Source organism: Pirellulales bacterium (assembly GCA_036499395.1).
Lineage (GTDB): Bacteria > Planctomycetota > Planctomycetia > Pirellulales > JACPPG01 > JACPPG01.
In genome coordinates, this window is record DASYDW010000006.1 from 1 (window position 1) to 57671 (window position 57671).

Here is a 57671-nt window from a genome sequence, read left to right on the forward strand (position 1 = left end):
ATTACTAGCGATTCCGGCTTCATGCAGGCGAGTTGCAGCCTGCAATCCGAACTGGGGCACGTTTTTTGGGATTTGCTTGCTCTCGCGAGTTTGCTTCCCTTTGTGCGTGCCATTGTAGGACGTGTGCAGCCCTAGTCATAAGGGCCATGAGGACTTGACGTCATCCCCACCTTCCTCCGGTTTAACACCGGCAGTCTCACTAGAGTCCCCGCCATGACGCGCTGGCAACTAGTGACAAGGGTTTCGCTCGTTAAGGGACTTAACCCGACATCTCACGACACGAGCTGACGACAGCCATGCAGCACCTGTGCACGTTGTACCCGAAGGCCTGGCTCCTGTTTCCAGGAGTTAATCCGTGCATGTCAAGACTAGGATAAGGTTCTTCGCGTAGCCTCGAATTAAGCCACATCCTCCACCGCTTGTGTGAGCCCCCGTCAATTCCTTTGAGTTTCAGCCTTGCGACCATACTCCCCAGGCGGAGCACTTAACACTTTCGCTACGGCTGAAGGGCTATGGAGGACCCTTCAACCCAGTGCTCATCGTTTACGGCTAGGACTACCGGGGTATCTAATCCCGTTCGCTACCCTAGCTTTCGTGCCTCAGCGTCAGTGGAGACCCAGTGAGTCGCTTTCGCCACTGGTGTTCCTTAGGATATCAACGCATTTCACCGCTCCACCCTAAGTTCCACTCACCTCTATCTCCCTCAAGCAACGCAGTTTTGAGCGCAGTTCCTCGGTTGAGCCGAGGGATTTCACACCCAACTTGCGCCGCCGCCTACGCACCCTTTAAGCCCAGTGATTCCGAATAACGTTCGTACGGTTCGTCTTACCGCGGCTGCTGGCACGAACTTAGCCCGTACTTCCTCTGAGGCTATGTCAAACGTAGGAGAGAACCCCTACGCATTTCATCCCCTCTGACAGTGGTTTACAACCCGAAGGCCTTCATCCCACACGCGGCGTCGCTCGGTCAGGCTTGCGCCCATTGCCGAAGATCCTCGACTGCAGCCACCCGTAGGTGTCTGGGCAGTGTCTCAGTCCCAGTGAGCCGGGTCGTGCTCTCACACCCGGTACCCATCATTGCCTTGGTAGGCCATTACCCCACCAACTAGCTAATAGGACGCGGTCTCATCCTCAGGCGGAATCACACCTTTGATCCGGAGATGTCATCCGGTATTACCTGCAGTTTCCCGCAGCTATCCCGGACCTGAGGGCAGATGAACCACGTGTTCCTCTCCCTTACGCCGCTTTCCACCCCTTGCGGGGCTTCTCGCTCGACTTGCATGCCTAATCCACGCCGCCAACGTTCATTCTGAGCCAGGATCAAACCCTTCAATTGTTGTTTGCTTAACCCGACCGAACCTTTACGTCACACAGACCGAAGTCTACTTGCCGCAACGATTCGACCGGAGCTGTTAATCCAAACTGAAACGGTCTGATTAAGTAATCGCTCGCAATACCTCTTCCCGGAGAGTTACCTCTCCAGCAAGACGCATCCCGAGCTTCAGTCACAGTCTTGTGCTGGCTGAAAAAATTAACTTGGGATCACTACCAAATTGTCAAAGATCAAACTCTCCCCGCCACTCGCTCGACTTGCGTCAGGCTCGTGGCTGGGATCGGTCATTGTATTGATACGTCGGGACTCGTCAAGCGGTTCTGTGAAACATTTCTTTCTCCGCCCTGTTAACCCCCTCGGCGCTCGTCTCTAGCTGTCCCGAATCAAACTCTTGGCCCTACCAAACCTCCGGGATTCGCCAACTTGGTAATGCGTGATTCCGGAGGCTTCTTTAAGCCTTGAGGAATCGCCGCGGCGCAAGGATACGTCCAACAATTTGCCGTAATGGCCCAGCCCGTGGGGTCAAGGATTATGCCGCCTAGCCGTTCGATCGACTCACAGGTCGATCGCTCCGAGATTCAGGGCAAGCTCACGACAATCGGCAACTTGAGAAAAAATCGGCTTCGACGAAAACGCCGCGAATTTGTAAGCTCTGTAGTGGATAGCCCAACCAACAACATGCTTCTCTGATGTATTCGATCCCGGGCTGCCGCGGGCATCCGCTCGCCTGACCATCCTGCCGCAAAGGAACTCTCATGTCACGCGTGCTGATCGTCGACGATGAGCCACAGTATGGTGTGTTTCTGCGCGACTGGTTGACGCGTGAAGGACACGAAGTCCGTACAGCTACTACGGCCGAGGCCGCCGTTGATTTCGGTACGAGTTGGTTGCCGAGTGTGCTCATCGCCGACTGGATGTTGCGCAGTCCGATCGACGGACTACAGGTCTCAGAAGCTGTTCGCGCTGCAAACCCCAACTTGCAGACCATCCTGATTACCGGCTTTCCGTCGCAAGAGCTAAAGGCACGGGCTGAACAAGCCAACGTATTCTCGTTCATCGAGAAGCCCTTCTCACTGACCGAGGTGGCCGGCGCGGTTCGCCAGGCGACGAACTACGGACGACCTCAGCTGCCTGGCAGCATGCTCGTCGTTTCTCAATCACGCACCATTGCCAAGCTGGCCGGCGACACTCTGCACGCCGCAGGTTACGCCGCGCACCTTGCCGGGAATGCCTGCGACGCCAAGGTTATCTTGCAAAGCGAGCCCGACATCGGCGTGACGATTCTCGATTGTCTATTCGCGGATCTCGATCAGGGCTTGCTCGCGGACGAACTGCGCGCCGTCCGGCCGGACTTGATCGTCATCGGCAGCAGCGAAGCAGATGACGCCTGGCACTTTGCCAATTTGGGAATCGACCGTTTCCTGCCGCGCTTCTGGGATGCCGAGGATCTGCACCGCCTGTTGGTCGATGCCATCGAAGCGTGTCCGCGTTGCGGAACTAAACTGCCCTTACGTCATCCAATACCGTTGGATGCAGTTCAACGATTCATCTGCTTGTCCTGCAACCAGGAATTTCACGCAGTAATGCGGGCCGACGCACATGAAGCGGTGCGGCAAAATGTGCGAGAAGTCCTCTAGAGAGCGACACGGGTTAAACCCGTCACGCGTGCCGCTACTTGCGGCATCATCCTAGGGTCGAGACCGGTGAAGTCTTCGCCCCCGTCACTTGGTCGCACTTATTGCGCCTCGACCAATCGCAAATGTGCCACGACTTCCTGCCCTTGCCGTTGCACTGTGATCGAGACCTGATCGCCGGGTAGCTTACTCTCTACTGCCGAGAGGAATTGATCGGCGGTCGTGATCGGTAGGTTATCGACGGCCGTAATCAGGTCGGCCGCCGAGCGATCGACCTGTTGCGTCTCCAGTACGAACGGCCCCTGCTTGCGGCGATCGCGGCGTAGCTGCGGCCCGCGCAGGCCTGCCGCTTCGGCCGGGCCGCCGGGCACCAACCCGGCGACTAACAGTCCGTGTTCAGTTTCATAAACGCGCGTGATGCCTGTTTCCGGACGGATGACTCGCCCCTTCTCGATCAGTTGCGGCACAAACAGCGAAATAGTGCTCGCAGGAATAGCGAAACCCACGCCGGTACTTTGCCCGGTGCGACTGGCAATGGCCGTATTCATGCCGATGAGCCGACCGTGACTATCTAAGAGCGGGCCTCCCGAATTGCCAGGGTTAATCGCGGCATCGATTTGAATGATCGAACGCAGCCGCACGTGATTGCGAATGGGCAGAGAACGGTTGAGGCTCGAAATAATGCCCGTGGTTAGCGATCGCTCCTGGCCGAAAGGATTACCGATCGCGTAAATCTGCTGTCCGACTTTTAGTTGCGACGACTCGCCAATCGTAACCGGATACAGCAGTTCGGGCGGAGCTTCGATCGAAATCACGGCCAGATCGCTGCTGGGATCCGCCCCGACGAGCTTTCCGACGAACGACTTGCCGTTAAACAGCGAGACTTCGATCTCCTTCGCCCCTTCGATGACATGATAATTCGTAAGGATATGCCCTGACTTGTCCAGTATTGACCCAGAGCCCATTCCTTCGGTCGGGACCTCGAGAAAGAAAAAGGCCTCGGTCCGCACCTTGGTGTTGATATTCACCACGCTGCGGTTGACGTTTTCATAAACGGCGATGTTGATCCGTTCCTCGGGCGTGAATTCGTCGACAGGCGCAACCGGCGGTAACGGGGACGGCATCCGATGGGCAATCTCGGCGTCCTGAAACTTGCCGTGCCGTGGTTCTTGCGCTTCAACGCTGGTTGTTGCGATTCCTTCCTGCCAATAACTGGCCACGAAGGCGCCGACAATTCCGGAAACGAGGCAACACAGCGCGTAGTTCTTCATAACGCGACAACCTGGTAAAGACGTGGCCACAACTACCGTGGGCCGCACACGATAAGCAATTCGGCGCGACGGTGCGAGAGCATCCGGCAGGCGGATCGGACCGTTCGATTCTCGAGCAAAGCAGGCCTCGTTGCCCTCAACGCCAAAGCCGCGCGGCCTTGATTGTTGGCTTCGCGCGTATCGCGGCATCGCCCGGCAAAGTCGGCATTTCGCGCAGGCTCTCGCGCATTCGCACGATACGCAAAGTCAAAGCGAATAACCGCTTCGCCTGCCACTTGCCTAATGCCCCCAGCCTACGAACACCGATACGTTTACCAACCTTGATTTATCCAACGCGGCGCTCTGACTGCGGCAAGATTGGCTGCGGCGCGCCCCCCCTAAGTTGATCTCTTATCCACTGGAGATTTACGAATGCGTCGCTCCAGAGCGAGTTTGCTCTTATTTTTTGGCACTTTCGCAACGCTGTTGCTGGCCGTGGGATTCGCCGACGGGGGGCATGAATCCACCGGCCGACCGATCGACGTCTACCGAATGGATATCGACGAAGCAGCCGACGGGTGGCAATGTCCGGGCAGTCTTGGTTGCGCAGACGATCTGCTGACGAACGATGTGGAAACATCCCTCGCCGACGTCGAGCCAGCCGAGGCGTCTTCTCCGGTGCCCGGCGCCGAAGGCTGGATTGTCATGCCGATGCAGGGAATGCCGCTGGTGATGGTGATCTATCTGGACGACGAAACAGCCTGCGACCTTGCTTGCGGCAACCTTTCGTCGGCTGTATCCAATGAGTCGGTCTGCAAGTTTGCAGCGGACGAAGCTACTGTCGAAGCGGTCGACGCCGAGTTCATCGGCTGCATCATCGGTCCCTGGCCTTGCGGTCAGGCGTTGGCAGGGCAGTTTTCCGCCCTGCAGGTTTACTCTGGCGACGAGATGGCTTGGCGCGATGAAGCAGCAATTTCAACCGCCGAGGTCAGCAATGCCCCGGTGACCAGCGAGGAAATGGCGATCGGCGCTGCGGCGGCCTTTGGTGGCGTGCCGGACAGCCTGGTCTGGAGCCACGCGATCGAGCACAGCAGCCGGTGCGAGTTCGCCTGGGGGGATTGCTCGGTACCTTCGAATCCCGCGATCGCCGTTTGGGGTGACGATCGATCGAACCTGCCACTGGCGGAATTCTGCCGCGAGGCTGGCCGGACAGCGTGGCACCTGATCCGTTTCTTGAACGCCGGCCGTGATGCCACGATTGCCGCGGCCTCACGAGAACTGGTTTCTTGGTTGCCGAAGATCGTCCAACAAGCAGAGCACGCCGCCAACCGAAATGACCTGAAAGGCGACCGCTCGACAAAAAGCGCGATTCGGGTCAGCGGAACGCTGATCGCTTTGTAGGACTTCTGTGGGCTCTTACCGGCCGGTGGGGGTCGGTATTTTCGGAGCTTGGCAGCAAAACCAGCCCCCGTCGCTAGCAGAATGGCGACTCGCGCGGTTTGGACTACCCTCGCCCCCGCGACACCCCTCGATTTGACTCATCGGGGCGGCGCGATCGTTAGCGTGATAAAGGCCCGTTGTTTGCCCCTCCCCAGGGCAAAAGGCGGGCTTTTTTCGTTGGCATAAGTCTAGCCGCTTGAATACACTTAAGGCTGGTATTGCTACGGCCATTTCCGGCCGCATATCACGCTACTGTGACGGCACCCGTTACGGAACACGGAGGCCCCCGGCGTCCGCGCCGCGTTCTAGGGGAGTTTTCAATCATGACAATGAGCAGTCGATCGTTGTGTGTTGGCTGTGCCTGGGCTGCACTCGCTCTTGCAAGCGCTATGATCGCGCGAGGAGCGGCGCCTGTCAAAAGCCCCGAGGCAGATCTGAACTCACCGAAGCAGGAGGGAGCGCGTCTCGACTCGTTTGCCAAAGACGGGCAAGACTATTTTTCGCTGAGCCTTACACCGACGACTCCTCGTCCGGCGACCAAGCCACGCGACGTGGTCATTCTGTTCGATACGTCGGCCAGCCAGACCGGCGCGTACCGCGACAAGGCACTGGCGGCACTGGACGCAACTCTTGCCGGACTCGCCGCTGGAGATCAGGTGCAACTATTCGCTGTCGATCTCAATGCGATTCCGCTGATGAATCGATTTGCAGGTCCCAACAGCGCCGAGACCCGCGCCGCGTTGACGGCATTGCGCGAACGCGTACCGCTGGGTGCGACCGATATGGCCGGTGCGCTGACGGCCGCTTCGGATTCGTTCGAAAACGCGAAAGGGGCGGCGCGCGGCCGCGCCGCACTGTACATCGGCGACGGTATGAGCACCGCCAATCTGCTGGTCAGCGATTCGATGCATCCTTTGGTTGACCGCTTGGCCGCGCAGCATGTGCCGGTCAATAGTTACGCCGTGGGGCCACGTGTTGATATTCCCTTGTTGGCGTGCCTGGCCAATCAAACGGGCGGCGTCATGGCCGTCGACGGAGAGAATTACACCGGCGCGCAGTTCGGCAACTTGCTCGCGGCCGCCGTACAGACGCCCGTCATTTGGCCCAAAAGCCTGACCCTGCCGAACTCGCTGCATCCAGTGTCGGGCAAACGGCCCCTGCCGCTACGCTACGACCGTGACACGATTGTGGTTGGCAAAGGAAGCCTGACCCAACCGACCACGATCAAAATGACAGCCGATGCCGACGGGAAAAATGCCGATTTGCAGTGGCAGGTTCCCGCGGCAACTTCCAATACCGATTTCGCGTTTCTCGCGCCGCTGGTGGATGCCGCCCAGCGCGACGGCGGAGTTTCCCTGCCAGCGCTAGGCACCCAGGGCCTGAACGAGTTGCGCCGCATGTACTCCGAAGACGCCGAAGGATTGAATCGCTTGGGACGCGTGGCCCTCGCCTCGGGTAATACCGAAGAGGCACGCCGCCTCGCTGAACAAGCCCTGCAGGCAAATGGCGCCGATGCCGAGGCGAGCGCGATCGTGCGCGTCGCCGAGCGGCAAGCGCAATCCGACAAGCCGGCGCCGGCAATGAAGTTCGCGAAGCTCAATGAAGACGGTACCGAGTCTGCTCCCGCGGAAGATGCGGAAGCGGACGGCGGACTATTGGAAGTCGTAGACCGTGACCGTCGCGTATTGCAGCAAGCGATGCAAACCGAAGTGCGCACCACGATCAACGAGGCGCGTACGCACATGGCCAGCGACCCCGAAATTGTAATCGATAACCTGAAGCTCGAATTGGAACATGTTCGCAAGGCACCTGAGCTGGATGCCGGACAGCGGGCGCAGCTGGCTTCGCAACTCGAGATCGCGTTACAGGACGCGTCGCGCCGTGCGTCGGAGAAGGTCGAACGTGATTTGCGCGCCCAGGAAGTTCAGGCCGAGGCCGACGCGCGCAAGCAGATTAATCGCGAGTTGGTCATCAATCAGCAAAAGGCGGATCAGTTGTTGGCCCGCTTCGAGTCGCTACTGGATGAACGCCAGTTCCGCGCAGCCGAAGAGGAAGCGGATCGCGCTCACAACATCCCGCCGGCTTTACGCAACACTCCCGAGCCGGGCGACGCCGTGGCCACGGCCATGTCGCCGACGGTCGCGCGCACGATGGGCTATGTGTACGACATGCGTGAGTTGGTTCGCCGTCGTCACAAGGGGGTCGTAGAAATGCTGTACGCGACGGAAGTGGCGCACATTCCGCAGTCGGACGAACCGCCGATCATTTATCCCTCGGCCGAAGAGTGGATGCTTAAGACCGAGCGTCGCAAGAAGTACGCCGAAGCGGTCAGCCTGTATCAGCCCGGCTCCTCGGAAGAAAAGATCTATCGCGAGTTAGGGAACACGACGGAACTCGAGTTCGCCGACACACCGCTTTCCGACGTTGTGGACTACATCAAGAGCAAGCATGAAATCGAGATTCAACTCGACGCCAAGGGCCTGACCGATGCCGCGGTCGATCCTTCGGCACCGGTGAGCAAAAGCGTCAAGGGCATCAGCCTGCGCAGCGCTCTGCGTCTGATTCTGGAAGAGTTCGATCTAACGTACGTCGTCCAGGACGAGGTGCTGAAGATCACGTCGAAGGAAAAGGCGGACGAAATTCTGACCACGCGCGTCTATCCCGTCGCCGACCTCGTCATTCCGGTCATGACTCGCATGGGCGGCATGGGCGGTGGTATGGGCGGCGGCATGGGCGGCGGCATGGGCGGTGGTATGGGTGGCGGCATGGGCGGTGGTATGGGCGGCGGCATGGGTGGTATGGGTGGCGGTATGGGTGGCGGCGGTATGGGCGGCATGGGTGGCGGCGGCATGTTTGCCGTCAAGGACGATCTAAAGCTCACGCCGACCAAGTCCGCTAACAGCAAAAATTCCGCGACTGACACCGCATCTGCTGAACCGGAAGGGAAGGCGCCGGCGAAGAAGGCAACGAGCGTAACGCTTCCTAATTCCAAATCCGCCAGCGCTTCAAAACCGACGGCCGCCACGAAGCCCGCCGGCAATGAGAAACCGGCTGGTGATGCCAAGTCCGCGAGTGATGAGAAGCCCGCCAGCTCCACGAAGCACGCCACGCGCATCAAGGTTCCAGCCGGCGGCGACCCTGACACGGTCTGGAATGATTATTTCGCCACGCATAATGAGGCGCCGGAAGCCGTACGCGAAACCGTTCGCCAGTTGACGGGCGAAAAGAAGTACAAGGAAGTCGTCGCGCTGATCATGGCGGCCATCAAGAACCAACAGCCGCAGCCTTGGATGTACGAGGCGATGGGGTTGGCGATGCAAGCCGACAGTCGCTCGCTGCCGGATATCGAACGGACGTTCATGTCGGCAGTCGACTTCGTGCAAGGCCCAGATCATTTGCTCTATCTGGCCGAGTACATGGACGAAATCGGACTGGAAAAACGCGCGCTGCAAATTTTCCGACAACTATCGGTCGCGATGCCGGTCGCGCCGCGTCCGTACGTGTTGGGCTTGCGCATTGCCAAGAAGCTGGACGACCTCGACGCATTGCAGTGGGCCACGGTCGGTATTCTCAGCCTGGCCTGGGACGACAAAGAAGCGAGTGTCTGGCAAGAGGCGTACAACGTTGCCGCCGCCACGCTCGACCGGTTACGCACTGAGGGGCGCAAAGCCGAAGCCGATGCCTATCAACAAAAGCTCGATCAGTCCCTGATTCGCGACGTGGTGCTGGTGGTCAGTTGGTCCGGTGAGGCTGATGTCGACCTGGTGGTAGAAGAGCCGGGGGGAACCGTTTGCTCAGCACGCGAACCGCGTACCGTCGGCGGCGGAGTTTTGCTAGATGGTTCGCGCAAGCTGGATAAGAAGTCCGCCGTATCGGCCTCGGAATCATACGTTTGCCCAACCGGCTATGACGGCGTTTATCGGGCACTAATTAAGCGCTCGTGGGGCAAGATTACGACGGGCAAGGTGACGGTCGACATCTACACGCACTATCTCAGCAAATTCGAATCGCGGATTCACAAACAGATCGCACTAAAGGATGACGAGGCCTTGATCGTCTTCGACCTGAAGGGGGGACGCCGCTTGGAACCCGTGGAAAAGCAACAACTCGCTACGGCGGTCGCCAAGCAAGTCCATGTCGGCCAGCAGATCCTGGGACAGCAGCTCGCGGCCGCGGCGAATCCTGGCACGCTCACAGACTTTTTGAATAGTCGAGGCATTGGGCCGGCCACTGGCGGCGCCGCATTCGCTCCGTTCTTCCTACGTGGTGCGGTTGGCTATCAACCGGTCATTACCGTGTTGCCGTCTGGTGCGTCTATGAGCGTCATGCCGGCCGTTGTACTGCACGATCGGCGCTATGTGCGCGTTAGCCCACTGCCAACCTTCTCGGGTATCAGCCAGGTGAACACATTTAACTACGTTACGGGCTCCAGCGGCACGAGCGGCGGCGGGACGTCCGGTTCGGGCTTTGGCGGCGGCAGCGGTTTGGGCGGCTCAAGCGGCTCGGGCTCGGGCGGCTTCTAAGTAGTCGCCGGCGAAGGCCACCTGTTAAACGTGCGCTCGGTAAATCTTCTGCCAATTCCTGCGCGCCTTGTCCTCGCCAGGCGCAGCATCCTTACCGTACTAGCCCCGGCATGATGTCCAGGTCGAGAGTCTCGACCAATCCGGCCTTCAGCCGTTCCATGGCGATGGCCCCCATCACGGCGTTGTCGGTGCAGAGCGCCAGCGGAGCGATGTGCAGCTCGATATCGCGCTCGCCGCACGCCGCGTTCATCCGCTCGCGAAAGCGGGCATTCGCTGCGACTCCGCCACCAACGCACAGTCGATTGAAGTCCGTCTCGCGCACCGCGGCCAGGGATTTCGCCACCAGCACGTCGACCACCGCCTCTTGAAAGCTGGCCGCGACGTCGGCAACGAATTGAGGGCTGAGTTCCTCAACGTTCGGCAGCGGCGTCCCCGCTGGGGCCAGGCAATATCGCACCGCGGTCTTGAGACCGCTAAAACTGAATTGCAACCGCGGCTCGTGAAGGAAGGAGCGGGGAAAACGATAAGCAAGCGGATTGCCGTTCGCGGCAGCCCGTTGAATAGCGGGGCCGCCGGGAAAGCCCAGGCCGAGCAAGCTGGCTACTTTGTCAAAGGCCTCGCCGGCCGCGTCGTCGATCGTTCCCCCCAGCAACTCGAAAGCGAGCGGATCCCGGCAGCGATACAGGCTCGTGTGTCCGCCGCTGACGATCAGGCCAATACAGGGAAAGACGTCGCGCCCAGCGGCGATCCGACAGGCATAAACATGCGCGTGCAAATGATTGATCGCCACCAACGGCCGGTCCAACGCCACGCATAATGCCTTAGCGGCAGCGAGCCCCACCAACAGCGACCCGGCCAGGCCCGGCGTAGTGGCTACGGCGATCGCATCAATGTCGGCGAGCGAGATATCGGCGTGGCGCACCGCCTCGTCGATCACGGGTAGCATCCGTTCCAGGTGCGCCCGCGAGGCGATTTCAGGCACGACGCCGCCGAAACGCTCGTGCAATTTCTCCTGCGAGGCAACGACTGCACTACGAACCTGCAGGTCATCGCCGATAATCGCGGCGGCCGTTTCATCGCACGTGGATTCGATCGTCAATAAATACATTCAAGAACCAAGCAACTATGGAAAGCGGGATGGGCCAAAGGCAATTGCGTCATCGGCATTGTGATTCCGACACGAATAAACGGGAAGTGGGGCGCATCGCCAATGAGCGGCTGGCCATGCCGCAAAGCTGCCGGTGAAGGGGCGAAAGCGCCTTGCAACGTCCCTCGCCCTTCGTCTGTTCAACGAACGACGAACGAGGCAGGGTGTGGCGAAATTGGCTAATTCGCCTTCGCCAATTCGCCATTTAGATAGTCAAGCGCCTTCTGCAACTGACGATCGACATATGCCGACTTCTTGGCGGCAGTCTTCTCAGTTCCCTCAGCCGGAACATCGGGCTTCTCGCTGGCTGGCTTCTCTTCGACGGATTTCTTTCCCTCGTCGGCGACATTTTCCGCCGGTGGCGTGGCCGGCTTGTTCTCGATCGCCCGGGGCTTGTCATCGTCCTTGGCACCATGATGGTTCACGAGCAGAATGTCGCGATCGTGACGATAAGTCATCAAGCCTAATAGCTCTCCTTCATCGAGCTTCAGATCGTAGCCGTGGTCCGGCTTAACGCCCCATTCGTCGGCTTCCGACGCATCGGGAAAGCGATGAATATTCTTGCCGCTGGGACGCTGGTAGCTGGCCGTGGTCAGCTTCAGTGCGCTCTTGCCCCCTTCCAGTTCGATAACGTTCTGCACGCTCCCCTTACCCCAGGTGCGCTCGCCGATGACGAGTGCCCGATGATGATCCTGCAGGCAGGCCGAAACGATTTCGCTGGCACTGGCGCTGTAGCGATTCACCAGGACGACCATCGGAAAACCCTCGTAAGTTCCTTCCTCCTGGGCATCCCAACTGCGCGATTTGGTGTTGCGCCCTTCGGTACTCACGATCTTGCCCTGGGTGACGAACAAATCCGCCACGCCGATTGCCGACGTTAGCAGCCCCCCGGGATTGAAGCGTAAATCAAGAATCAAGCCCCGAACTTTTTCTCGCTTCAGTTCGGCCAAGGCTTGGGCCAAATCGTGTTCCGTATCGCGGCTGAAGCTGGTGATGCGGATGTAGCCGATTTTACGGTCGTGATCGAGCATGAAGTCCCAGCTATCATCCCCTTTGCGCTGGTCTCCCATGACGGTTTCCAGATGCACCAACTCGCGCTCGATCGACAGCGTACGACGATCGCCGGTGCTGGGGCGCAGGGTTGTGATCGTGACCTTGGTGCCCGGCTCGCCCTTGAGCTTGGTTACGGCATCCTGCACGCTGCGGATGTCGTCAGTCGGCTTGCCTTCGATGGCCACGATATGGTCGCCGGCCTGCATACCGGCGCGATAGGCCGGGCTGCCCACCAGCGGGCTGATAACGACCAATCGACCATCGCGCGTTAGATCGATCTGAATGCCGATGCCGCCGAATTGATTTTCGACGCTGGTCTTGAACTGCCCGATCTCTTCAGGGCTGATGTAGTTGGAGTATTGATCGAGCTTTCCGAGCACACCATGAATGGCTGCTTCCATCAGCTCGCGACGACTGATGTTTTTTACGTAGTTGCGCTCGACCTGGTCGAGCGTGTCGGCGAAGAGCTTTTGCAGCTCGTATTCTTCCGCGGCGCTCTTGGCGGCGGATTCCTTATCGGGAGTGTCCTTTTTATCCGCGGTTTGCTCGGACTTGGTGGCCTCGCCTGACGTCGGCTCTTCCGCCCAACCGGCGGTCGGAACCGTAATCGTCACAATCGTAAGAAGAGCCAACAAATTCGCGCGCAAGCGCATGGCAAACCTTCCTTTCGCCTTCCTTGGTCGTCGGTAATAAGCCGGCGATCAACGTGATGTCGTTCACCTGAAGCAATCGTAACGTGCCGGCTTTTCTGGACTTAACTAGTATAGATTCATGCCTGGGAACGGACAAGAACGGCTCGCGTGCCCACGCATCTCAAGACGATTGCCGTAGGCTCAGCACTCGCGATCGCTAAATCTGCACCATCCGCACGTGGTGTACCCAGGCCGGGGGGAGATTTCGCAGCACATAATCGCGGCGAAACTCATGAGGGCCAAGTAACTGGTCCAGATGCTCGCTGATCGTACGTAATCGGGTGTGCTCATCGCCACGGCTGATGAGCAGCTTCACCTTTCGAACGGCAATATATTCGAAGAACGACAACGTCCCTCCCTCGGCCAGCAAGCCCACCAAAGCCGCGAGCAATTGCTCGACCAGCGCTCCGGAGAAATTGTTGAGCGGCAGCCCGGAAACAACCGCATCGTAGCCGCCGTCGACGGGCAGTTCCTGCACCGGCAGGTGCAGAATGCGCACTCGGGACGCGCATCGCTGTAGTTCCGGATCATTTTCAAAGAGCTCGCGCAGATGGGCCACGAATTGGTCATTCATCTCGACCAGGTCAAGAGTGTCATGCGGTCCGAGCGTTCGAACGATCCACCGCGTGACGGCTCCCGTTCCCGGACCCACCTCGAGAATCCGGCGCGGCGCGGCGCCACCGGGAACAAACCGTGCCAGGGCCTGGGCAAGCCACCGACTGCTGGGGGCAATCGAACCCGTGGTCTCGAAATTCTCGCGGAATTGGCGAAGGAACAAACGATGGTCGTGAAGCATTCCGCATGCTCGTTGGGAAATGCGCGGGCGCGCGGGGGGTGCTAAGGCTTGCCGCTCCGGAGAATAGCGAGTGAAAACGACCAAGACAACCCGCGCACCGCAACGGGCGTGCTAACGTCCAAATCCATTTATCCCAAACGGCAACAGATAACGAGCGTCCTTTACCCCTCGCTCTGCGCCGTCGCCTGCGGCATCGCGGGGTTCAATGCCTGGTCATATTCGACCGCAGGCGCGGTCTCGGCCAGGGTCGCACGGCGGGAACTATACCCATATAGCCCCATGAGCAATACGGCTGCGGGAAATAGCGGCAGCGGATTGTGGGCGAAGAGGGCTACGCCAACGAGCACCACGACCGTCGTCCATTGCGTCTCGACCAGGATCTGCTCCGGAGTCTTAAGTGCAAAGGAAAAAAAATTGAAAACGGAGTAGCGTACGTGCTTCTTAGGTTGATTCATCACGATCCCCCCCTGCTTGAGCGCAAAGTTCATCGCCACCGGTTAGTCATTCGCCGGCGGACGGGAATTCTTCGACTCATTCGAACTGCCCGAACCTTACGGTTCATCGCGACCGGGTCCCCCTCCCGGCGCCCAAGGTGGGTGTGATATGTTGTCTCGCAAGGCACAGCAGCCAATAGGCGATTCCTAAACGAGGGTGTGCAATATGTCGGTTACCGCGGCGCAATTGATTCCTTGGTGTCAGGCACTCATCGATCCGGACAAGTACCAGCCGGCCCAACAATTGCAAGACTATCTCAAATCGATCCCGCGGCTATCATCACTTGCAGATGTGCCTGCCGGCACGGCCGTGCTCGTTCGAGGAGACGTCGATGCCAAGCCCGGTGCCAAGATCGGCGAAGGAGACATCCGCCTGCGTTCGATGGTGCCTACGTTGAAATTCGGGCGCAAGCGCGGCTGGAAGCAAATCATCTTCGGCCATATCGGTCGCAAACCCGAGGGAACGCTCAAGGCGGTGGCGCAACGACTCGGCGAATTGCTCGATACCAAAGTCGAACTTATCACCGACTGGTGGGACGAGACCAAGCAGGCGGTTTCCTCCCAGGCCGTGGCGGCGATTCGCGCCGCGGGGCCCGGATCCATCCTGGTACTCGACAATACGCGCCGCTACAAGATCGAGCGCGTCTTATGGGAAGCAACGGCTGACGATGCACCGAAGCTGGCCGAAGATTTGGCACAATTCGCGAATCAGCTTGGTGAAAACGTGGCCCAGGTTTACATCAACGAAGCGCTATCGGCCGGCAGCCTCGATTCATCGAGTACGATTGCTCCGGCCGGGATGCAACGTGTGGCGCTGGGAGAATATGTCGCCCAGGAGTTCGACGGTCCGATGCACCGCTGCCTGGCGACGGAGCTGGTCGTCTTTAGCGGACTGAAGGCTGATAAGCTGGACGATCTCGAAGCCATGATTTCGCGCGGCACGATCCGTTGGGTCTTTACCGCCGGTTCGCTGGCCATGGCGTTGAAGAAGGCAGAAGCCCAAGCCGAGGGTGACGATTTCTCGCTTGGAGTGGCCGAGGATCCCGCGCATGCCGATAAGCCGTACTTCATTCCGGCCGAGCGCGTCGAACAGGCGCGTCGCATGCTATTGGCCGGCAAGGCCAAAGGCATTGAATTCGTTCTACCGATCGACTTCGTGCTGGCCGACGGCAGCGTTTCTACCACGATCGGTCCCGGTCAGCAGCAATTCGACGTCGGGCCTGGCACAAGCGAATTATTCGAATTGAAGATCGGCCAGTTTCTTGCGAACGTCCGCAACCAGCCGGGGCGTACACAGCCGGCGGTGGCCTTTTACAACGGCGTGTTCGGGATGTTCGAGGATCCACGCTTCGAGCAAGGAACGCGACGCTTTATCGAACAGCTCAAGCGCATGAAGGAAGCCGGTATCGAGGTTTACATCGGCGGCGGCGAAGGGGGCACCGCGCTGGAACGCTACGGAAAGCCAGACTGGGTAACGCACGTTTTCACGGCGGGGGGCACTGTGCTAAACGCACTCGGCGCCAAGCCGGTTCCCTACCTGCAGGCGCTCGCCCGTGCTCCGCAAAAGTAGTACCGAGCGTTACTCTGAACGTTGTCGCGCCCAGCGGCTATCGGTCGATTAATGGGCGCTGTCGCCGCGGTCAAAGCCATGGGCACCGCGTGCGCGTCGTAATACGTCAATTAGCGAATTCACCGCCGCAGCGACGTCTTGTTCGCTAGCGTGCTGCACGAGCATTTGCTCGAGTGCGGCCGCCTCGATCGTGATATCTTGGAAGCCGTAGCTTCCCGCGGCGCCGCTCATCTGATGTGCCAGGCGGCGTAGTCCTTCATAGTCCGAAGCTTGCATTCGATCGAGCAGGATTTCGGCCCGATCCGGCAAATCCTCGACGAACAGGTCAACCAGCGGCGCCAGATCGGGATCAAATGCCAGCGAGGAATACAACAGCCCGTCGGTCGGCGTCGCGCGCATTGACATTAGCGGTTCTCCTGCGGGAATTGTCGTCTCAACGAAGCAAGTAATGTCGAACGCACCACACGCGAAACGGCGCGATGTAGGTGCTTTCCCAACAACTTGTATCTCGATCGGGGGCCGAACGGCCGGGGTCTGACTCGCGCAGTGCAGGGACATGGTGCGCACTGCATCCCCAAAGCATAACACTCGAAACAGGGCGCGCAGGAATGATCCCATCATTCACGCGCGAAGGTTGTGCATTACGGTTTTACGAGTCGATCCGCTTACGACGGTTCTGCCGAAGCGGTCGTAGCGATTCTACGAATTCGTCAGGGTAGGGCCGCGAGAAGTGCGTCAGGCCAGCACATACATCCGTCAATTTGCCTTCAAGCCGTACTCCGCATAGCACCGGCAAGACCAGAAAGACGTCTGCACAGTTAACGCCTTCGGCAAAGTGCCGTCGATACGACCGGGCAGGAGAGGAAAGTAGCCTCTATTTCCCCTAACTTGTGTGATTGCGAAGGAACCCTCCCCATGAAGATTCGTTTTGCTCTTCCCCTTTTGGCGTTGGCTGCGTGTTTCGCGCTGGCGCCGGCCCAGGACGCGAAGGCGTTCGAGTTCCTGGATCGTATGTTGGGCATCAACGGCTACGGCCACGGCTGTGGCAGCTGCTGCGCCGCCCCCAGCTGTTGCGAACCCACGTGCTGTGCTCCAGTTGCCTGTGAGCCGAGCTGCTGTGCCGCTCCGGCCTGCGAGCCCTCGTGCTGCGCTCCGGCCCCCAGCTGCTGCGCTCCGCGCTGCCACCGTCACCTCTTCCGCTGCTGCCACAAGGCCCGTCGCTGCCATCGCAGCTGCTGTGCCCCGGTCTGCTGCGAGCCGAGCTGCTGCGCTCCGGCCCCCAGCTGCGGCTGCGGCGGCTAAGCAGGCAGTTGCCTGAAATCGGGTTGTTCGGGCCCGATCGGATTCAGAAGACCGTAGGCATCTTGCCTGCGGTCTTTTTTTGCGCGCAGAGAGCCCCGTCCAAAGCGACGTTTGGATGGCGAGCCTCGAGAATACGCGGGCGCCTTGGCCGGTTGCCAAAGTTAAGCGCGGAAACACCCTTTCAGGAGAAACTTACGAAATCTTAATGTTGGTGAATTTACTTGACGAAATGCCTCGTCCCGCTGACGCTAACACATATAGTCCGCAACACTTCGGATCAGAGGCTGGAGACACCGTCATGCTACGTCGGCCCCTATCGGCTGCGCTTCCATTGCGTCATTGCCGTCGGCCATTCGGCCCGCACCGCGTATTCCTGGGCATGCTTCTCGGTGCGCTGCTGGTACTTGCACCACAGGTCTCTGGGGCCGCGGATGCGCAGCCGGACTTATTGCACGAGCAATTGGCCGCGGGCGAGTTCGGGCCGGCGATTGAATTGGCGAAAGACCAGTCTCCTGTTGATCGCGATAACTCGTTTGCTGAAATTGCCAAAGCGCAGGCCTTATCCGGCGCGCGCCCTGCCGCGTTTGCCACAGCGGCGGAAGTGACGGATGGCCGCGTGCGCAGTCGGCTGCTTGCCGATTTGTCATCGCTTCCGATCGATGTCGAGGGACGCGGCGGCAGCCCTTTCGCGCAGTATGGCCCTTTGATGAACATGATTACCTCCACGATTCAACCCGACTCGTGGGACGATAACGGCGGACCTGGCTCGATTCAACCATTTCAAAACGGCGTGTATGTCGATGCTGAAGGCGTGATGCGGCGCCTCAAGAAAGTAGACGACGCTGATTTCCTGGCCGAAGAGCGGCTGGCCGCGGTTCACGACATGGTCAGCGATGATGTACGACGACCGTCACCATTGCGCAAAATCTCGCTCCCCCGCTTGGAACGAGAAATTCAGCTTCGCCTTGCCGCTGGGCAATCCTTGGATGAGGAGATGCTTGTATTCGCTGGCTTGAAGCGGGTGCAATACATCATGGCTTATCCCGAGACGGGGGACCTGGTCGTGGCCGGTCCGGCGGGCGACTGGAAGCTGGATCGCGACGCGCGGCCCGTCAATGTTGAAGACGGCCAGCCGGTCGTACGGCTTGATCACCTGTTGGTCTTGCTGCGGCGCAAGGGAGGCGAATTTGCCTGCTCGATCGTACCCACGCAGGAAGGTCTAGCGCGGGCCCAGGCGTTTGCCAACGCCTCGAGCGGCACGACGTTGCAGCCGGGCCAACGCGGTAAATGGCTGGAAGAGATCAGCAAGCAGCTCGGGCGCCAGGATGTGGTTTTCGAAGGAATCGATCCGCATAGCAATGTCGCGCAGGTATTGCTGGCCGCCGATCATCACATGAAGCTGATTGGCATCGGTCTCGAACCGGGAACTCTGAAAGTACCCAGCTACTTGAGCATGGTGCGCGTCGAGCGCGGCGAAACACCGCCGATGGACGTGTTGCGATGGTGGTTTACTTTGAAGTACGACGCGCTGGTAGCAAGTGCCAAGCGTGACGCGTTTGAGATTCGTGGTCAGGGCGTGCAAGTGCTCAGCGAGAACGAACTGCTCACGGAAACCGGACAGGAAGTGCATACGGGCAAGGCAGACGCGCTGAATCAACAGTTCGCGCAGAACTTCACCAAGGACTTTGCCGCACTCGCAGCCAAATATCCGCTCTACGCTGATCTGCGGAATATCTTCGATCTGGCGCTGGTGGTCGAACTGCTGAGGACCGAAGGCTTGCCCGAGCATGTGGGTTGGTATCCGACCAGCTTCCTCGACAATGCCGGGCTGCCCACAGCCGTAGAAAACGTTCCGCAGACCGTCGATACCGTGATCAATCACCGTGTCGTGCAGCGTACAAACATAATTGCCGCCGTAAGTGGTGGCGTTCATGTCGATGTTCAGAGCGTCATCAAGCGTGACAAGATGCAGACCGACTCGCGCGGACAGCTCAACAGCGAACGCGAACGCTCGGTGCCGACCGCTGTGGAACACCGCAGCTGGTGGTGGGATTAACGAACTGCCGGACTCGACACGGGCAGGCAGCTCAATCAGCCCCTCTGGGGCTGAAGGATACTCGCCCGTGCGAGTGGTGCTAGTCGGACTTCTGCTCAGGCGACGCTGGCGCCACCGAATCGAGGACCGCGCTGAAGCGCTGGCGTAGTTCGGCCCATTGATGGTCACGGACCGCATTGCTGGCAGCCGGATCAAAATCGACCCTTGTATTCAATAGGCCTGAAAGTCTTTCCGTCGCGATGTAACGGACGCCTTCATCATCGCGTCGCAACAGCGCAAACCAGACCGATGCATCTTCGGTCAACCACGCCACGACACGTTCTGACGTATCTTCGCCGGCGTCAGGCGATAGCTCGCGCAAGAGGCGTCGGATGCGAAACGCCTGTTCCGGATCGAGTGCCGGAGGTTCCTGGCTACGTAGGAATGGCAGGATAATCGGCCCCAAGGCATGCAATTGCCGTTCGGCCCGCTCACGCTCGACGTATCGATTGCTGGCCAGTTCGCCAATCAACTGCTGCCAACTGTAATGACGGATCGCGGGGCGGCCCTCTTTCCCGTGGCAGAGCAGATTTTCGATTTCCTCCGACTGCTCTCCGAGCTTCCATGCGGGCCGCAACACTTCGAGAAGCGGAAGCAGGTGTTCACGGCAAACCTCAGGTTCAATGAGCATCAGGTGCCATACGGTCGCGGCCTGGTACCTCTTGGACTCTGAGTCGGTTGACACAGTAAGTACGAGCGGACCATCGACGGGCTGAAGAAAGTTCACCGCTGCGCGATCGCTCATCGACCGCGGAATCATTTGGGCGGAGACTTTGGTGCCGTCGTCGATGTCGATCACGAATCGCTCGTCCGGCGCGATTCGCTCGTAGGTAACGTCAGGGCGCCCGCCCTTTAGATCGATTGTCAATCGCTCGCGAGACCGATCCTGGTTCGTATTCGACGTAAGGTTCCGGTGTGTGGTTGGGCCACTGGCTGAGATTCGCCCCGACATGACGCGCAGCTGAAAGATGCGCAACTGGCCAGCAAGGCTGGCGTGCATTTCACGCGTTTGGCCGCAGGCCGAGGAGCCGTCGAGAAATATCGCGACGCCCAGGGCCAAGCCCCCAAAGATTCGCGCGGCTTGCAACGTGCAACGCCTCATGGCTACGGCGTCCTGCATTGATTGCGGACCAGTCTGTGAACAGAACCACGGCGAAACACCAGATGGTCGTCCGCCAAGCAACTGGGATCAGCCCGCGTTCTTTCGCTCAGTCGCTGCCTCGCTTGTTCCCAGCCGCAATGAACGCAACTGTCGCTTAACGCGAATTCGGGCAAGTCGGCGTCTGTGTCTGATGTAGAAGAACAGGACCACGCTAGCGACCACCGTGACGACCAGCACGGTAATCGCAACCTCGGCATTTCGAATGCTGTGGAACCAACCTGTGATTCGCTCGGCAAATAGGTAACTCAGCCCGAAGAAGGTGCAGATCACCAGTCCCGCGCAGAATAAGTCGACCAACAGAAAACGCCGAAACGGGACGCGTAGGATGCCTGCCGTTAAGTACACCGGCGAGCGCAAGCCGACCAAAAAACGAGCGGCAAGAAACACCTTCCAGCCATGCTGGTTGATCATCTCCTCGAGATGCGCTTCGCGCTCTGGCTTTAGAAAGCGGGCGCACCAGGGATGATCGCGCAGCACGTTATGGCCGAAATGGTAGCCGATGGCGTACATCACGCAGTCGCCGAGCAAGGCGCCAACGAAGCACGCCGCCAGAGCCAGCCAGGGGTTCATTTGGCCGTAATACGCGGCTACACCAGCCGCAATAATGGGCACCTCCTCCGGCACCGGCAGACCTGCCCCGGTAAGGATCAGGACCACGATAATACCGAGGTAAGTGGCGTGCTCTAGTTGGAGGAGTTCAAGCATGAAATGTCGGGCCCCGCCGCGTGCGTGGCCGCCTGGTACGCGTCCGGACGTGCAATTGTATCCGGTGGGCTTCGCCCCAGTATAGGGAAATTGAACGAACTACAAAGGCGGGGGTTAACGCGTGCCGGCCGAAGCGGCAGTTAGCTATTTGAGGGTCGGCAGGTCCTTTTCATCTAGACCGGCTGTGGTCATTTCCACCGAACTGCCGCCTTGACCCGGGTGGAGCAGCACCATACCGATCCCGGCATGTTCGCGGCAATACTCGCGGGCCGGCCCTACCCCCAGTGTGTAAAACGCGGTCGACAACGCGTCGGCCTCGGCTGCCGACGAAGCAACCGCGGTCGACGAGAATACTCCTTCGGCAGGCCAGCCGGTTCGTGGATCGAGAATATGGCCGTAGCGCTTTCCTCCGGCGCGAAAGAATTGATTGCTGGCCCCGCTAGTCGCGAGTGCCCTATCTCGCAGGCAGATCTCGGCCAAGCGCCGCTCGGGACGCAGAGGGTCCGACAGGCCGACAATCCAACCGTCAGTTCCGGCCTGCGATCCACGCGCGAGCACGCTGCTTTGCCCGCCGTGCAGTAGGAAATCGTCGACGCCAGCCGCCACAAGCTCCTGGGCCGCCCGATCCAGGGCGTACCCCTTGCCGATCGCGCCGAGATTCAGCTCGAGGCCCTCGACCAAAAAGCGGACCGATCTCGTCTGATTATCGAGCGTGAGAAATCGGCTGCCGACACGAGCAAGGGCCGCTTGCAGTTCAACGTCGTTAGGGATGCTACCTGAGCGTTTGTAAAAGCCCCAGGTTTTCACAAGTGGACCGGCCGTGACATCGAAAGCGCCGGCGGTTTGCTCCGAGACATGCACGGCAAGCGATAAGAGATCAAACAAATCCGATTCGACAGGAACCGCATCGGCCGCGGCCGTACGATTGATTCGCATGACCTCGCTTGTGTCGCGGTAGACGGTAAGCTGCGATTCGAGCGCCTCGACACGATCTAGTGCAGCAAGCGCGGCTTCGGATCCCTGCTCGTACTGGCCGGCGTTGAGAAAAACGGCGAACGTACACGCCATCGCGGGGCGCGAAATCTGGATTAGGTAGCGTTCTGCGTCACCTGGTTTCGCGTCATCCGATGGCGGCGATGCAGCCGTGGATCCGAGCGGCACATAGCGGTCAATCGCGGCGCCGATGGCATCGGCCGCGGCACGGCCTCGCAAGAATTCGCGACGATTGCTGGTCGGATCTGAGGGCATATCTTTGCATTATAACCAGCCAAGTCACCGGATAGATTCGAGGTCGTAACTTGTAGGCCTGCGACCGCCAGTCGATAATCGAATTGGCCAGTCACTGTCCACCCACTTCCGATCAAATTCGCGTCTCACCGACGGCGCGGCGATCAGTTCCGTCGACGAAGGATGTTTCCGCAGGCCATGCCCCCATTCGTATTCGAACGTCGCGCATTACGGCTTTGCTGCGCAGTCATGACGTTACTCGTGGCCAGCGCCTATTACGCGGCGGCGCAAACCGCGCCCAGCCGCGCACAAAACGCACGACGTAGCGGCAAACTGGCCCCGCCGCCGAAATGGGATCGGGCTGTTCTGGAAGTCTTCTTTCCCGACGCTCGGCAAAAACTTGGGCCCGGTCCGGGACCTGGCGAAGTCTCCACGGAATCCGGAACGGGCGAAACTTCGGCCACGACGACAGTCGCCACGCCGTCATCGTCGGCGGCGGCCGCGGCGGGAAACGGTCCCTGGTCCGCCGTAATCGCGGCATCGACGCTCGAGGACGAGGTCAAGGCGCAAGTGCAGCCGCTGGCTGCCGCTGTGCAATCACCCACGACCTTCAAGGGAGGCGGTTACAACGCGGCGCGCGAGAATCTGTCGGTCCTGGCCGTACTGTTCGGCGTGATCGATCAATACGACGGATCGGTGCGCTGGAAGAAAGAATCCGGCGGCTTGCGCGAACTATTTGGTCGGGCCGGCTACAACTGTACAGTCGGCACCGACAATTCGTTCAACGAGGCCAAGATACGCAGTCAGGACTTAACCGACCTGATCCGCGGCGGTTCGCTCGAGCCGCGCGAAGCGAAAGGCGATCTAATTTGGCATGACATCGCACGTCGTCCTCCGCTGATGAAGCGAATGGAACGATCGCTACGCGAGCGTTTGGGCCCCTGGACAGCGAGCAAAGGTGATTTCGCTAAGAATCGGAACGCCGTCGTTCACGAGGCCGAGCTTTTATTGGTGTTGTCGCGTGTCATCAAGACCGACGGCTATGAATACGCCGACGATAGTTCCTACCGGCAATACGTTGACACGCTCGAACAGCAATGCCACGAAATCATTGCCGCGGCCAAGGATGGCGATCTGCCGCGCGCCCAAAGTGCCACAAGCCAAATGAACAAAACGTGCGACGCCTGCCACGCAGATTTCCGCAGTTGAGACAGGGCGCTAGCGCAGCCCTCCCTTCGAACAAGCGCAATCGTGCTTTCATTCATTTTGTTTCCGCCAGGACTTTGCCCAGCAGCGTGACTTCTTGCCGGCTCCCCACGACCAGCGTCGTGCGCTGGTGCAAGCTTGAAGGCTGAATCGACAGGATGCGCTGTTTGCCGTCCGTGGCCATTCCGCCGGCGTGCTCGGCCAGAAACGCCATGGGGTTGGCCTCGTACATCAGACGTAGTTTTCCGCTGGGATGCTTTTGTGTGGGCGGATACAGAAAGATGCCCCCCTTGAGCAGCGTGCGATGAAAGTCGGCCACAAGCGAGCCCACGTAACGGGACGAGTACGCCTGGCCGTCCACCCCTTCGCGCAAGCGTGACAAGAATCGCAAGTAGCCGTGGGGAAAACTGGCAAGGTTGGCATCGTTCACCGAGTAATACGGCCCGCTGTTGGGCATCGTCATATTCGGATGTGTTAGCACGTATGCGCCATACGAGGGATCGAGCGTAAAGCCGTGAACGCCGTGGCCCGTGCTGTAGACCAGCATCGTCGAAGCGCCATAGACCACGTAGCCTGCCGCGATTTGTTGAGTGCCAGGCTGCAAGACATCGTCCTGCGGGTTGCGTTTGTTGGTCGGATCGGGCTCGCGGCGGAAAATCGAAAAAATCGTGCCGACACTGACATTGACGTCGATATTGCTCGAGCCGTCCAACGGGTCGAAGATCACGACGTACTTGCCATACTGCGGATCAGGGAGAACCACGACCGGGTCTTCGTTTTCTTCCGAGGCCAATACGCCCACGTTGCCACGGTTTCCGAGGCACGTCAGCAGGGCCTGATTCGCCAGCAGGTCCAGCTTCTGGACAACTTCGCCCTGCACGTTGGCAGCGCCAGTGCTGCCGACGACGTCGACTAGTCCCGCCCGGCGAATCTGAGCCGCCACGATTTTTGTGGCCAGCGTGATGCCGGAGAGCATCCAAGAGAACTCGCCACTGGCATGCGGATAGTGGCGTCGTTGTTCATCCTGAATGTGCTGCTGGACGGTACAGAACGCGTTTCGTTCGAACATAGTGCCCTAACCCAGAGGAAGATTGCGGTTAAAGGGTCTCATTATTCGCGGTTGGCACGGCAGAGGCAACGTGCGAGTTACCGAGCAACCGAGGTGCGTCATGAAATTTGTGATACCGGGCGGCACTGGTCAGGTGGGTACCGTATTGGCCCGTCATTTCCATGCGGCGGGGGACGAAGTCGTGGTGCTCAGCCGCCACCCCCAGGAAGCCCCCTGGCGAACCGTTTTCTGGGATGGTGAAAAGCTCGGCGGATGGGCCGGCGAATTCGAGGGGGCGGACGCCGTCATCAACCTGGCCGGACGCAGTGTCAATTGCCGCTACGACGCAAGGAATCGTCGTGAAATCATGAATTCGCGGGTCCGCTCCGTAAGGGTCGTCGGGGAGGCCATCGGCGACTGCCGGCAGCCCCCACGGGCATGGCTGCAGATGAGCACGGCCACGATCTACGCCCATCGCTACGATGCGGCAAACGATGAGCGAACCGGCATCCTGGGCGGCTGCGAACCTGATGCGCCCGACACTTGGCGATTCAGCATTGATGTCGCGAGGGCCTGGGAGGAAGCATGCGACGCCGCGCCGACGCCTGACACTCGTAAGTTGAAACTGCGATTGGCCATGCTGATGAATTTCGACCGCGGCGGAACGTTCGATCTGTTGTTGCGTCTCGTACGCTACGGCCTCGGCGGTCGCGCAGGCAGTGGCAGGCAATACATGTCATGGATTCACAAGCATGACTTCGTGCGCGCGGTGCAATGGTTGATCGCACACGATGAAATCGCCGGAGCGGTCAACGTCGCTGCCCCCTGCCCACTGCCCAATGGCGAATTCATGCAGGCGTTGCGGTCGGCCTGGGGCACACGCTTGGGACTGCCAGCCGCGGAATGGATGGTCGAGGTTGGAACATGGCTGATGCGCACGGAGTCGGAATTGATTCTAAAGAGCCGACGTGTCGTGCCTGGCCGACTACTCGAAGCAGGTTTTGAATTCGCCTATCCCACATGGCCCACGGCGGCGCGTGAACTGTGCGATCGCTGGCGAGCATGTCAGCAAGGCATCCGACCGCCGATTTCATCACGACGTACCGAGAAACGGCCAGGCATTAGCGCTTCAATAGTGGCACCCACGGAATGAATTGCACATGGGCATATCGGTGCATGCCGGCGACGACAACTACCGGCAGAAGAGGCGAGGCCGCAATCACCACGGCCAGCAGCGAGACGTGTGCCCAGTGCAGATCCGACTCATAATTGCAACTGCGATTACTTGTACGCAGTACATTCTGCCACCCTGTCGCCAGTAGCATCAGCAACCAAAACGCGAAGGTGCAAATCAACAAGGTGGGGCGGCCAATGATAAGCAGAGTCGCGGTCGATGCGGTCGCGACGGCAGCCATTACAAGTTTGCTAGGATTTAACCTGTACATGACACGGAATAGTCCGAACAGGTATGTCTCAATCTACTTCGTGATCCGCGCGCCGATCTTCTTCATGTTGGCTTCGAACTTTTCCAACTGGCGGACGGGTTCCGGTTCCTTCGGCTTTTCGCCGACTCGCTCGGCCACCAGGTTGACTTCGTCGCGGACTTCCTGCCGGACTTCGTCCAGCCGCTGGCGATCGATCTTCAAGCGTGGCCGCCAGCCGTCCCAGTCGACGGTAGCGACGCCGGTTCCCAGCAGAGCCAGGACAACGACAATCACCGCCCGAGCACCCCATTTCGTGCCAACAACGCTGCGAACGGGAGCCGGCAAGGCGACACCAGCGGTATCGACCACGGTTTGTGCCACCGTTTTACGCTTCGACTTGGCCATGAGTTGCTCCGCGCGAGATTGTGCCCGGGACCGCCAGAAGGTTTGGTCCGTTCACGATGAAGAAGTGAGATAGGTACTCGAAAGGCAGCCCCGCAACCAGAACGGTAGCGACGCTGTCACCGCCTGCACGGATTCCGTGCGGACGTCCCGAGTTAGATCGGCTTATTGCCGCTCGCCGCTGCAGAATGGTGATCCAGTTCCCAAAGATGAACCGGAGTCATCACGGATACATTTCGCTAGCCGGTCTCGCTGGCATTGGCAGGTGAAAAGATCCGTGACAAAGTCTCACACAATCGGCCCAACCCTCCGCCCGGTCCAATGGACGGTCAGGTTCACTGCCTCAGACACGCGGCCAATCAAGTTCGGTGGCAGCCGAGGCCAGCTCGAAGTACGTCGTCACCGTAAGAAACTGCTTGGCGCCCCATTTTCGATGCGGGAACAGTTGTGCCGCTGCCGGCAGCCATCGATCGGGCGTCCAGCCACCGGTAGCCCGTTTGCCGGAGAGGCTTTTCTCAGGTACGATCTCCTACTGGTCGGGTTAGCGAGATGCGAGCTCATGGCTTCGCTCGCCGACCCGTTCCAACAATTCGGGGCGTGGCGCAGTCTGGCTAGCGCACCTGCTTTGGGAGCAGGGGGTCGGAGGTTCAAATCCTCTCGCCCCGATTCGACTTACGACGACTCCTCCGTACGATTGCAGAGTTATTGCAGAGTACGGAGGAGTTTTCATGCGCAAAGCACGCAAAGAACCGAAACCGTTCTATCGCGAATTCACCCAATCCTGGTACGTGCAGATCGGCCAGCGGCAAATCAATCTTGGCCCTGACAAGGCCGAGGCCTTCGCCGAATATCACGTCCTGATGACGCAGCGGAAAACGATCCGGGCCACCGATCCGGCGGTTGTCCTGATCGACCGCTTTCTTGAGTGGGTGCAGACCTCGCGGGCAGCGGGCGCTTACGAATGGTATCGGATGCACCTGGCGTCATTTGCCGCTTTCATCGGCAAGCGATTGAAAGCCGACGAGGTACGCCCGCATCACGTCACCGAGTGGGTACAGAAGGAACACAGCAAGTCCGCTGCCAATACCGTGCATGGTGCCATGCGGGCCGTGCAGCGGGTCTTTAATTGGGGTTGCAAGCAAGGCTATATCACCGTTCATCCGCTGATCGGTTTGGAAAAGCCAACCCCGACGCGGCGGGAAATGGTATTGGACGATGCCGAGTTTTCCGCCGTACTGGCAAAGGCGACCGATCAGGCTGAGCGGGACTTGCTGACGACGCTATGGGAAACGGGTTGCCGTGTTCAAGAAATCCGCCTTGTCGAGGCCAAGCACTTCGACCGGGCCGAACGACGCTGGGTTTTTCCACCCAGCAAATCGAAAGGCAAACAGGTATCGCGGGTGGTTTATTTAAGCGATACGGCATTTGAAATCAGCAAACGTCTGGCCGCACAGCATCCCGAAGGCATGCTGTTTCGTAATCGGCGAGGCAGACCGTGGACGAGGAATGCCATCAAATGTCGTTTTCGCAAACACGGCGTCAAAGACCTCTGCGGAACGGTGTTTCGGCATTCCTGGATCACGCGGGCGTTAATGTCCGGCGTCGATCCAATCACCGTTTCAGTGCTTGCCGGGCATGCCAACCTGCACATGGTCGCCAACCGCTACAGCCATCTCGCCAAGCGGCCGACGTTTCTGCGAGACCAGCTCGCGAAGATGCAGCCTACAGGTTTAAATGCTTGAACCGATACGGCAAGGTGTCCACTGACTGTCGCTCGACGCGACTGCTTGCCAGGTATTCGCCGAGATATTCCTCGGAAACGCGAATCGTGCCGCTGCGGCGGCCGAAGCGATAGCATTTTAGTTCGCCGCGTTCAATGGCGGCATAGACCGTTCCCATGCTTACATTCAAGCGCTCCGCTACCTGCTTGACTGTCATCATGGCGATGCCTCCGCGATCTTCCGCCGCACATCGTGCGTTGTTTCGGTTCCAATTCATAATACGCGTGTTGCGGATAATGAATTGCAAAACATGTCATTGGGGTTTTCACATCCCTATGGCGATTATTGTTCGCATGCGTGGCGGAAGAAAAAAGCCCGCAACTCGTTCAACGCATCAGGCAGCGGAAAATTTCGCAATGATGTCAGTAGGCAACCAGGCTTCGGTATCGAAGCCCGGTGCTGCGTTCAATTCGCTAATGCAATAGTTGCACCCGATCCGCCGCGGCGCCGACAAACGCCGCTGCAATCGCTCACGGATGATGCGGCGAAGTTGGATGGCATCGCCTGACACGTATTGTCGCTCCCGTGCATTCCGTCCGGCCCGTCCGTACTCGATGCTAATTGTCCATGCGTCGAATAAATCGCGGCCAACCGCAATCTGATACCGGCGATGATGATTTCGTTCGGCATGGTGTGCCTCAAAAATTACCGTCATCAGGTTGAGCATGCTTCCTCCTTCTGCACCAGGCCACGTGTTTGCAACTCGCGGTAAACGGTGGAACGTCCCAGCCCGACTTGTTGCGAGGCCTGGGTAGGGGTTAGGCCCGCGTCAACAAGTCTTAGGGCGGCATCGATCTTGGATTCGTCGAGCATCGGTCGGCCGATCCGCTTGCCACGTTTCCTCGCGACTTCCAGTCCATCGCGTGTCCGCTCGCTCACCAAACCACGCTCGAAATGAGCCACGGCACCGAACACATGAAAGACGAGCTCGCCGGCGGCCGATGACGTGTCGATTTTTTCTTCCAGCGATTTCAGGCCAATGCTGCGTTGCTTGAGTGTATCGACGATTGCAAGCAGTTCCCGCAAGCTGCGGCCGAGACGATCCAGGCGGACGATGCACAGCACATCGCCAGGCCTGGCGTATTCGAGCAGCGACGACAAGCCTGGCCGTTCGAATTTACGGCCGCTGATTACGTCTTCAAAGACGCGGGCAGCACCGGCAGCCGTGAGCCGTTGCCGCTGGCCTTCCAAATCCTGCCCGGCGGTTGATACGCGGGCATATCCAAGAAGCTCCGTCATCCATGACCATGCGTTGTCTATAAAACGGTCGTTTACTGGACGGTGAGCGATTGACCTCGTGTCCGGCGATATGACCGTCCAGAAACTACATCCACAAACTGCGAATGTCCACAAATATGTGAAAGCTGTTTATGGACGTTCCGGTGTGCAATCTTCCCTGGGGCCCAGGCCTCGCTGCGGACTGCCCCGGTATGCACTGCGGGCGAAAGGGCCGCAAAACAAATCATGCGGCCCTTCGTCCTCGGCGTTCCTCACTCGGCCCCCAGGGAAGATTGCACGCCTCCCCGTATCTAGCGTCGTAACGAATAACACGGTGGAAAAGGCCTGCTTCTCGGCCAATTCTCATCGTCGTATATTACGCTTGTAACGTCGTTATTCGATGGGGCGTGATGAAGGAGACAAAATGGCCCGTAGCAAAATCAACAAAGCAGCAAAGATTCGGGAGGCCTTTGAGAAGCTGGGGCCGACGGCTCGGTCAAAGGATATTATTGCGGCCCTGGCCGCCCAAAAAATCGACGTTAGTTCTTCGCAGGTGAGCAACATTAAAGCCGTGCTCAATGGGCATACGAACGGAAAAAAGGGCAGGCGTGGCGATGCTCTTTCGCTCGACGATCTGCAGGCTACCAAGCGTCTCGTCGATGCCCTGGGATCGATAGAGCGAGTGGAGAATGCGTTGAGTGCCTTGGCAAAGCTTCGATAGCTCGCAAGTACCTATGCCCGGCAACGTCTCGTTTGCCGTGCCGCCTAGAAGAGATTACAGGCCTCGTGTTTTGCTTGCTCCGCCTTCACTTTTCGTGGTAGGGTATTCAGCATGAATCACGAGCTTTCACCACAATACGAGCAGTACCTGGACAAGATGGTTTCCGGCGGGTTGTACCCGTCCAAGGAAGCCGCCCTTGAGGCCGCAATTGAAGCTCTTCGGGAGAAGACCGGCGAAATCCCCTACGTGCCGGATGAACATATGGAGGCGGTCGAGCGAGGTATCGAAGCGGCCAATGCCGGTAAGCTGACGCCGGTCACTCCTGAGTTTTGGAACGGGCTGCGGCAAATGGTTCGTGACATCGCCAAGAACGATGCCCATTAATGGCAAATGCCCAAATCCGTAACGAGGATTTCATCCTGGCGATTGACCGTGATTCCGATCGGAATATCGAACTGGCCATCACCGTGACCATTCGCCCCCCAGGTCAGCAGCACGCGCGGAACTGCCGGCCTTTCCGGCTCGTGAGCGAGAGCCGCGAAAGGGCGTAACGCCAACGACGCTAGGCATGATCCGGCCACCCGCCCGAATTCGCGGCGCGATTGATTCATTTCGGTCCTCCGCAGGTCAGCGATGTCTCGACAAATTCGTTTGGCACTCGTTGAGTTTATCGCGGCGGGGTAGCGAAGCCCACATAGCCGCTAGTTCAGTCCGACGGCGTGGCAGGCAAGCTCCGACTAGTCCACACGCCGCCACGGCACTGCCGCAAAAACCGCTTGTCTAGCGCTCTGTGATCGACTAACATGCAACCAAATGGTTGCGATTCGACGCATCGGTCACTAGCGTGCCCTCGAGTCGCCTCGACCACGGCCGCTTCCGCATTGTTGTCTCGCTGCCCTCGACTTTTCGTTAAAATGCAACCGAATAGGTGGCACAATGAAATCGAATACCGATCGCATCGAAAAGAGCATCGAGATCAAGGCGCCTGTCGCCCGGGTTTGGAAGGCATTGACGGATTACAAGGAGTTCAGCGCCTGGTTCGGCGTGAATTTGGAATCTCCTTTCGTGATTGGTCAGGCAACGCGCGGGAACATTACTTATCCCGGCTACGAGCACCTGGTGATGGAAGTTGTGGTACAGAGGATCGAACCGGAACGACTGTTCTCGTATCAATGGCATCCATACGCTGTCGATCCGCAGGTCGACTATTCGCAGGAGCCGCCGACACTCGTGGAGTTTCATCTGGAAAAAACCGCTAGCGGCACGCGACTGACGGTTATTGAATCGGGCTTTGACGCCGTGCCCGCCGCCCGCCGCGATGAAGCCTTCCGCATGAACAGCCAAGGTTGGGCCGCCCAAGTCGAGCGAATTGCTGCCTATGTCACAGACACGCCATAGGCCCGGAACTCGGCAGCTGCGCAAAAGCGCGCCGCTCTTCGCAGCGCTTGGAGACGAGACGCGGCTGGTGTTGCTCAACCGGCTGGGCAGTGGCGCTCGGTGCTCGATTACTTCACTGACGGCCGGATCGCCGCTGAGCCGCCAGGCTATCACCAAGCACCTGCGCATTCTGGAAGCCGCAGGCCTGGTGCGCGGCGTTCGTCAGGGTCGGGAAAGCCTTTTCGAGATCGAACACGATACCCTCGACGAAGCAATTCGCTTCCTGGAGCGCATCTCGGCGCAGTGGGACCAGGCACTCGCCCGATTAAAATCGTTCGTCGAAGAATAATCGATACTGTTGATGCGATTTTCGTTCATTCCGTCCGGCATAGCGACTGGTAGGAAATGGCTTTCTTTTTGACTCGTGACCGAAGTCGGGCGATAAAATAGAAAGATGGTCGCTGATCAGAGTTTGGCATCAAACGACCCGAGAACGGCATTTACAGGGCAGACATGATCGACACTCCATGGATTATTAAGACGGCCGCGCAGCAAACGGCATTCGTGCATATTACTGTGCCGCGCGAAGAAATTCAGAACGTCATGGGGCCAGGCTTGGCCGAGGTCCGTGCGGCGGTGGCCGCGCAAGGGATTACCACAAGCGGGCCATGGTTCACGCACCATCGACGCATGGACCCGAAGGTGTTCGATTTCGAGATTTGCATTCCCGTCGCCGCTACAATCGTGCCCGTTGGTCGCGTGCAGCCTGGAAATTTACCCGCAACCACTGTCGCACGGACCATCTATCGCGGCCCCTACGAGGGCCTCGGCATGGCCTGGAGCGAATTCGAGGCGTGGATCAAGGCGCAGAGGCATACTGCTGCTGAGAATCTGTGGGAGTGTTACATCGCGGGCCCTGATGTCAGTTCCACTCCGGCCAATTGGCAAACCGAATTGAACAGGCCCCTTCTGTCGTAACCGCGACGATCGTTGAACGCTCCGCTTTGAGATGCGTGCCCATATCGTGACGCCTACCGGGGCGTGCTAATTCGCGCCTGAACACATCAATTGGTCAACGTCGCGGTCAACGTGATGTCGGCCTTCAGCAATTTCGAGACCGGGCAGTTCGCCTTGGCCTTGCCGGCCAGGCTTTCGAAGATGGCCTGATCCGCGCCTGGTACTTTGCCGGTCAGCGTCAGGTGGATCGCCGTGATTCCCCAGCCTCCGTCGACCTGTTCCAGCGTCACTTCGGCCGTGGTCGAAAGCTCTTCGGCTGTCAGCTTGGCCTCGCCCAGGATCAGCGACAGGGCCATCGTAAAACAACTGGCATGGGCCGCGCCGATCAGCTCTTCGGGATTACTGCCGCGCTGACCTTCGAAGCGACTGGAAAAGCCGTAAGGGTACGAAGAGAGGGCGCCGCTCTCGGTCGAAATCGCTCCTTTGCCGTCCTTGATGCCGCCGTGCCAAACCGCCGAACCGCGTCGATTGATTTTCATCGTGGTGTCTCCTGTCGAGATCTGTCGAAATTGCCCACGCGAATATCGTACGCGAGTCGACAACCGCGGGCTACAACCGAGGTTCGCTACGAGAGGGCGTGTGAGAATTACAGCCGAACGGCGACGACGCGCATGCCGATATGGTCCGCCCGGCGATGCGGCTCGAAGCGCAGACGAAATGCCGAGCGCAACGGCCACCCTTCGTCGGCCCAGCAACCACCTCGACGGGCCCGCGATAAATCGCGAGTCTGATTGGGAGTTGCCCCTTCTTTGGCATCATGAAGGTCGGGGTCAACACCGCCGGGTAGTCGAATATGAAACCAGTCGCGGCACCACTCGTAGGCGTTGCCGTGCATATCGTACAGGCCCCATGGATTCGGCGAATAGCTGCCGACCTTGGCCATCTTCTTTAGCGATGGTCCTTCTTCGGCGCCATTGTAGGGCTTGCCCTGAAAGTTCGCTTGCTTGCTGCTGAGTTTATCGCCAAACGATGTCGCCGTGGTGGTGCCGGCACGACAGGCGTATTCCCACTGAGCCTCAGTCGGCAGACGAAACACCCAATCCTGGGGAAGCTCGCCGGAAGTGTGGGCTTTTTCGGTTACCTTTGCACAGAACGCTTCAGCCTCGAGAAAGTTCATCGAGTAGACCGGCAAGTCATCACCTTCGCCCGCCGTGAGTTCGCCGGGCAGCTCGCCGACGATTCGTTTCCACTCTCCCTGCGTGACTTCGTACTTGCCGATCCAGAACCCACGGTTGAGCGTCACTTCAACCTGATTTTCACCCGGCCGCCGGTCTGGCTCGTTACGCGGGCTCCCCATTGCGAACTTGCCCGGAGGACACCAACTGAGTGCAACGCCGAGAACAGTGCGCTGGTCGCCGGCCATTGCGCCGGCAAAAGGTTCCTGTGCAGGCGTTGCGGCGGACGCGCAATTCGCTGTGTGAATCGACGCCACGACGACGAGCATCAAACTTCGAGCAGCGACGCTTTTGAGTTCAATGGCGAACATAGAAGGCCCCTGTGGTAACTGCCGTAGCAGATTAGCCAGCAGATTCGGAGCATTAATTCTAGTCGCATCAGATTCAATGAAAAAGCGAGCGTGCGCCAGACAGGGCACTGCTCGCTTTCGACTCCGACCCTTTCGCGCCGACCTGCAATGGGTGTTCGCTTACCCCACCTGGGTCTGCGCGTCATGTCCGCCGTCGCAGAGGTAGTCCTGCAAGCGGTCGAATTCTTCGTGGTTCTTGAAATGGATCACGATCCGCCCGCGCCCCTTGGCCGCCTCGCGGATGTCGACTTTCGTGCCTAGCGCAGCGCGGAACTGCTGCTCCAGGGAGGCCAAGTGCTGGCTGCGGCTTTTACGCGCCGGACGAGGCTCGGCTTCACCGGTAACCAGTCGCAGCGTTTGCGGCTCATCGGCCGCATGCACCGTTTGTTGCACCAGGTCTTCGACGCTGCGAACGCTCAGACCCTCGCGCTGGATGCGCTGACAGAACTCGACTTGTTCATGTTCGTTGTCCAGGGCCAACAGCGCCCGGGCATGCCCCTGCGTGATCGCGCCTGAACGTAGGGCCCCTTGAACGTCCTCGGGCAGCTCGAGCAGGCGGATCAGGTTGGCCACGGTCGAGCGGTCAATCTTCAACCGCTTGGCGAGTTCATCCTGTGTGCATTGATAGCGCTCGAGGTACTCTTGGAACGACGCGCCCTTTTCGAGCGCGTTCAGATCCTTGCGCTGCAGGTTTTCAACGATCGCAATCTCGGCCGCCTGACGATCGTCGACGTCGCGCACCTGGACGGATACTTCGCCCAGGCCCGCCTTAATCGCGGCGCGCAACCGGCGTTCGCCGGCCACGAGTTGAAAGCGGTCGCCTTGACGGCGCACGACGATCGGTTGCAGCAGACCGTGCTCTTGGATGCTATCAGCTAGCGACCCGATATCCGCATCGTCGAAGTCGCGACGCGGCTGATAAGGATTGCGATCAATCTCATAGACGCTGACGTTCTGCAGGCCACCTTCGTTAATCGCCGGGGTGGGTTCAGTGGGGGCCGTGTCGCGTGCCGCGTAGCTATCGGCAGGTCGACCAAGCAATGCTTCCAAACCGCGCCCTAGTCGTCGTTCCTTATTCACGCTCGAGTACCTCCATGCACAGTTCGGCGTATGCCCAGGCCCCGCGAGACCGTGGGGAGTAGTCCAGGACGGACTGCCCATGGCTGGGGGCTTCGGCGACGGCCACATCCCGAGGAATCACGGTGCGGAACACGATCTCGCCAAAGAAATCGCGGACCTCGTGGTCGACCTCGTGCGTCAACTCCAACGCGTGGTCATACATCGTCAATAAGATGCCCCCAAACTGAAGACGATTCGGCGGACGGCTCATTACGTCCCGAATCACCTCGATCATTTGCGTCAGCCCCTCCATCGCGAAGTACTCGCACTGGATCGGCATCAGCACCTCGGTCGAGGCGGCCAGGGCAGTCCGGGTTAATTGCCCCAACGAGGGAGGACAGTCGACCAGTACAAAATCGTAAGCCGTTAGCCCGCTGGCCAGATGCTGTCGCAGCGTGGCCACCTGGCTTTCGTCCTGCTTGCTTAGCTTTTCGATGTCTTGAAAGTTCCGGCTGCCGGGCAAGACCTCGAGCCCATCAATGGACGTAGCGCGCAGCGAGTCCTTCAGTGGCTCGGTCGAAACCAGGGGGTGCCGTTCGGTGGGTGCGAGTCCGAGACCGCTCGTGCCATTGCACTGTGGGTCGAGATCGATCAGCAAGGTGCGAGCGCCACTCTTGGCCAGAGCCACCGCCAAGTTGATGGCGGTGGAAGTCTTGCCGACGCCCCCCTTCTGATTCGCCACACAGAGAATCCGGCCCACGAGTTTCGTCTCCTGACCCGGTCGCGAGATGCGCGCACCACTGCTCCTAGTTTCGACAGGGCGCGGATTCTAGTCGTGGCGCGTTGGCCGAGGAAGTCCAACCCGGCGTCCATAGCGGGCCCCCTACAGATGGCCCCATGCCGGCGGAATGCGCGCCGCGTTGATCGGGGTGCTCGTGCTGCACCGCGGCGACGAAGTCTGCGATTGTTTCACGTGAAACTACGCAGTCAACCCTAAATTCGCATTTCACGTGAAGCACGTAAACTACACGATTGAAATTACCGCCTCTCCGCGTTTCACGTGGAACAGGCGGTTTGTGAAAGTCAGGGAGTGAGCCGGCGGTGTGCTCGATTCGCCGCCGGGCACGCTAGCACTCCTGCTATTCCAAGGGATTGATGACCAGCCCGCTGAGCAGCTTCGGATAAAAGTAGGTGCTCTTGGCCGGCATCCGTTCCTGGTGCTTACTGATCGTCTGGATGTCCCCGACCGTGGCTGGCATAACGAGGGCAGCCAGCGGGAACTCATCGGTCTCCAGACCCTCGACCACTTCCTCAACCAGGTGGACGTAACGCGGCTTTGGCAGGTCCTTGCCGCTCAAGATCGTGTCGATGACCAACCGGTGCAGGATACTGACGCCTAGGTCGCGCCACGGCTCACTGTGCTCGGCGGCGACTTTCATCATCTGTGCCCGGCCGGCATCCGTGATCGTGGCCAACACCCAGCGGTCATCCGCGTGGGCATAGAGCCCCAACGTTCCCTGGTGATTCTCGGTCTCGATTTCTTCCCAGACGTTGTTGGCCAAGTCGGGTCCCTCTCCCACGATTCGCGTGGTAAAGGCGTCACCGAGCTTGGCGACTAACTCGCTCGAAGTTATCGCCGGCAGGCCGCGGAACAGACGGTGCGTTGGCAGCACCACCATGCCGGGATCTTCCATTCCGACGCACATCATCAGGACGAAATTAGCGGGATTGTTGGGCGCGAGCGGAGCGGCGGCCGATAGTTCGTCGCGATAGTTACAGGCGGTTTCGTAGCGGTGGTGACCGTCGGCAATGAAGACCGGCTTGGGGCTAATCGCCGCCGAGACAGCACTAATCACTGCGACATCGGTGACCGGCCATAGTCGGTGAATGACGCCTAAATGGTCCTTCGCTTCGAGCGGAGGGACTCCCTCGATCGCGGCTTCCAGCTTCCCCTGTACGTCGTTCTGAGGGTCGGGATACAGGCCAAAAATTTGGCTGAGATTCGCTTTGCAGGCCCGGGTCAGCAGCAAACGGTCCTGCTTGGGGCCGGACATGGTTTCTTCGTGCGGATAGATATTTCCCTCGCCGAAACGTTGCAGGCGGATGCGGGCCATAAACCCGCGCCGCGTATGCGTCCGGCCAGCGTAATCGAACACCTGGTGGTAGACGTACAATGCGGGATGGGGATCTGCGGCCAGCACCCCCTCGGAACGCCAGTTCTTCAAGAACTTCGCCGCCCGCGAATACCGATTGTTGGCCGCATCATCGCCGGGCTCGTCTCGATTGAGGATCAGCCGGATGACGTTCGCGGGGTGGTTCTTGTAAAGCTGCTCCTGCAGTTGCGGGCCGATCACGTCGTAGGGCGGAGCGATCACATCGCTCAAGGATCCGACGTGCCCCAGGTCGTAACGCAGTCCGCGGAAAGCTTGGATTTCTGGCATGGTACTCGACGGGTTTGATCCGTTATTTCGAGGCGCTCCCCATCAAAAAAAACAGGGCTGCGGGTGTTATCCCGCAGCCCTGGCTTCTTGTCAAAGGGGCCCTTCGCCCGATCCGGCAGTTGCCGGTTTAGTACCGGTAATAGTCGGGCTTGTAGGGGCCGTCGACCGGGACGCCAATGTAGTCGGCCTGCTTGGCCGAGAGCTTCGTCAGCTTCACGCCCAGCTTGTCAAGGTGTAGCCGAGCGACCTCTTCGTCCAGGTGCTTGGGCAGCACGTGTACGCCCAGCGGGAACTTGTCGGTCTCGTTCCACAGGGCCAGTTGGGCCATGACCTGGTTCGTGAACGAGTTCGACATCACGAACGACGGGTGACCGGTGGCACACCCCAGGTTCACCAGGCGTCCCTCGGCCAGAATCAGAATCGAATGACCGTCGGCGAACGTATAACGGTCGACCTGAGGCTTGATTTCGACCTTCTTGACGTTCTTCTGCGAGTTCAGCCAAGCCATGTCGATCTCGAGATCGAAGTGCCCGATGTTACAGACAATGGCATCGTTGGGCATAACCTTCATGTGCTCGCCCATGACGATGTCGCGATTGCCCGTCGTAGTCACGAAGATGTTTCCCCGTGCAGCGGCGTCTTCCATCGTCGTAACTTCGAAGCCCTCCATCGCGGCCTGTAGGGCATTGATCGGGTCGATCTCAGTGATGATCACCCGTGCCCCCAGGGTCTGCATTGCCCGGGCACACCCCTTGCCGACGTCGCCATAGCCGGCGATCACGACCACCTTGCCGGCCACCATCACGTCGGTGGCCCGCTTGATGCCGTCGGACAGCGACTCGCGGCAACCGTAGAGGTTGTCGAACTTGCTCTTCGTGACCGAGTCATTCACGTTGATGGCCGGGACCTTCAGTTCCCCTCGGGCGTGCATCTGGTACAGGCGATGCACGCCGGTGGTCGTCTCTTCGGACAGCCCTCGGATGCCTGCTAGCAGTTCAGGGTACTTCTGATGGACCATGGCCGTCAGATCGCCGCCGTCGTCCAGAATCATGTTCAGCGGCTGGCCGTCAGCAAAATGCAGGGTCTGCTCAATGCACCAGTCGAAATCCTCGTTCGTCATTCCCTTCCAGGCATAAACGGGGATACCGGCCTTGGCGATCGCCGCCGCGGCATGGTCCTGGGTCGAGAAGATATTGCAGCTGCTCCAGGTAACCTGGGCGCCTAGCTCAACCAAAGTTTCGATCAGCACGGCCGTTTGAATGGTCATATGCAAGCAGCCGGCGATTCGCGCCCCTGCTAGCGGCTTCGCGGCGCCATGCTTTTTCCGCAGCGCCATCAAGCCCGGCATCTCGTTCTCGGCGAGCTGAATTTCCTTGCGGCCCCATTCGACCAGCTTCATATCGGCGACTTTGTAGGGCAGACGCGTCTCGATTTGCGCCACGGATATACTCCTTGTGAGGGGCATGCAATGCGGTAGAGTGCCGAGAATCGGCCGAGAACGATTTTCGCAATATCTTAGTCAGGCGTTCCGGTCTTGTCGAATGCGGCCCGGGCTGCCGCCACGAAGGACCGCAGCTTCTCGGCATTCTTAACACCGGGGGCGGTTTCGACTCCGCTGGCCGTGTCGACCCCCAGCGGCTGCACTGCTGCAATCGCCTCAGCAACATTCTCAGCACGCAGCCCGCCAGCCAGGATTAAAGGGGGCAGGCCAGCCGCGCGGACAAATTCCGCGGCCGAGTCCCAATTCGCAACGCGTCCGGTCCCTCCGAACTCCTTGGGATCGTAGGCATCCCACAGAACAAGCCGGGGCAGGCAAACCAGGCGGCGGCATTCGTCGAGGTGCGCGCGAACCTCGGTCAGGCCGGTTCCTTTGGCGCGCAATGCTTGCATGACAGGCGTGCCGGATAGCTCGATCGCAAGCGCCGCGACGTCGTCCGGCGTTTCGTGGCCGCTGAGTTGGATAATGTCGAGCGCGAGCTTGTGCGCCGTCTCGACGATCCGATCGGTTCGCGCATTGACGAACACGCCGGCCACGAGCAAATGATTGCCGACCGCTTGCCGGATCTCACTGGCTCGCTCGAGATCGACACGACGAGGGCTCCCTTTATAGAAGTTCAGCCCTATGCAATCCGCGCCGGCATCGATCACGGCCATTGCATCGTCGACGCGTGTGATGCCGCAAATCTTGATGCGAAACATGGGCGGAGCCGTGCGTTGGACTTTGTATTGCTGACTGGTGGGATCGTGAATCGAATCACCCATTGTACGTCACTCCGGTGCTAGCGTCACGTGTGGTCGAGCGATGATCAGCAGGTGCTAGCTGAGCGGAGAACGACCTCGACATTCGGCCCTGAAGCATGTAGTCAAAGCGAAACAGGACGGGCGGACCGGCCCTAGGTCGGTTGCTTTGCCTTCCCGTGTGCAGAGCCAGGGGAGTGCCTGCCGAATGTAGTAATGCTTCTTGATTACGGCGGCGGCTACCGGTGTGCGCTGCTAGCAACTGTCGGGGCGACGATAACCGAGGCACGCGAACGATGTACGAATCTTTCTTTCATTTGACGAAACGTCCTTTCGCGGCCACTGTCAATATCGAACAGTACTATCCTGGACGCGTCATCGAGGCCGCCCGCCGCACGCTGGTGCGCTGCATCGAACGCGCCGAAGGAATGGCAGTCCTGGTCGGAGCCTCGGGCACAGGTAAGACGCTCATCTGCCAGATGCTTCGCAATGAATTCGAGGAAGCGTGCGACGTTGTCACGCTTGGCACGACGCGCATTGATGGGCCGCGAGCACTGCTGCAGGCGATCCTCTTCGAACTCGATCTGCCTTGCCGCGGATTGCCCGATGGCGACATGCGACTGGCCCTGGTCGACCATTTGACGCGCGCCGACGCACGCGGGGCGGGTATGCTGCTGATCGCTGACGAAGCGCACACATTGCCGGCGCGCGTGCTGGAAGAGATTCGCTTGATCACGAACATCACCGTGGCCGGTCAGCCGCGCGTACGTTTCGTGATGGCCGGCAGCCATTTGCTCGAAGAGCACCTGGCCAGCCCCAAGCTCGAGTCCTTCAGTCAGCGCACTGCCGCGCGGTGTTATCTCGAGCCGCTCGATCGTGGTGAAACCGCGGCGTACATTCGAGCCCAGGTAGCCGGGGCGGGGGGCGATGCTCGCCGGCTATTCACTGAATCGGCCGTCGAGAGTTCCTATCGCGCGACCGATGGCGTGCCGCGTCTGATTAATCAACTTTGCGACCATGCACTGCTCCTCGCACACAACGCAGGCATACACCAGCTTAGTGATCGTCAGATCGAGGAAGCCTGGGCCGACTTGCAGCAGCTTCCCACGCCTTGGAGCGGAACAGCAGAGCCGAATCGAGCAGGCGATGTTATCGAATTCGGACAACTCGACGACGATCAGACCGAAGAAGAGGACCACTATGACTCCATTGCCGCGGACGGGCCGATCATGCGGGAATACCTCGCTGACGACATGGCACCTGTCAGCCTGCGATTGGCCGGTGGCTTGGATGAAATCGAACCCGAATTCGAAGAGCTGGAAGAATCGGAACCCATGAAAATGAGCTTGCCGGTCAACGACCTCACAGCATTCGAGACGCGCGTACAACCGCGCGGCGCCATGAGCGTCGAGCTGGCTCATTCGGCCAATCCGTTCGCCGAACCGTTCGTCGAAGAAGAGGTCATTGTCGACCGTTACTCGACGGCACACGCCTCGGTATGGGCCGAGATGCCGCACGTCTACAGTTCGGAAGGTCGGATCCTGGCCGAATTGCTGCAGCCCTTCGTTCAAACGGCCAAAGTCGTACCGCTGCCCGAGGCTCCCCCGGCCTGGAATGACACCGACGAGGCATTAATCGTGGTCGAAGATGATCCGGTCACGATCGCCGGCCCCCGCCCTGCCCCGACGCAGGCTTATCGCCAGGAGTACTCGCAACTATTCGCGAAGTTGCGTCGCGGGTAAAGGGCTGACGCCAACGGGCGTCAAACGAATTACTTTGTCGCGCCTGCTTTTGCCTTGGCGAGCTTCTGTTTCGTCTGCTCGTCGCCGGGATTTGCTTTGGCGAGTTGCTCAAAAAGAGGCAGTGCATTCTTGTACTCTTCGTTCTCCAGGTAGACATCCGCCAGGCCGGAAGTGCCGGCATTGGGGCCGGGGAGCTTGTCGACCATCTGTTGCCACAGCTTGATCGCGCCGGCATCGTCACCTTGCGATTTGAGCACCCTGGCCAACCCATTCATGGCTCCTCCGGCGAGCGGATCGGTGGCAAGGACTTTCTCGAAGTAGCCTTTGGCTTCGTCGACTTCTCCGCCATTCAGGAGCAGCCAGCCCATGCCATTCAGCGCGCCGCCATTGTCCGGCGACTTGGCCAGGACGGCGGTGAAAAGCGATTTAGCTTCTTCGCGACGACCTTGATTCATCAGCCGCCACGCCTGGCCGACGTCTTTGCCGACGTTGATCGCTGGAGCCGCAGATTTTTTAGGAGCGTTCTCGGCCACCGCCATTGGCTCCAGCTCGCGGCGCAGATCGTCGGGCAATTCCTTGGCCTTTGCGGCATCCAACATGCGCTGCGCGGATCCGTCGGGATCGCCCGACGCGACCGTCTTCTTGCCCCACTTCGCGGCCTCGGCATACTTGCCCTGCAGCAAGTAGATCTTTGTCAGGCCGTACCAGGCCGCCGAAGCATCAGGCGCGAGCGCGGCCTTGGACAAGTACTTTTCGGCTTCGTCGTATTTGCCGTCAGCCAGGGCCATTTGCCCTAAGCCATTCAGCGCCGCGGGATGCTTGGGCTCGAGCTTGATCACGGCGAGAAATGCTTCGCGCGCTCGGCCGCGGTTGCCACTGTTGAAACTGGCCCAGCCAAGCCCGTTCCAGGCGTTGCTGTTACGCTTATCGAGCTTCACCGACTCTTCAAATTTGGCAGCCGCCGCGGGATAGTTTTGCTGTCCCCACAACTGCCAACCTTCGATGGAAAGTTGGCCCGCCCTGTCTGCAGCAAGCTGAATGGCCGCAGCCGGGGTGACGTGCTGCTCGGCTGTCGTGATCTGCGCGGCCACTCCAGTGTCGGCTTTCTCGGCGACCTGGACATCGGAGTTTTGAACGTTTGCTGACTGGACAAACAGCAATGCGATGGCGCACAGACCTGTAATCATGGCCGCTCCTCCCATGAGAACGAAAATTAAAAACCGTCGGTGGCGACGACGATCGTCACCCTGCAAGGAATGAAGAAGTAGCTGGTCGGCGCGGCGCATCGCATCATCGAGCCGCGACTGGTCGTCGACGCCGTCGCTGGTTGGCGGGCTGCCTCGCGCTGCGAAGGGATCTGTCGACATATTCTTTTTCCCCACCAGATCAGATGCGTTTGATCAATCGTGCGGCCTCGGCCGCGCTGGTTTTGCCAGGCTCGACGGCGTCCAACAGGCTGCCGCCTACGCGCTGCGTCTTGGCGATTTCGCCGCGCAACATTTCAATGACTCGATCCAGCCGCGAGCGGACCGTGGGATACGAAACGCCGACCTGCGCCGCGATTTCTTTCAAGTTGCCCCCGGCCAGCACGAACATTTCGATGAATCGCTGATGCTCGACGGGCAGGTCTGCCAGACGCGACATGGGAAAGTCTGCGGCCACCGATACCCGGCAATGACCGCAACTCATCTGCGTCACGGTCATCGCCGTTCCACAGTAGGGACATTCATTACTGACGGGACGTTTCGCCTCTGGCATGAAACTCCACTTTCTGCATTGCATGCTATCCGATAAATCAATAAAATCAACATATTTGTTGATAGTTTTTCATAAAACGAAATAACGCGACGGTAGAACTCGGTTCAAAAGACGATTCATGACGCCCAAGACATCCGGGTCCTCAACTAGTTCAAGAAACCGTTGAACTTCAGAAGGCACTTCGTCGCAGCGTAGGTGCAGCAAACAGGATACGCGAAGAAAACGCGGGACGAGTGATCCGGCAGCTATGGCGTAGTGCCAGTTCTAATTTGCTGCCCGGCTTGGCGCGCGCTTAAAAGCCGTCGAAGGACGGGTCGCCGGCGCGATCTGCTGCCTGGGCGATAGCGCATACACAACGGCCGACGTGCCGATCATCACGGCCACTGCGACAAACATGCTGCCGAATGCCGGAATGCCGGCAAGGCCCGCGTACGAAACGATTCCTCCTGCGATCGGCGAGCCGACGAGCGTTCCCAAATCGAAGAACGCCAGCACCAAGGTCGTGGCCAAACCTCGGTTGCGCGCCGGAAACACCGAGGTGCCCGCCGCGATGACCGACGGAAACAACAGGGCATGCGCAATTCCTAGCGCCACGGCGGGAAGGCAGAGCAGCCATTGATTACTGGCAATGGTGAACAGCACCATCCCGGTGACCATTGAAGCCAGTCCCAACAAGAGCACGCGGCGATTGCCGATTTTCGTCGGCAGCCGTCGACCGAGGAACCTCGCGACGAATGCTGTCGGACAATAGACGGCAAAGAAGAGCGCAATGCCGGGGATGTTCATCGACTCGGCATACGGTCGCAGAAACGTGCCGGGTAACCCCAGCCCAAAACCCGTTGCGGCCGACACGAGTAATACGGACCCTGGATGGTAGCGCCGCAAGAGTCCCCACGCTGAAGCGTGCCGAGTGCGTGGTTGGAAATGTTGATGGCGCGTTGCGAAGGCTGCCAGAATGACATTGATCATTCCTAGCACGGCGCACACAACGAACATCAACTGCATTCGGGGCCACGTCATCGGCGCGCCGCCTATCATGACGTCACCCAGCCAGGTGCCAATCACCATCGCCAAAAATCCGGACGTGCCCAGCATGCCCACCATTTCCGCCATGCGCGAAACAGGTGCGCGCGACGAGATAAAGGTGATCGATGCCCCGAAAAACCCGGCGATCGCGCAGGCGTAGCCGATGCGCAAGACGAAGATCAACGGGCTATCGGCGCGTGTGAGCAGTAAATGCCCCAGGCAACTCGCGACGAACAGCAATCCCGAAATAATCCACATCCGCCGGGGACCGTAACGGTCGATGCCGATTCCTTGGGCAAGGCGCATGGCCAGACTACCGACCATGCCCACGCCGACGATCGTGCCGAGCAGAAGTTCGCTGCCACCGAGAAAGAAGACCACGTCCGCGTAGCGAAAGAGCAGGCTGTGGCCAATCATGATCGACAGATTGGCCACGTAGGTCAGCCAGAAGGCAAGATCGTACGTGGCACCATCAGATTGAACGTTTTGCTGCGCGCGGCCGACTTCGCGTCTCGCCATAGCGGCGGACGACGATTCGACCGTGGAGGATTCAGCATGCGAAGCGCGACAGATCATGGAGGGGTTTGAAGAGGAAGGCCGGGACAACAAGGCCGGTGGATTATAAGCTAGCCCGCAACGCAGGGCAGCGTCGAAAAACGGCTAGCTTCTGGCAATTGCGATCACGGCGTAACTTGCTTCATTTACTAAAACGCTTGTTCTGACAGCAAATCACGGTAATTGGTTCGCAAAACTGGCCAAATTCGCTGCTTCGGCGACCACGCCCATAAGGGGTAGTGATCCTCCGTTTTCTGCGGGGAAATTCCTGGCGCGGACCGCGGTGGACATACCGGCGCGTCGCCTGCTAGTATCTTCGACCCGTGGGGTATGACATGGACGTCAACGGGGCCAGCAAGGACCAGCGCAGTGGACTATTCGAAGAGTACCGTCAACAGCCGGAATCTCGTGAAGCGGTGGCTGCATCGGTCGCGATTGGATGCGTCGGTCAAGCTGCTCGACGTCAAACGCCGTAGCCGGATTCTCGACTATGGTTGCGGTAGCGGCGAGTTAACGCGGCGGATCAGCGCGGCCTATCCCTCGACCCAGATCGTGGCGTTCGATCCGGCCGAGGATTTGTTTCGCCAGGCGCAGCGCCGACTGGCGGATTGCACGAATGTGCTGGTCAGCAACTCGCTCGACCTGTTGCCAGGCGCTTTCGATCGCGTGGCCTGCCTGGAAGTACTCGAACACTTGCCCCCCGTCGAGCTCGAGGCGGCGCTATTAGATATTCGCGTGGCGTTGGCGGCCGACGGACAGTGCCTGTTCACATTTCCGATCGAGCATGGCGCCATGTCACTGGCCAAAAATGTCTATCGCATCACGACCGGCGGCGACCCCTACCCCTCACTCACCAGCACGGCCCGGGCCTTCTTCGGCCTGCCAGTACCGCGTCAGCCTAGCGCGAGTCTGAATAATTGCAGCTATATTTACTCACACCTGGGCTTCGATTGCCGGGCGATGCTCTCCACCATCGCCAATGTGTTCGCAATCGAGGATGTTCACGTGCTCCCCTTGGGAACCGTGACGCTGGGGATGGGAAACGGGCTGGCCGTCGTCGCTCGCCCGCGCCACGATTGAATTCGCGCTGCTTGCGCCTCGCTTTGCTATGCGGCGACGCGCAGGCGCGGCCATCGTCGCGACAGAATTACGGCGACAGGCTCTTTGACTGGCCGCGGGGCTAACCGCAGGCCTCGCGAGCGAACCATGACCCGGAACCTGGTGGTCGTCACGACCTATAACGAGCGTGAGAATCTGCCGGCGCTAATCGATGAGATATTCGCACAGGCTCCCGAGGTCGATCTATTGGTGGTCGACGACAGCTCTCCCGATGGGACAGGCGCCTGGGTCCAAGAACGATCCGTACGCGAACCGCGATTGAAATTACTTGCCCGGCCTGGCAAACAAGGGCAAGGAAGCGCAGTGCTGGCCGGACTCCGTTACGCGATTGATAACGCGTACGACACCGTACTGTCGATGGATGCCGACTTCAGCCATTCGCCGCGTTACATTCGCGGCCTACAGTCCGGCCTTGAGGGCGATCCTGCCGCGGATGTCGTCATCGGCTCGCGTTATGTACACGGCGGCGGCGTCGAAGGATGGCCGTTCAAGCGCCGACTCATGAGCCGGGCGGTGAACACCTATACGCGGTTGATGTTGAGATTGCGCACGCACGATTGCAGCGGCGGATTTCGCTGTTACCGAGTGGCGAAGTTGGCCGAACTGGATTTCAGCCAGATGGTTTCCCGCGGCTATTCGTTTCATGAAGAGTTTCTGTGGCGTGTCACGAGACTTGGCTGTCGCGTCGTCGAGACTCCGATAACGTTTGTCGATCGTGTCAAAGGAAACTCAAAGATCAACGCGCACGAGGCTTGGAACGCCGTGCGCGTGATCTTTAATCTCGGAATTCAAGAACGATTCGGTAACCGAACTCCCCCGCCATCCCTGAATAGGGACAACGGAGAGTGACGGCATTCCGTCGAAGGCCTGCCGGACTAAGTTCCGTGCGGCTTGTCGCCCAGCAGTTCCCAGACCGCCGGCTCGATCGACTTGGCCCAGATTTCGTACCCTTGCGGGCTCAAATGCAACAGGTCCGGCATGATCTCCTTCGAGAGGGTGCCATCCGCGGCGAGGAACTTCGGACCGATATCGAGATAGAAGACGTTCTTGTCGTCAGCCACGGCCTTGGCCAATTCGTTGGCCTTGATGTTCACCAGGCGATTCTTATCCTCGGGATTCGCTCCGCGCGGGAACACACCCAATAGCAGGATCTTGGTGGCGGGCAGTTTCTCGCGCAGCTTGGCGACGATCGCCTTGATGCCCGCCGCGATGTTTTCCGAGGTGTCGGTGCCGGAATTGTTGGTGCCAATCATGATCACGGCCAGCTTCGGTTTAATACCGGCAATGTTGCCGTTTTCGAGACGCCACAACACGTGCTGCGTCCGATCGCCGCCGATGCCGGCATTCATCGCCTTGCGGTCACCGTAGTACTTCGTCCAAACGTCCTTGCCGGCGCCTTCCCAGCCTTGGGTGATCGAGTCGCCCAGAAAGATCAGATCGACATCCCCTTGCTTAGCCCGATCGTTGATCGAATCGTGCCGTTTCATCCAACCGGCTTCACGAGCGACCGGCACCACGGTATCCGGCGGCTTATCCTCGGCCCGGGCGGCGAACGACGAGTAGGTGCCAACCAAAGCAACGAAACAGATCGCAAGCACACGACGCCGCATGATGAGACTCCACAGAAGGAAGGAATTCTGGCAGGAACGTGAGAATCAAGATTGATACGGAGGGATAGCGCAGCGGTGATCAAGCCATTCCATCAAAATCGGTCTAGATCGTGGCCACGAAGCACTGCCGCCCGGCAATGCAGATCCGTCGCGCGACGAAGTCATCATCCGGACCGAGTACGTGCTGCGTCAGGTTGCACCAGCAGTGCCCATCGCCGACCTGGCCGTCTTCGACCGCGGGGTTCTGGCAACCAGTTATGAACATCCCTTTCGAGCGCAAATGCTGACAAGCGGCACCCGCCTCGGCACCCGCAGCAGATTGACTATCGAGAATCGACATGCTGAATTCCCTTGCTGTAGAATCGAATCCGCTCGAACAAAGTCCGTCTGATCGCAACTCGGTATGTACAAACTTTCGACCGTCGCATTAAATCTCGAATCCGCCAGTTTCGAGCCCCGCGGCCAATAGAATCGCGCGGCGCACGGCAACGCTGGCTAGCTGCACCTTGTAGCCGTTATCCGTCAGCGGTGTCGCGGCTTCAACCGCGGCTTCGCCGGCCGAACTGGCCGTATCGAATTCGACCGACTGGCCGACCATGGCTTGCGCCGCGGCGTACGATACCCAAGGTGTCGGCGCCACTTGGCCGATCACGATGTTTGCGTCGCGGACAATTCCATTTTCGATTTTTAGCGCGGCTGCCGCACTGACGAGCGGGAAGTCCGGCCCGGCGGTTTGGCGCACTTCGTACGTGCCATTGACCCAACCAGCGGCCGGCAGCAGGATGTGCGTCAGCAACTGATTTGGGCCAATCACATGCTCACGCTGACGCCCGTCGCGCGGGGTGCGGAACAGGGCCTCGACCGGTATTGTGGTCTCGTCCTGCTCGCTGGGCCCGATGATGCGCACCTGGGCTCCCAAGGCGATTAGCGCCGGCGCGATCCGCGACGGCGAAACGAACTTCGCAGGCCCGGCATTGCCAAAAATCGCATGGTACCGGCTATCCCCTGCAACGATGCGGTGACCGCTTTCGGCCAGCAACCCATGCCCGCCGCGAAAATACCAGCACTGCGGACGTTGCAGCAACTCACCGCCGAGAGTCCCCTGGGCGCGTAGGGTATCGCTGTTGATCCCGTCGATGGCCTGCCGGATCGCGGGAAAATCGGCGAGTTCCGGCGCTTCGAGCAATTCATCGAGCGTCGTGGTGGCGCCGATCGAAACCCCTTGCGAGTCACTGGAGACGCCGCGCAGCGAGGCTACCTCGGTAATGTTCACCACGCGCCTTGGCGTGACGATCATCTTCGCCATGAGAGGGACCAGATCCGTGCCGCCGGCCAAAAGGGCCGTTGCCTCGCTGTCGTCGGATAGGAGTTCCAAGACGCCAACAGCATCCGTTGGTGCCGCGTATTCAAATGGTTTCATCAGGCTTTCCTCGCTCTTTCCAAGGCCTCGAGGACCCGTTTCGGAGTTAGTGGGAGAACCGGCACGCGCACGCCCAACGCATTACAAACGGCATTCGAGATGGCAGCCCCAGGACTAATCACCGGCGGCTCGCCCAAGCCGACGACACCGCGATTGTATTCGTCGTCCGGCTGGTAGATCTCGACGACGATCTCGCCCACGTCGCCCAAACGCGGCAATTTGTAATCCGCGATCTCGGCATTCAGGAAAGCCCCGGTCGTCGGGTCCAGAATACGCTGCTCGAAAAGGGCATAAGCTATACCCATGATCGCGGCACCGTACATCTGGCTCTGTGCACATTTGGGGTTGATTACCAGTCCCATGTCCTGGACGAGCACGAATTTCTTCATTCGTACGACGCCGGTGTCACGATCGACCTCGACCTCGGCCATCTGCACACCGCCGACCTGCGAACTGGAAAGGCCCTGGTCGTCGCGGCGTTTGAATTCGCCTTTCACCTCGAGCGGCATCATGCCCAACAGGCTGCACGCCTCTTTCCAGGAGAGTGACTTCTTGGTGTCGCTTTTGACCTGGATGCGGCCATCCTTCGCTTCCAGATTCTCGGGCTCGGATTCGAGCTTCTTGGATGCCAGCTCGAAGATCTTTAAAAGCGCGTCTTGCGCCGCGCGGCGCGTCGATTCGCTGACGCTGGCGATCGTGACGCTTCCACCCGAGGCAGCGCTGGGGGGATATTTCGAGCTGCCAATGTTCACTTTCACGCCGGCCAGCGGCAATCCGAACGTCTCGGCCGTAATGATCGCGATCGCCGTTCGGGTGCCAGTGCCTAAGTCCTGGCTGCCGAGTGTGGCCTCGACAGCGCCGTCGGGATGAATGGTGATATTCGTGTTCGAAGGTTGCCCACCGCCACCCCAGGTGTGAATGGCCATTCCCAGGCCGCTGACGACAGCCCCCTTTTTCGGTCCCTTGCCATGGGGGTGCCATTTATCCTTCCAGCCGATCAGCTTGGCCGCGATCTCCATTTCGGCCTGATAAACGTTCTGCTTTTCGTTCGAGACGCTCGCCAGATTCCGCAGAAAGACGTCGTAGCTGTTCAAGCCGAGCTTAGCGGCGATATCGTCGTACGCGGTCTGGCTCATCGCGCACGCTTGCGGATGATTCGGGGCGCGCCAGGCCCGCGAGGGGCTAGCGTTAGTGATGATGGGCGTTGCGCGGCGGCGGCGATTTTTGGGATTAAAGACGTACGGAATAACGCCCTGATCGACGCCACCGGCCGTCGCGCCAAACGTGCCCCAATGCTGCGAATCCCAAACTGTGACGACGCCTTCCTTGTCGGCGCCGATCCGCACGTCGATATAGCCACTGGGGCGGCAGCCTGCCGTTTTCAGCTCGATGTCGCGATCGAGCATCAACTTCACGGGCCGGCCGACCTCTTTGGCAATCTTCGCCGCGGTAACGTTGAAATTGTCGACCTGGAACTTGCTGCCGAATCCGCCGCCGATGAAATCGCAAATCACCGTGACGTCACCCGTGGTAATTCCCAGAGGGCTGGCAAACTGACCGGCCGTGCCCGACACGTTTTGCGTCGACAGATAAGCGTTCAGCTTGTCGCCTTCCCACTGCACAGTAGCGCCGTGAGGCTCGAGGCACATGTGCGTGATGACGTCGATGCCATAGTGCGCTTCGACGACGACGGCCGACTCCTTGAGCAGCCGCTCGATCTCTTGCTCGGCGAATTTGTCCTCGTCATCATCGTCGCCAGCCTCGCGCTCGAGCTGCACATTCTTGGCGACCTTACCTGTGCGGCCCGCTGCTTCAGCGGCAGCAAGATCAGCGTCTTTGACGTAGACGTCGAGCGGCTCGATTTCAACTTTGATGGCTTTCAGGCCCTCGGCTACGGCCCCTTCGCTTTCGCCGGCCACGGCCGCAATAGGGTCTCCTTGCCAACGGACTTCGTTGCCAGGCTCCTTCATCGCCATGCACTTAACGACGCCCGGAATCTTTTCGGCGGCGCTAAAGTCGATCGACTTGATCTTGCAGTGCGCGTGGGGCGAACCAAGCACGCGGGCGATCAGCATTTTGTCGAAGTTCACATCGTAGGTGTACTTCGCCGCACCGGTGGCCTTGGCAATGCCGTCAATTCGATCCTGCGGCTTCCCCAAAAGCGCCGTCGTGCCACGATCCGGCCAACTGTACTTCTTAGCCACGCGAGCCTCCTTTCACCACTTCCAGGGCAGCCTGAATGACATTGGCATACGTGCCGCAGCGGCAGAGGTTGCTGTTGAGGCCCTTGCGAATTTGATCTTCGGTCGCTTTGGGATTCTTGTCCAAGAAGGCCCGCACTGCCACGACGAAGCCAGGTGTGCAGAATCCACATTGCATGGCATCGTTATGCAGAAATGCCGTGACGACGGGATCGGGTTTGCTACCTCCCAGGCTTTCGACCGTTTGGATTTTCTTCCCAACACAAGCCACGGCCAGAATCGTGTTTGCGCTGGCGGGTTTGCCGTCGATGATGACCATGCTCGCGCCGCTGGAGTCGTCGACGCTGACGGGCTTCGCACCTGTCAGATTCAACTTGAATCGCAAAGCTTCAAGTAGCGTTGTACGTGGCTCAACCGTGACTTGCCGATCGGCGCCGTTGACCTTCAATGTGATAGCCGTTGGGCCGGGACCCAAAACTTTCGTTTTGTCGTCAGCCGCTTCGGCCACGCCGCTGCCGGCGGCCAAAGCCGTGGCTGCCGCCGCTGCGCCGGAACCTTGCAAGAACGCCCGGCGACTAAAGCCGCTTTCGCCGGCGCGGGAGGGTCGTTGATCCTTCATCAGAAGAGACCTCCGCTGGTCAGAGTTTGAAGACCGTGGATTTCGGAAGCGAAATTTCTGGGAAGGATTGACCCTAGAGTTGAAAAGGATCCTTCCGCTTTGCGCTCGCGATTGTACAAGGTTGGCGTAGCGGTGCAAATAATCAATCGGTGAATCGCCCCAGGGACCAAGACTTGCGAGGCGCAACAGGCCTGCCTACCATGTCAACATCTCACCCTCAGCGACCGCACGATAGTGCGAGCACGTATTCGCGCTCGATCGACCGGCCGTCACGCCCAACTGTGGATCAACCCGCATGCTATTTCTCGCGACTTCTCGACGTATCTTGTCGCTCACTGGCGTCCTTGCGATTGCCTTGTCGTTTGAAGCCAAGGCAGCCGACAATCAGCCTCCTTCGGGCTTCGTGGCATTGTTCAATGGCAAAGACCTGACCGGATGGAGAGGATTACCCAAGGGAGATCTACAAAACCCGGCAAAGCGTGCGCAAGCATCGGCCAATGATCTGGCCACCGCGCAAAAAGAGGCGGACGAGGATATGCGTGCGCACTGGATGGCGGTTGACGGCGTCATTGAGTTCGACGGCAAGGGGCGCAGTCTCTGCACTGCCAAGGATTACGGCGACTTCGAATTGCTCTGCGATTGGAAAATTCTGGCCGACGGCGATAGCGGTATTTATCTGCGTGGCAGCCCGCAAGTGCAAATCTGGGATCCCGCATCTAACGTGGCGAAGGGGGTCGGCTCGGGCGGCCTCTTCAATAACCAGAAGAAAGAGAATCCGTCGCAGCCCTCGAATGTGGCCGACAAACCAATCGGCGAATGGAATCACTTCCGCATCAAGATGGTTGGCGACAAGGTCAGCGTCTGGCTGAACGAGGAGTTGGTCGTCGACAACGTGGTACTGGAAAACTACTGGGAGCGCGACAAACCGATCTACCCCACCGGCCAGATCGAGCTTCAGAACCACGGCAACCACTTGTATTTCAAGAACATCTATATCCGCGAACTTAAGTAGATTAAAACGAAACCGCGGTGCCACTCCCATTGCGCAGAGGTTCAAGCTTCAGCGATATCCAACCGCCGATTTTGCTCGGTGGTTTTTATTTGTACCGGCGCAATTTAACGCGTCACTGCCAGACAATTCTGATGTGTGAGTAGCGCAACGACGGCTGCCGAAGCGACCCAACTTACTTATGCACAAAGTCGAGCACCGGCTCGAATTTCGCAGGGCGGCTCTTCAGGCATTCTACGGCACGTCCGATTAGCGTCAGGCTCGGCACGTCGAAGCGGTTTGGCTGGTCAGCCACGAGCGGATAAAGCATACGGCAAGCCTCGGCCCAATGACCCGTCTCGAATTGTTGCAGAGCCGATTCGTAGGCATCACGCTGGGCTAGCCAGGTCGGGTCTTCGGCCGCGGCGGAATGCAACTCGAAAACGTCCAGTGGCGAGGCAATGCCAACAACCCGAACGCGACACAATCGGCGCGTCGCGAACGCGCCGCCGAGCTTGCGCCAGGTCGATTCGCTGACCAGCGCCGCGACGCCCAGGTGCTTCGTTAGTCCCTCTAAGCGGCTGGCCAGATTCACGGCATGGCCGAGCGGACCGTACTTGAACCGCCGTCGGCTGCCAATATTCCCTACGCGGGCGACCCCTGTATTTATTCCCAGTCCCAAGCCGAGGGGCGCGCCGAGGATTCCCTGCCAGTCCTTGTTCAGTGCCGGCAGCTCTTCGATCATCGCCAGCGCCGCACGACAGGCGAGCGTGGCATGATCCGTCTGAATCGCCGGAGCGTTCCACATGGCCAACAACCCGTCGCCGATGTAGTCGACGATTACTCCACCATGATCGGCAATCCTCGCTGTAAGACGCTCCATCACATCGCCGACCAGCCGGCAGGTTTCTTCCGGCGAAAGCCGTTCGGAAAGGCTGGAGAATCCGCGAATATCGCTGAATAGCGCCGTAACTTCGCGGTCGCGTCCTTCGAGCAGCGTCGGATCAGCTTGTAATTGATTGGCCAGCGCCGAGGAGAAAAATTGCTCGAACTGGACGCGCGATCGCGCGGCTTCCGCCTCTTTCTGTTGCCGCGCAAGGCCGGCCCCAACGGCCGCGGCCAACAGTTGCACAAGCTGTGCTTCCAGCGGCTCGATTGTCGAACCGGCAGTCCCTAGCATCCGGTAGCGCTGACCGTAAACGGCGCCGACGACCTCGCCTTGCGGATCAAAGATGGGCGATACGACGACCGCCTCGATGCCCGTCAGGCTTTGCGTGGTCGCCACGTCGAGCGTGCGAAAAAAAGTTCGCCGCTCCTCGACCATGTGCGCCAGAGCCGTGCGGCTGAAGTCCAAGGGCTGCCCAGAGCGGCGGGCGAAACTGGCCACGACCTCCCACTCGTTGCCGTGGCGCAACAACACTTGCGCTCCGTCAAGCCCGACCAGTTGAACGACTGCTTTGACCGTCTCCTGATAGAACTCGGCCGAGCCTGCCGCGGCACGCTGTACCGAGATCACGGTCTCGAACCACTGCGTCAGGCGTTCGGGCGTTATCGGGTCACGATGGTCGACCAGATTCAAAGGAACGACGCGATCCTCGGTCACGCCGGCCGGCTTCAAAATGGTCTGCCAGGAGCGCGGGCCATCCTGGTTCGGTTCGACCTCGAAACGGATACGTGTCGTGCCGATCGTGACTTCCAGCGGCAGGTCAAAGTCACGGTTTGAGTTGACGCCGAGTTGTGCTTCGCATCCGATGACGTGGACTGGCGTGTGTTGGCTGAGATTTTCGACGCGCAGCCGCCCCTGGGTTTCGGTAACGCGTAGCTGATCTCGTGAAACAAAGGGATCGTCGATCACGACCCGCTCGAGCGAGCCTTGCAGGACACGGCCAAACTCGAGTGGTCCCGCGGCGTGCGAGATTTGCCGTTGTTGGCGGTTATTGTGAATCGTAACGCGAAGCATTTCTCGGCCCGCCGTCGTCAAAACCCCGTCGACGCGCGTCATTCCAGTAGCAGTTCCCTAACAGCTACCTGCGAGCGCAATTCCACCGCCCTCAAGACTACGACGCGGGGGCCGGTTGACGCAAACCCAACTTCCGGCGACTTTACCGGTTTTCCCGGTAATATTGCGATGCGTTGACACCCCGTCACGGCACTTTTAGACTCCAAAATCCTTTAGCGGTCGCGCGTCAGCGGGCGGGTGACGCGAGACGAACCGATTCTAAGTCGTACTTCCGCGCGACGGTCTTACAGTTTCACTCTACGACGGCGCATCCCCAGGAGACGAGTAATGGCGGCACAGTCGAGCGGGCGAATCGACACGGTGATGCACGAGGACCGACTGTTCCCGCCACCGAAGGAGTTCGCTACCAAGGCGCGGATCGATTCGCTGGCCGCTTACGATGAAATGTGGCGTGAAGCGGCGGCCGACATCGACTCCTTTTGGGCCAAGTTCGCCAGCGAACTGCATTGGTTCAAACCGTATCAGAAGGTGCTCGAGTGGCACGAGCCGCTGGCCAAGTGGTTCGTCGGCGGGCAGACCAACGCCTCGTACAACTGCCTTGATGCGCATTTGGCTGGCCCGCGGGGCAACAAAGCCGCGATTATCTGGGAGGGTGAGCCGGGCGACACGCGCGTCCTCACTTACCAGATGCTGCACCACGAAGTCTGTAAGTTCGCCAACGCCCTGTTGAAGCTAGGGATTCGCAAAGGGGACGTGGTATCGATCTACATGCCGCTGGTGCCGGAACTCGCGATTTCGATGCTCGCCTGCGCGCGAATCGGGGCGATTCATTCTGTGATCTTTGGTGGATTCTCTAGCGAAGCAATTGCCGACCGCAATAACGACGCCCGAGCGAAGTTGGTCATTACCGCCGACGGCGGTTGGCGCCGCGGACAGCAATTGCCGCTGAAGGCCAACGTCGACGAAGCGCTGTCCAAAAGCCCCACGGTCGAGAATTGCGTCGTGCTGCGCCGCATCGGCAATGAAGTAACGATGAAGCCAGGACGCGACCATTGGTGGGACGAGTTAATGGCCGAAGTGTCGGCCCATTGCCCGGCTGAGCCGCTCGATAGTGAAACGCCGTTATTCATCCTCTACACCAGCGGCTCGACCGGTAAGCCCAAGGGGATCAAGCACACCACGGCCGGCTATCAATTGTTCACGAAAAAAACCACCGAATGGGTGTTCGACATTCGCGACGAGGACGTTTACTGGTGTACCGCCGATTGCGGCTGGATCACGGGCCATAGCTACGTCGTATATGGACCTCTCTCCTGCGGCGCGACCGTATTGATGTACGAGGGCGCGCCCAATTGGCCGGATGAGGGACGCTTTTGGGAAATCATCGAGCGTTATCGGGTTTCGATCTTTTACACGGCCCCAACGGCGATTCGATCGTTCATCAAATGGGGCGATCGCTGGGTCGATGGGCACGATCTTTCCAGCTTGCGGCTGCTAGGCACCGTCGGCGAAGGAATCAATCCCGAAGCCTGGATGTGGTATCACCGCAAAATTGGAGGTGAACGCTGCCCGATCGTCGATACCTGGTGGCAAACCGAAACGGGGGGCATCATGATGAGCCCGCTGCCTGGCGCCATTGCAACCAAACCGGGAAGTTGCACCAAACCACTGCCCGGAATCGTACCGGCGATCGTCGACGATCGTGGCCGACCCGTCGACGCAGGCCAGGGAGGTTGGCTCGTCATTACGAAGCCTTGGCCCGGCATGTTGCGCGGCATCTGGGGTGACGACAATCGCTATGCCGAGCAGTATTGGCAGAAAGTTCCCCACAACTACCTGGCCGGCGATAACGCGCGCCAAGACAAAGATGGCTACTACTGGATCATGGGGAGGATCGACGACGTTTTAAACGTCGCTGGCCATCGCTTGAGCACGATCGAAATCGAAAGCGCACTGGTCAGTCATCCGCGTGTGGCCGAGGCCGCTGCTGTCGGCCGCCCGGACGAAGTGAAAGGCGAGGCCGTCGCAGTGTTCGTCACGTTAAAAGGTGGTGAAGCCACGGACGCTCTGCGCGACGAGTTGAAAAAGCACGTACGGAAAGAGATCGGCGCGCTCGCCCAGCCGGATGACGTGCGATTTACGAGCGCCCTGCCCAAGACGCGCAGCGGCAAGATCATGCGCCGCCTGCTGCGCGACATCGCGGCCGGCAAGGAAATCGTCGGCGATACGACGACACTTGAAGATTACGGCGTGCTAGCCAAGCTGCGCGAGGACGACGAGTGATGTAAACGCTGAATGGAAACCGATTAGTGCGGTCAAAAACAACTAGCTCGAGCGCACCTAACCCACTCGTCATTCATCACTGCGCGCTTAGCACTTCGTTTCATTCCGGGAACAGCTTCGTCGAAAGGTAGCGCTCGCCCAGGTCGGGGAGTATGACGACGATCATTTTCCCCTTGTTCTCGGGCCGCTTAGCGACCTGGATCGCCGCCCAGGCGGCAGCACCGCAACTGATGCCGCACATGAATCCTTCGAGCTTGGCCATTTCCCGCGAAGTTTCCATCGCGTCCTCATCGGTAACCAACACCACGTCGTCGATGATCTCGACGTTCAAAACATCGGGGATGAAGCCGGCACCGATCCCTTGGATCGTATGCTTGCCAGGCTTGAGTTCTTGGCCGGCGCGGCGCTGCGTAATAACCGGGCTATTGGTCGGTTCCACGGCAATGATCTGCACGCTCGGCTTGCGTTGCTTAAGGACTTCGCCGACGCCGGTTATCGTGCCTCCGGTTCC

51 protein-coding genes, 1 tRNA gene and 1 rRNA gene (1 of these 53 running past the window's edge) are annotated in these 57671 nt (G+C 59.4%); 19 read left to right on the forward strand and 34 right to left on the reverse strand.

Annotation, left to right across the window (positions count from 1 at the left end; all coding sequences use genetic code 11):
- A 16S ribosomal RNA gene (locus tag VGN12_00965) occupies positions 1-1335 on the reverse strand; the annotation flags it as partial.
- Positions 1336-2087: 752 nt separating this feature from the next.
- Between VGN12_00965 and VGN12_00970 the strand changes: the two genes are divergently transcribed.
- On the forward strand, positions 2088-2969 hold the full coding sequence (locus VGN12_00970; protein ID HEY4307996.1) for a response regulator: 882 nt from the start codon (positions 2088-2090) through the stop codon (positions 2967-2969).
- A gap of 98 nt (positions 2970-3067) precedes the next feature.
- Here VGN12_00970 and VGN12_00975 read toward each other — a convergent pair whose 3' ends face one another.
- A complete protein-coding gene (locus VGN12_00975; GenBank protein HEY4307997.1) occupies positions 3068-4237 on the reverse strand; it encodes a trypsin-like peptidase domain-containing protein in 1170 nt (389 codons plus the stop codon).
- Positions 4238-4648: 411 nt separating this feature from the next.
- Here VGN12_00975 and VGN12_00980 point away from each other — a divergent pair, with 411 nt between their 5' ends.
- Together VGN12_00980 and VGN12_00985 are read left to right on the forward strand one after the other, a co-directional pair.
- On the forward strand, positions 4649-5617 hold the full coding sequence (locus tag VGN12_00980) for a hypothetical protein (protein ID HEY4307998.1): 969 nt from the start codon (positions 4649-4651) through the stop codon (positions 5615-5617).
- A gap of 362 nt (positions 5618-5979) precedes the next feature.
- Complete coding sequence (locus VGN12_00985; GenBank protein HEY4307999.1) at positions 5980-10179, forward strand: hypothetical protein; 4200 nt, start codon at positions 5980-5982, stop codon at positions 10177-10179.
- Between the two features lie 91 nt (positions 10180-10270).
- Here VGN12_00985 and tsaD read toward each other — a convergent pair whose 3' ends face one another.
- The 4 genes from tsaD to VGN12_01005 form a co-directional block, all read right to left on the reverse strand.
- On the reverse strand, positions 10271-11287 hold the full coding sequence (gene tsaD / locus VGN12_00990) for a tRNA (adenosine(37)-N6)-threonylcarbamoyltransferase complex transferase subunit TsaD (protein HEY4308000.1): 1017 nt from the start codon (positions 11285-11287) through the stop codon (positions 10271-10273).
- 218 nt (positions 11288-11505) lie between these two features.
- A complete protein-coding gene (locus VGN12_00995) occupies positions 11506-13032 on the reverse strand; it encodes a S41 family peptidase (GenBank protein ID HEY4308001.1) in 1527 nt (508 codons plus the stop codon).
- A gap of 196 nt (positions 13033-13228) precedes the next feature.
- Complete coding sequence (locus VGN12_01000) at positions 13229-13867, reverse strand: methyltransferase domain-containing protein (GenBank protein HEY4308002.1); 639 nt, start codon at positions 13865-13867, stop codon at positions 13229-13231.
- A gap of 161 nt (positions 13868-14028) precedes the next feature.
- On the reverse strand, positions 14029-14361 hold the full coding sequence (locus VGN12_01005; GenBank protein ID HEY4308003.1) for a hypothetical protein: 333 nt from the start codon (positions 14359-14361) through the stop codon (positions 14029-14031).
- Positions 14362-14527: 166 nt separating this feature from the next.
- Between VGN12_01005 and pgk the strand changes: the two genes are divergently transcribed.
- Positions 14528-15931, forward strand: a complete 1404-nt coding sequence (gene pgk, locus VGN12_01010; GenBank protein HEY4308004.1) for a phosphoglycerate kinase — start codon at positions 14528-14530, stop codon at positions 15929-15931.
- Between the two features lie 48 nt (positions 15932-15979).
- Here the strand turns inward: pgk and VGN12_01015 are convergent, their stop codons facing one another.
- On the reverse strand, positions 15980-16336 hold the full coding sequence (locus VGN12_01015; GenBank protein HEY4308005.1) for an Hpt domain-containing protein: 357 nt from the start codon (positions 16334-16336) through the stop codon (positions 15980-15982).
- Positions 16337-17531: 1195 nt separating this feature from the next.
- Between VGN12_01015 and VGN12_01020 the strand changes: the two genes are divergently transcribed.
- Positions 17532-19289, forward strand: coding sequence for a DUF1598 domain-containing protein (locus VGN12_01020; GenBank protein ID HEY4308006.1), 1758 nt, complete (start codon positions 17532-17534; stop codon positions 19287-19289).
- A gap of 79 nt (positions 19290-19368) precedes the next feature.
- Here VGN12_01020 and VGN12_01025 read toward each other — a convergent pair whose 3' ends face one another.
- From VGN12_01025 to VGN12_01035, 3 genes are all read right to left on the reverse strand, one after another.
- A complete protein-coding gene (locus tag VGN12_01025) occupies positions 19369-20430 on the reverse strand; it encodes a hypothetical protein (GenBank protein HEY4308007.1) in 1062 nt (353 codons plus the stop codon).
- An 87-nt stretch (positions 20431-20517) separates the two neighbouring features.
- On the reverse strand, positions 20518-21195 hold the full coding sequence (locus tag VGN12_01030) for a DedA family protein (protein ID HEY4308008.1): 678 nt from the start codon (positions 21193-21195) through the stop codon (positions 20518-20520).
- Between the two features lie 144 nt (positions 21196-21339).
- Positions 21340-22443: an FAD:protein FMN transferase gene (locus tag VGN12_01035; protein ID HEY4308009.1), complete on the reverse strand. Its 1104-nt coding sequence runs from the start codon at positions 22441-22443 to the stop codon at positions 21340-21342.
- A 177-nt stretch (positions 22444-22620) separates the two neighbouring features.
- On the opposite strand from VGN12_01035, the gene VGN12_01040 reads away from it, so the two are divergent.
- A complete protein-coding gene (locus VGN12_01040; protein HEY4308010.1) occupies positions 22621-23631 on the forward strand; it encodes a cytochrome c in 1011 nt (336 codons plus the stop codon).
- Positions 23632-23683: 52 nt separating this feature from the next.
- Here VGN12_01040 and fbp read toward each other — a convergent pair whose 3' ends face one another.
- Positions 23684-24697 carry a class 1 fructose-bisphosphatase gene (gene fbp, locus VGN12_01045; GenBank protein HEY4308011.1) on the reverse strand — a complete coding sequence of 338 codons (1014 nt, stop codon included), beginning with the start codon at positions 24695-24697 and terminating at the stop codon, positions 23684-23686.
- Positions 24698-24797: 100 nt separating this feature from the next.
- On the opposite strand from fbp, the gene VGN12_01050 reads away from it, so the two are divergent.
- The gene (locus tag VGN12_01050) at positions 24798-25829 is read left to right on the forward strand and encodes a TIGR01777 family oxidoreductase (GenBank protein ID HEY4308012.1); all 1032 of its coding nucleotides are present in this window, start codon (positions 24798-24800) and stop codon (positions 25827-25829) included.
- On the opposite strand, the gene VGN12_01055 is transcribed toward VGN12_01050, so the two are convergent.
- Together VGN12_01055 and VGN12_01060 are read right to left on the reverse strand one after the other, a co-directional pair.
- Positions 25798-26091 (reverse strand): hypothetical protein, encoded by a 294-nt coding sequence (locus VGN12_01055; GenBank protein ID HEY4308013.1) that lies wholly within the window; start codon positions 26089-26091, stop codon positions 25798-25800. The genes VGN12_01050 and VGN12_01055 overlap by 32 nt on opposite strands.
- A 63-nt stretch (positions 26092-26154) precedes the next feature.
- Entirely contained in the window at positions 26155-26505 is a 351-nt protein-coding gene (locus VGN12_01060; protein HEY4308014.1) for a hypothetical protein, read from the reverse strand.
- 588 nt (positions 26506-27093) lie between these two features.
- Here VGN12_01060 and VGN12_01065 point away from each other — a divergent pair.
- Both VGN12_01065 and VGN12_01070 read left to right on the forward strand, forming a co-directional pair.
- A tRNA-Pro gene (locus VGN12_01065) sits at positions 27094-27168 on the forward strand.
- 122 nt (positions 27169-27290) lie between these two features.
- A complete protein-coding gene (locus tag VGN12_01070; protein HEY4308015.1) occupies positions 27291-28244 on the forward strand; it encodes a tyrosine-type recombinase/integrase in 954 nt (317 codons plus the stop codon).
- Here the strand turns inward: VGN12_01070 and VGN12_01075 are convergent.
- From VGN12_01075 to VGN12_01085, 3 genes are all read right to left on the reverse strand, one after another.
- Positions 28225-28443 (reverse strand): helix-turn-helix domain-containing protein, encoded by a 219-nt coding sequence (locus VGN12_01075; protein ID HEY4308016.1) that lies wholly within the window; start codon positions 28441-28443, stop codon positions 28225-28227. The two genes, VGN12_01070 and VGN12_01075, sit on opposite strands and share 20 nt — an antisense overlap.
- 174 nt (positions 28444-28617) lie before the next feature.
- Entirely contained in the window at positions 28618-28950 is a 333-nt protein-coding gene (locus VGN12_01080; GenBank protein HEY4308017.1) for a WGR domain-containing protein, read from the reverse strand.
- Positions 28938-29636, reverse strand: a complete 699-nt coding sequence (locus VGN12_01085) for a recombinase family protein (GenBank protein ID HEY4308018.1) — start codon at positions 29634-29636, stop codon at positions 28938-28940. Before VGN12_01085 ends, VGN12_01080 begins: the two co-directional genes overlap by 13 nt.
- A 289-nt stretch (positions 29637-29925) precedes the next feature.
- Here VGN12_01085 and VGN12_01090 point away from each other — a divergent pair, with 289 nt between their 5' ends.
- Entirely contained in the window at positions 29926-30222 is a 297-nt protein-coding gene (locus VGN12_01090) for a hypothetical protein (protein ID HEY4308019.1), read from the forward strand.
- A gap of 111 nt (positions 30223-30333) precedes the next feature.
- Positions 30334-30606, forward strand: coding sequence for a hypothetical protein (locus tag VGN12_01095; protein HEY4308020.1), 273 nt, complete (start codon positions 30334-30336; stop codon positions 30604-30606).
- On the opposite strand, the gene VGN12_01100 is transcribed toward VGN12_01095, so the two are convergent.
- Positions 30603-30833 (reverse strand): hypothetical protein, encoded by a 231-nt coding sequence (locus VGN12_01100; protein ID HEY4308021.1) that lies wholly within the window; start codon positions 30831-30833, stop codon positions 30603-30605. The two genes, VGN12_01095 and VGN12_01100, sit on opposite strands and share 4 nt — an antisense overlap.
- A 325-nt stretch (positions 30834-31158) precedes the next feature.
- Between VGN12_01100 and VGN12_01105 the strand changes: the two genes are divergently transcribed.
- The 3 genes from VGN12_01105 (at position 31159) to VGN12_01115 (ending at position 32577) form a co-directional block, all read left to right on the forward strand.
- Positions 31159-31620, forward strand: a complete 462-nt coding sequence (locus tag VGN12_01105; GenBank protein HEY4308022.1) for an SRPBCC family protein — start codon at positions 31159-31161, stop codon at positions 31618-31620.
- A complete protein-coding gene (locus VGN12_01110) occupies positions 31601-31948 on the forward strand; it encodes a metalloregulator ArsR/SmtB family transcription factor (GenBank protein HEY4308023.1) in 348 nt (115 codons plus the stop codon). Before VGN12_01105 ends, VGN12_01110 begins: the two co-directional genes overlap by 20 nt.
- A 164-nt stretch (positions 31949-32112) precedes the next feature.
- Positions 32113-32577, forward strand: coding sequence for a GyrI-like domain-containing protein (locus VGN12_01115; GenBank protein HEY4308024.1), 465 nt, complete (start codon positions 32113-32115; stop codon positions 32575-32577).
- A gap of 86 nt (positions 32578-32663) precedes the next feature.
- Here VGN12_01115 and VGN12_01120 read toward each other — a convergent pair whose 3' ends face one another.
- From VGN12_01120 to VGN12_01150, 7 genes are all read right to left on the reverse strand, one after another.
- Positions 32664-33095, reverse strand: coding sequence for an OsmC family protein (locus VGN12_01120; protein ID HEY4308025.1), 432 nt, complete (start codon positions 33093-33095; stop codon positions 32664-32666).
- A gap of 107 nt (positions 33096-33202) precedes the next feature.
- On the reverse strand, positions 33203-34102 hold the full coding sequence (locus tag VGN12_01125) for a formylglycine-generating enzyme family protein (GenBank protein ID HEY4308026.1): 900 nt from the start codon (positions 34100-34102) through the stop codon (positions 33203-33205).
- A 159-nt stretch (positions 34103-34261) separates the two neighbouring features.
- Positions 34262-35221 carry a ParB/RepB/Spo0J family partition protein gene (locus tag VGN12_01130; GenBank protein HEY4308027.1) on the reverse strand — a complete coding sequence of 320 codons (960 nt, stop codon included), beginning with the start codon at positions 35219-35221 and terminating at the stop codon, positions 34262-34264.
- Positions 35214-35960: a ParA family protein gene (locus VGN12_01135; GenBank protein HEY4308028.1), complete on the reverse strand. Its 747-nt coding sequence runs from the start codon at positions 35958-35960 to the stop codon at positions 35214-35216. The genes VGN12_01130 and VGN12_01135 overlap by 8 nt, the downstream gene beginning before the upstream one ends.
- Positions 35961-36339: 379 nt before the next feature.
- Positions 36340-37641 (reverse strand): DUF1015 domain-containing protein, encoded by a 1302-nt coding sequence (locus VGN12_01140; protein ID HEY4308029.1) that lies wholly within the window; start codon positions 37639-37641, stop codon positions 36340-36342.
- A gap of 127 nt (positions 37642-37768) precedes the next feature.
- On the reverse strand, positions 37769-39082 hold the full coding sequence (ahcY, locus tag VGN12_01145; protein HEY4308030.1) for an adenosylhomocysteinase: 1314 nt from the start codon (positions 39080-39082) through the stop codon (positions 37769-37771).
- Positions 39083-39156: 74 nt separating this feature from the next.
- On the reverse strand, positions 39157-39903 hold the full coding sequence (locus VGN12_01150; GenBank protein ID HEY4308031.1) for a phosphoribosylanthranilate isomerase: 747 nt from the start codon (positions 39901-39903) through the stop codon (positions 39157-39159).
- Between the two features lie 272 nt (positions 39904-40175).
- On the opposite strand from VGN12_01150, the gene VGN12_01155 reads away from it, so the two are divergent.
- Entirely contained in the window at positions 40176-41621 is a 1446-nt protein-coding gene (locus tag VGN12_01155; protein ID HEY4308032.1) for an AAA family ATPase, read from the forward strand.
- A 29-nt stretch (positions 41622-41650) separates the two neighbouring features.
- On the opposite strand, the gene VGN12_01160 is transcribed toward VGN12_01155, so the two are convergent.
- The 3 genes from VGN12_01160 to VGN12_01170 form a co-directional block, all read right to left on the reverse strand.
- Complete coding sequence (locus tag VGN12_01160) at positions 41651-42988, reverse strand: tetratricopeptide repeat protein (protein ID HEY4308033.1); 1338 nt, start codon at positions 42986-42988, stop codon at positions 41651-41653.
- A 19-nt stretch (positions 42989-43007) separates the two neighbouring features.
- Positions 43008-43379 (reverse strand): DUF2089 family protein, encoded by a 372-nt coding sequence (locus tag VGN12_01165; GenBank protein HEY4308034.1) that lies wholly within the window; start codon positions 43377-43379, stop codon positions 43008-43010.
- A gap of 264 nt (positions 43380-43643) precedes the next feature.
- Entirely contained in the window at positions 43644-44924 is a 1281-nt protein-coding gene (locus tag VGN12_01170) for an MFS transporter (protein ID HEY4308035.1), read from the reverse strand.
- A 405-nt stretch (positions 44925-45329) separates the two neighbouring features.
- On the opposite strand from VGN12_01170, the gene VGN12_01175 reads away from it, so the two are divergent.
- Both VGN12_01175 and VGN12_01180 read left to right on the forward strand, forming a co-directional pair.
- Positions 45330-46040 carry a class I SAM-dependent methyltransferase gene (locus VGN12_01175; protein HEY4308036.1) on the forward strand — a complete coding sequence of 237 codons (711 nt, stop codon included), beginning with the start codon at positions 45330-45332 and terminating at the stop codon, positions 46038-46040.
- 126 nt (positions 46041-46166) lie between these two features.
- Complete coding sequence (locus VGN12_01180) at positions 46167-46928, forward strand: polyprenol monophosphomannose synthase (GenBank protein ID HEY4308037.1); 762 nt, start codon at positions 46167-46169, stop codon at positions 46926-46928.
- Positions 46929-46954: 26 nt separating this feature from the next.
- Here VGN12_01180 and VGN12_01185 read toward each other — a convergent pair whose 3' ends face one another.
- The 5 genes from VGN12_01185 to VGN12_01205 all read right to left on the reverse strand — a co-directional run bounded on the left by VGN12_01185 (position 46955) and on the right by VGN12_01205 (position 51929).
- On the reverse strand, positions 46955-47689 hold the full coding sequence (locus VGN12_01185; GenBank protein HEY4308038.1) for a platelet-activating factor acetylhydrolase IB subunit: 735 nt from the start codon (positions 47687-47689) through the stop codon (positions 46955-46957).
- A 103-nt stretch (positions 47690-47792) separates the two neighbouring features.
- On the reverse strand, positions 47793-48029 hold the full coding sequence (locus tag VGN12_01190; GenBank protein ID HEY4308039.1) for a hypothetical protein: 237 nt from the start codon (positions 48027-48029) through the stop codon (positions 47793-47795).
- Positions 48030-48116: 87 nt separating this feature from the next.
- On the reverse strand, positions 48117-49109 hold the full coding sequence (locus VGN12_01195; GenBank protein ID HEY4308040.1) for an FAD binding domain-containing protein: 993 nt from the start codon (positions 49107-49109) through the stop codon (positions 48117-48119).
- Entirely contained in the window at positions 49109-51313 is a 2205-nt protein-coding gene (locus VGN12_01200; GenBank protein ID HEY4308041.1) for a xanthine dehydrogenase family protein molybdopterin-binding subunit, read from the reverse strand. Before VGN12_01200 ends, VGN12_01195 begins: the two co-directional genes overlap by 1 nt.
- Entirely contained in the window at positions 51306-51929 is a 624-nt protein-coding gene (locus VGN12_01205; protein HEY4308042.1) for a (2Fe-2S)-binding protein, read from the reverse strand. Before VGN12_01205 ends, VGN12_01200 begins: the two co-directional genes overlap by 8 nt.
- Positions 51930-52224: 295 nt before the next feature.
- Between VGN12_01205 and VGN12_01210 the strand changes: the two genes are divergently transcribed.
- The gene (locus VGN12_01210) at positions 52225-52941 is read left to right on the forward strand and encodes a DUF1080 domain-containing protein (GenBank protein HEY4308043.1); all 717 of its coding nucleotides are present in this window, start codon (positions 52225-52227) and stop codon (positions 52939-52941) included.
- A 172-nt stretch (positions 52942-53113) separates the two neighbouring features.
- On the opposite strand, the gene VGN12_01215 is transcribed toward VGN12_01210, so the two are convergent.
- Complete coding sequence (locus tag VGN12_01215) at positions 53114-54919, reverse strand: adenylate/guanylate cyclase domain-containing protein (protein ID HEY4308044.1); 1806 nt, start codon at positions 54917-54919, stop codon at positions 53114-53116.
- Between the two features lie 285 nt (positions 54920-55204).
- Between VGN12_01215 and acs the strand changes: the two genes are divergently transcribed.
- Entirely contained in the window at positions 55205-57160 is a 1956-nt protein-coding gene (acs, locus tag VGN12_01220; GenBank protein ID HEY4308045.1) for an acetate--CoA ligase, read from the forward strand.
- A 100-nt stretch (positions 57161-57260) separates the two neighbouring features.
- On the opposite strand, the gene cysK is transcribed toward acs, so the two are convergent.
- Positions 57261-57671, reverse strand: the 3' portion of a protein-coding gene (cysK, locus tag VGN12_01225) for a cysteine synthase A (protein HEY4308046.1). It continues 549 nt past the right edge of the window; the window shows 411 of its 960 coding nt (coding positions 550-960); its start codon lies off the right edge, out of view; its stop codon occupies positions 57261-57263.

Excerpts from the sequence above, each read along its gene's own strand:
- VGN12_00970 (HEY4307996.1), top strand. The coding sequence starts at position 2,088 with ATGTCACGCGTGCTGATCGTCGACGATGAGCCACAGTATGGTGTGTTT.
- VGN12_00975 (HEY4307997.1), bottom strand. The coding sequence starts at position 4,237 with ATGAAGAACTACGCGCTGTGTTGCCTCGTTTCCGGAATTGTCGGCGCC.
- VGN12_00980 (HEY4307998.1), top strand. The coding sequence starts at position 4,649 with ATGCGTCGCTCCAGAGCGAGTTTGCTCTTATTTTTTGGCACTTTCGCA.
- VGN12_00985 (HEY4307999.1), top strand. The coding sequence starts at position 5,980 with ATGACAATGAGCAGTCGATCGTTGTGTGTTGGCTGTGCCTGGGCTGCA.
- tsaD (HEY4308000.1), bottom strand. The coding sequence starts at position 11,287 with ATGTATTTATTGACGATCGAATCCACGTGCGATGAAACGGCCGCCGCG.
- VGN12_00995 (HEY4308001.1), bottom strand. The coding sequence starts at position 13,032 with ATGCGCTTGCGCGCGAATTTGTTGGCTCTTCTTACGATTGTGACGATT.
- VGN12_01000 (HEY4308002.1), bottom strand. The coding sequence starts at position 13,867 with ATGCTTCACGACCATCGTTTGTTCCTTCGCCAATTCCGCGAGAATTTC.
- pgk (HEY4308004.1), top strand. The coding sequence starts at position 14,528 with ATGTCGGTTACCGCGGCGCAATTGATTCCTTGGTGTCAGGCACTCATC.
- VGN12_01015 (HEY4308005.1), bottom strand. The coding sequence starts at position 16,336 with ATGTCAATGCGCGCGACGCCGACCGACGGGCTGTTGTATTCCTCGCTG.
- VGN12_01020 (HEY4308006.1), top strand. The coding sequence starts at position 17,532 with ATGCTACGTCGGCCCCTATCGGCTGCGCTTCCATTGCGTCATTGCCGT.
- VGN12_01025 (HEY4308007.1), bottom strand. The coding sequence starts at position 20,430 with ATGAGGCGTTGCACGTTGCAAGCCGCGCGAATCTTTGGGGGCTTGGCC.
- VGN12_01030 (HEY4308008.1), bottom strand. The coding sequence starts at position 21,195 with ATGCTTGAACTCCTCCAACTAGAGCACGCCACTTACCTCGGTATTATC.
- VGN12_01035 (HEY4308009.1), bottom strand. The coding sequence starts at position 22,443 with ATGCCCTCAGATCCGACCAGCAATCGTCGCGAATTCTTGCGAGGCCGT.
- VGN12_01040 (HEY4308010.1), top strand. The coding sequence starts at position 22,621 with ATGCCCCCATTCGTATTCGAACGTCGCGCATTACGGCTTTGCTGCGCA.
- fbp (HEY4308011.1), bottom strand. The coding sequence starts at position 24,697 with ATGTTCGAACGAAACGCGTTCTGTACCGTCCAGCAGCACATTCAGGAT.
- VGN12_01050 (HEY4308012.1), top strand. The coding sequence starts at position 24,798 with ATGAAATTTGTGATACCGGGCGGCACTGGTCAGGTGGGTACCGTATTG.
- VGN12_01055 (HEY4308013.1), bottom strand. The coding sequence starts at position 26,091 with ATGGCTGCCGTCGCGACCGCATCGACCGCGACTCTGCTTATCATTGGC.
- VGN12_01060 (HEY4308014.1), bottom strand. The coding sequence starts at position 26,505 with ATGGCCAAGTCGAAGCGTAAAACGGTGGCACAAACCGTGGTCGATACC.
- VGN12_01075 (HEY4308016.1), bottom strand. The coding sequence starts at position 28,443 with ATGATGACAGTCAAGCAGGTAGCGGAGCGCTTGAATGTAAGCATGGGA.
- VGN12_01080 (HEY4308017.1), bottom strand. The coding sequence starts at position 28,950 with ATGCTCAACCTGATGACGGTAATTTTTGAGGCACACCATGCCGAACGA.
- VGN12_01090 (HEY4308019.1), top strand. The coding sequence starts at position 29,926 with ATGGCCCGTAGCAAAATCAACAAAGCAGCAAAGATTCGGGAGGCCTTT.
- VGN12_01095 (HEY4308020.1), top strand. The coding sequence starts at position 30,334 with ATGAATCACGAGCTTTCACCACAATACGAGCAGTACCTGGACAAGATG.
- VGN12_01100 (HEY4308021.1), bottom strand. The coding sequence starts at position 30,833 with ATGAATCAATCGCGCCGCGAATTCGGGCGGGTGGCCGGATCATGCCTA.
- VGN12_01105 (HEY4308022.1), top strand. The coding sequence starts at position 31,159 with ATGAAATCGAATACCGATCGCATCGAAAAGAGCATCGAGATCAAGGCG.
- VGN12_01110 (HEY4308023.1), top strand. The coding sequence starts at position 31,601 with ATGTCACAGACACGCCATAGGCCCGGAACTCGGCAGCTGCGCAAAAGC.
- VGN12_01115 (HEY4308024.1), top strand. The coding sequence starts at position 32,113 with ATGATCGACACTCCATGGATTATTAAGACGGCCGCGCAGCAAACGGCA.
- VGN12_01120 (HEY4308025.1), bottom strand. The coding sequence starts at position 33,095 with ATGAAAATCAATCGACGCGGTTCGGCGGTTTGGCACGGCGGCATCAAG.
- VGN12_01125 (HEY4308026.1), bottom strand. The coding sequence starts at position 34,102 with ATGTTCGCCATTGAACTCAAAAGCGTCGCTGCTCGAAGTTTGATGCTC.
- VGN12_01140 (HEY4308029.1), bottom strand. The coding sequence starts at position 37,641 with ATGCCAGAAATCCAAGCTTTCCGCGGACTGCGTTACGACCTGGGGCAC.
- VGN12_01150 (HEY4308031.1), bottom strand. The coding sequence starts at position 39,903 with ATGGGTGATTCGATTCACGATCCCACCAGTCAGCAATACAAAGTCCAA.
- VGN12_01155 (HEY4308032.1), top strand. The coding sequence starts at position 40,176 with ATGTACGAATCTTTCTTTCATTTGACGAAACGTCCTTTCGCGGCCACT.
- VGN12_01160 (HEY4308033.1), bottom strand. The coding sequence starts at position 42,988 with ATGTCGACAGATCCCTTCGCAGCGCGAGGCAGCCCGCCAACCAGCGAC.
- VGN12_01165 (HEY4308034.1), bottom strand. The coding sequence starts at position 43,379 with ATGCCAGAGGCGAAACGTCCCGTCAGTAATGAATGTCCCTACTGTGGA.
- VGN12_01170 (HEY4308035.1), bottom strand. The coding sequence starts at position 44,924 with ATGGCGAGACGCGAAGTCGGCCGCGCGCAGCAAAACGTTCAATCTGAT.
- VGN12_01180 (HEY4308037.1), top strand. The coding sequence starts at position 46,167 with ATGACCCGGAACCTGGTGGTCGTCACGACCTATAACGAGCGTGAGAAT.
- VGN12_01185 (HEY4308038.1), bottom strand. The coding sequence starts at position 47,689 with ATGCGGCGTCGTGTGCTTGCGATCTGTTTCGTTGCTTTGGTTGGCACC.
- VGN12_01190 (HEY4308039.1), bottom strand. The coding sequence starts at position 48,029 with ATGTCGATTCTCGATAGTCAATCTGCTGCGGGTGCCGAGGCGGGTGCC.
- VGN12_01195 (HEY4308040.1), bottom strand. The coding sequence starts at position 49,109 with ATGAAACCATTTGAATACGCGGCACCAACGGATGCTGTTGGCGTCTTG.
- VGN12_01205 (HEY4308042.1), bottom strand. The coding sequence starts at position 51,929 with ATGAAGGATCAACGACCCTCCCGCGCCGGCGAAAGCGGCTTTAGTCGC.
- VGN12_01210 (HEY4308043.1), top strand. The coding sequence starts at position 52,225 with ATGCTATTTCTCGCGACTTCTCGACGTATCTTGTCGCTCACTGGCGTC.
- VGN12_01215 (HEY4308044.1), bottom strand. The coding sequence starts at position 54,919 with ATGACGCGCGTCGACGGGGTTTTGACGACGGCGGGCCGAGAAATGCTT.
- acs (HEY4308045.1), top strand. The coding sequence starts at position 55,205 with ATGGCGGCACAGTCGAGCGGGCGAATCGACACGGTGATGCACGAGGAC.